At 48.1% G+C, this 57,671-nt stretch carries 47 protein-coding genes, 1 pseudogene and 1 other annotated feature (1 of these 49 running past the window's edge); of the genes and pseudogenes, 22 read left to right on the top strand and 26 right to left on the bottom strand.

Annotated elements, in window-relative coordinates; translation table 11 throughout:
- The 6 genes from AC3WTP_RS02505 to AC3WTP_RS02480 form a co-directional block, all read right to left on the bottom strand.
- Positions 1-243 carry the 5' portion of a hypothetical protein gene (locus AC3WTP_RS02505; protein ID WP_492393012.1) on the bottom strand. The gene continues 348 nt to the left of window position 1, outside the view, so the window shows 243 of its 591 coding nt (coding positions 1-243); its start codon is at positions 241-243; the stop codon falls past the left edge of the window.
- A 230-nt stretch (positions 244-473) separates the two neighbouring features.
- Positions 474-863 carry a VOC family protein gene (locus tag AC3WTP_RS02500; protein WP_492393011.1) on the bottom strand — a complete coding sequence of 130 codons (390 nt, stop codon included), beginning with the start codon at positions 861-863 and terminating at the stop codon, positions 474-476.
- 52 nt (positions 864-915) lie between these two features.
- Positions 916-1,464, bottom strand: coding sequence for a GNAT family N-acetyltransferase (locus tag AC3WTP_RS02495; RefSeq protein ID WP_492393010.1), 549 nt, complete (start codon positions 1,462-1,464; stop codon positions 916-918).
- 187 nt (positions 1,465-1,651) lie between these two features.
- Positions 1,652-2,104 (bottom strand): UPF0158 family protein, encoded by a 453-nt coding sequence (locus tag AC3WTP_RS02490; protein ID WP_492393009.1) that lies wholly within the window; start codon positions 2,102-2,104, stop codon positions 1,652-1,654.
- A gap of 333 nt (positions 2,105-2,437) precedes the next feature.
- Positions 2,438-3,223 (bottom strand): ABC transporter ATP-binding protein, encoded by a 786-nt coding sequence (locus AC3WTP_RS02485; RefSeq protein ID WP_492393008.1) that lies wholly within the window; start codon positions 3,221-3,223, stop codon positions 2,438-2,440.
- A 110-nt stretch (positions 3,224-3,333) separates the two neighbouring features.
- Positions 3,334-4,326: an iron-hydroxamate ABC transporter substrate-binding protein gene (locus tag AC3WTP_RS02480; RefSeq protein ID WP_492393007.1), complete on the bottom strand. Its 993-nt coding sequence runs from the start codon at positions 4,324-4,326 to the stop codon at positions 3,334-3,336.
- 209 nt (positions 4,327-4,535) lie between these two features.
- Between AC3WTP_RS02480 and AC3WTP_RS02475 the strand changes: the two genes are divergently transcribed.
- From AC3WTP_RS02475 to AC3WTP_RS02465, 3 genes are all read left to right on the top strand, one after another.
- Positions 4,536-5,588: a FecCD family ABC transporter permease gene (locus tag AC3WTP_RS02475; RefSeq protein ID WP_492393006.1), complete on the top strand. Its 1,053-nt coding sequence runs from the start codon at positions 4,536-4,538 to the stop codon at positions 5,586-5,588.
- Complete coding sequence (locus AC3WTP_RS02470) at positions 5,585-6,610, top strand: FecCD family ABC transporter permease (protein ID WP_492393005.1); 1,026 nt, start codon at positions 5,585-5,587, stop codon at positions 6,608-6,610. Before AC3WTP_RS02475 ends, AC3WTP_RS02470 begins: the two co-directional genes overlap by 4 nt.
- A gap of 142 nt (positions 6,611-6,752) precedes the next feature.
- Entirely contained in the window at positions 6,753-7,040 is a 288-nt protein-coding gene (locus AC3WTP_RS02465; protein ID WP_492393004.1) for a phosphatidylinositol kinase, read from the top strand.
- Positions 7,041-7,164: 124 nt separating this feature from the next.
- On the opposite strand, the pseudogene AC3WTP_RS02460 reads toward AC3WTP_RS02465, so the two are convergent.
- A pseudogene (locus AC3WTP_RS02460) lies at positions 7,165-7,887 on the bottom strand (MBL fold metallo-hydrolase).
- A gap of 232 nt (positions 7,888-8,119) precedes the next feature.
- On the opposite strand from AC3WTP_RS02460, the gene AC3WTP_RS02455 reads away from it, so the two are divergent.
- Positions 8,120-8,893 (top strand): patatin-like phospholipase family protein, encoded by a 774-nt coding sequence (locus tag AC3WTP_RS02455; RefSeq protein WP_492393003.1) that lies wholly within the window; start codon positions 8,120-8,122, stop codon positions 8,891-8,893.
- A gap of 6 nt (positions 8,894-8,899) precedes the next feature.
- On the opposite strand, the gene AC3WTP_RS02450 is transcribed toward AC3WTP_RS02455, so the two are convergent.
- From AC3WTP_RS02450 to AC3WTP_RS02435, 4 genes are all read right to left on the bottom strand, one after another.
- The gene (locus tag AC3WTP_RS02450; protein WP_492393002.1) at positions 8,900-10,090 is read right to left on the bottom strand and encodes a benzoate/H(+) symporter BenE family transporter; all 1,191 of its coding nucleotides are present in this window, start codon (positions 10,088-10,090) and stop codon (positions 8,900-8,902) included.
- 192 nt (positions 10,091-10,282) lie between these two features.
- A complete protein-coding gene (locus tag AC3WTP_RS02445; RefSeq protein ID WP_492393001.1) occupies positions 10,283-11,965 on the bottom strand; it encodes a glutamine--tRNA ligase/YqeY domain fusion protein in 1,683 nt (560 codons plus the stop codon).
- Positions 11,966-12,047: 82 nt separating this feature from the next.
- Positions 12,048-12,300: a binding site (T-box leader), on the bottom strand.
- Between the two features lie 101 nt (positions 12,301-12,401).
- On the bottom strand, positions 12,402-13,268 hold the full coding sequence (locus AC3WTP_RS02440; RefSeq protein ID WP_492393000.1) for a C39 family peptidase: 867 nt from the start codon (positions 13,266-13,268) through the stop codon (positions 12,402-12,404).
- Between the two features lie 1,006 nt (positions 13,269-14,274).
- Complete coding sequence (locus tag AC3WTP_RS02435; protein ID WP_492392999.1) at positions 14,275-15,252, bottom strand: phosphotransferase enzyme family protein; 978 nt, start codon at positions 15,250-15,252, stop codon at positions 14,275-14,277.
- Between the two features lie 192 nt (positions 15,253-15,444).
- On the opposite strand from AC3WTP_RS02435, the gene AC3WTP_RS02430 reads away from it, so the two are divergent.
- The 3 genes from AC3WTP_RS02430 (at position 15,445) to AC3WTP_RS02420 (ending at position 19,621) form a co-directional block, all read left to right on the top strand.
- Positions 15,445-16,770, top strand: coding sequence for a glycosyltransferase (locus AC3WTP_RS02430; protein WP_492392998.1), 1,326 nt, complete (start codon positions 15,445-15,447; stop codon positions 16,768-16,770).
- A gap of 83 nt (positions 16,771-16,853) precedes the next feature.
- Positions 16,854-18,464: a CotS family spore coat protein gene (locus tag AC3WTP_RS02425; protein ID WP_492392997.1), complete on the top strand. Its 1,611-nt coding sequence runs from the start codon at positions 16,854-16,856 to the stop codon at positions 18,462-18,464.
- Positions 18,465-18,484: 20 nt separating this feature from the next.
- The gene (locus tag AC3WTP_RS02420; RefSeq protein WP_492392996.1) at positions 18,485-19,621 is read left to right on the top strand and encodes a glycosyltransferase family 4 protein; all 1,137 of its coding nucleotides are present in this window, start codon (positions 18,485-18,487) and stop codon (positions 19,619-19,621) included.
- Between the two features lie 78 nt (positions 19,622-19,699).
- On the opposite strand, the gene AC3WTP_RS02415 is transcribed toward AC3WTP_RS02420, so the two are convergent.
- The 3 genes from AC3WTP_RS02415 to AC3WTP_RS02405 are packed head-to-tail and all read right to left on the bottom strand — an operon-like array spanning position 19,700 to position 22,916.
- Positions 19,700-20,647, bottom strand: a complete 948-nt coding sequence (locus AC3WTP_RS02415) for an NAD-dependent epimerase/dehydratase family protein (RefSeq protein WP_492393321.1) — start codon at positions 20,645-20,647, stop codon at positions 19,700-19,702.
- 5 nt (positions 20,648-20,652) lie between these two features.
- Positions 20,653-21,945 (bottom strand): UDP-glucose dehydrogenase family protein, encoded by a 1,293-nt coding sequence (locus AC3WTP_RS02410; RefSeq protein ID WP_492392995.1) that lies wholly within the window; start codon positions 21,943-21,945, stop codon positions 20,653-20,655.
- Positions 21,942-22,916, bottom strand: coding sequence for a sugar phosphate nucleotidyltransferase (locus AC3WTP_RS02405; RefSeq protein WP_492392994.1), 975 nt, complete (start codon positions 22,914-22,916; stop codon positions 21,942-21,944). Before AC3WTP_RS02405 ends, AC3WTP_RS02410 begins: the two co-directional genes overlap by 4 nt.
- 240 nt (positions 22,917-23,156) lie before the next feature.
- Between AC3WTP_RS02405 and AC3WTP_RS02400 the strand changes: the two genes are divergently transcribed.
- The 6 genes from AC3WTP_RS02400 (at position 23,157) to AC3WTP_RS02375 (ending at position 33,694) form a co-directional block, all read left to right on the top strand.
- On the top strand, positions 23,157-23,882 hold the full coding sequence (locus tag AC3WTP_RS02400) for a hypothetical protein (protein ID WP_492392993.1): 726 nt from the start codon (positions 23,157-23,159) through the stop codon (positions 23,880-23,882).
- Between the two features lie 212 nt (positions 23,883-24,094).
- Positions 24,095-25,963 (top strand): LTA synthase family protein, encoded by a 1,869-nt coding sequence (locus AC3WTP_RS02395; protein ID WP_492392992.1) that lies wholly within the window; start codon positions 24,095-24,097, stop codon positions 25,961-25,963.
- A gap of 202 nt (positions 25,964-26,165) precedes the next feature.
- Complete coding sequence (locus AC3WTP_RS02390; protein ID WP_492392991.1) at positions 26,166-27,806, top strand: SWIM zinc finger family protein; 1,641 nt, start codon at positions 26,166-26,168, stop codon at positions 27,804-27,806.
- Positions 27,806-30,748, top strand: coding sequence for a DEAD/DEAH box helicase (locus AC3WTP_RS02385; RefSeq protein ID WP_492392990.1), 2,943 nt, complete (start codon positions 27,806-27,808; stop codon positions 30,746-30,748). Before AC3WTP_RS02390 ends, AC3WTP_RS02385 begins: the two co-directional genes overlap by 1 nt.
- A 31-nt stretch (positions 30,749-30,779) precedes the next feature.
- A complete protein-coding gene (locus AC3WTP_RS02380) occupies positions 30,780-30,980 on the top strand; it encodes a hypothetical protein (protein ID WP_492392989.1) in 201 nt (66 codons plus the stop codon).
- 179 nt (positions 30,981-31,159) lie between these two features.
- Positions 31,160-33,694 (top strand): TPM domain-containing protein, encoded by a 2,535-nt coding sequence (locus AC3WTP_RS02375; protein ID WP_492392988.1) that lies wholly within the window; start codon positions 31,160-31,162, stop codon positions 33,692-33,694.
- Between the two features lie 72 nt (positions 33,695-33,766).
- Here AC3WTP_RS02375 and AC3WTP_RS02370 read toward each other — a convergent pair whose 3' ends face one another.
- Together AC3WTP_RS02370 and AC3WTP_RS02365 are read right to left on the bottom strand one after the other, a co-directional pair.
- Entirely contained in the window at positions 33,767-34,642 is an 876-nt protein-coding gene (locus tag AC3WTP_RS02370) for an AraC family transcriptional regulator (protein ID WP_492392987.1), read from the bottom strand.
- Positions 34,643-34,657: 15 nt separating this feature from the next.
- Complete coding sequence (locus AC3WTP_RS02365; protein ID WP_492392986.1) at positions 34,658-35,788, bottom strand: C45 family autoproteolytic acyltransferase/hydrolase; 1,131 nt, start codon at positions 35,786-35,788, stop codon at positions 34,658-34,660.
- Between the two features lie 480 nt (positions 35,789-36,268).
- Here AC3WTP_RS02365 and AC3WTP_RS02360 point away from each other — a divergent pair, with 480 nt between their 5' ends.
- Positions 36,269-37,162, top strand: a complete 894-nt coding sequence (locus tag AC3WTP_RS02360) for an IS1595 family transposase (protein WP_492393320.1) — start codon at positions 36,269-36,271, stop codon at positions 37,160-37,162.
- A gap of 528 nt (positions 37,163-37,690) precedes the next feature.
- On the opposite strand, the gene AC3WTP_RS02355 is transcribed toward AC3WTP_RS02360, so the two are convergent.
- The 3 genes from AC3WTP_RS02355 to AC3WTP_RS02345 form a co-directional block, all read right to left on the bottom strand.
- Positions 37,691-38,317: an SGNH/GDSL hydrolase family protein gene (locus AC3WTP_RS02355; protein WP_492392985.1), complete on the bottom strand. Its 627-nt coding sequence runs from the start codon at positions 38,315-38,317 to the stop codon at positions 37,691-37,693.
- Between the two features lie 178 nt (positions 38,318-38,495).
- Entirely contained in the window at positions 38,496-39,401 is a 906-nt protein-coding gene (gene rocF / locus AC3WTP_RS02350; RefSeq protein ID WP_492392984.1) for an arginase, read from the bottom strand.
- A gap of 21 nt (positions 39,402-39,422) precedes the next feature.
- Positions 39,423-40,631, bottom strand: coding sequence for an ornithine--oxo-acid transaminase (locus AC3WTP_RS02345; RefSeq protein ID WP_492392983.1), 1,209 nt, complete (start codon positions 40,629-40,631; stop codon positions 39,423-39,425).
- A gap of 231 nt (positions 40,632-40,862) precedes the next feature.
- On the opposite strand from AC3WTP_RS02345, the gene trhA reads away from it, so the two are divergent.
- Complete coding sequence (trhA, locus tag AC3WTP_RS02340; protein WP_492392982.1) at positions 40,863-41,510, top strand: PAQR family membrane homeostasis protein TrhA; 648 nt, start codon at positions 40,863-40,865, stop codon at positions 41,508-41,510.
- A 40-nt stretch (positions 41,511-41,550) separates the two neighbouring features.
- Here the strand turns inward: trhA and AC3WTP_RS02335 are convergent, their stop codons facing one another.
- On the bottom strand, positions 41,551-42,738 hold the full coding sequence (locus tag AC3WTP_RS02335; protein WP_492392981.1) for a GntR family transcriptional regulator: 1,188 nt from the start codon (positions 42,736-42,738) through the stop codon (positions 41,551-41,553).
- A gap of 232 nt (positions 42,739-42,970) precedes the next feature.
- Here AC3WTP_RS02335 and AC3WTP_RS02330 point away from each other — a divergent pair, with 232 nt between their 5' ends.
- Complete coding sequence (locus AC3WTP_RS02330) at positions 42,971-43,306, top strand: nitrous oxide-stimulated promoter family protein (protein ID WP_492392980.1); 336 nt, start codon at positions 42,971-42,973, stop codon at positions 43,304-43,306.
- 67 nt (positions 43,307-43,373) lie between these two features.
- Entirely contained in the window at positions 43,374-43,718 is a 345-nt protein-coding gene (locus tag AC3WTP_RS02325; RefSeq protein WP_492392979.1) for an MmcQ/YjbR family DNA-binding protein, read from the top strand.
- A 69-nt stretch (positions 43,719-43,787) separates the two neighbouring features.
- Here AC3WTP_RS02325 and AC3WTP_RS02320 read toward each other — a convergent pair whose 3' ends face one another.
- Complete coding sequence (locus AC3WTP_RS02320; protein WP_492392978.1) at positions 43,788-45,332, bottom strand: DEAD/DEAH box helicase; 1,545 nt, start codon at positions 45,330-45,332, stop codon at positions 43,788-43,790.
- A 111-nt stretch (positions 45,333-45,443) separates the two neighbouring features.
- Positions 45,444-45,692 (bottom strand): YwbE family protein, encoded by a 249-nt coding sequence (locus AC3WTP_RS02315; protein WP_492392977.1) that lies wholly within the window; start codon positions 45,690-45,692, stop codon positions 45,444-45,446.
- A gap of 197 nt (positions 45,693-45,889) precedes the next feature.
- Here AC3WTP_RS02315 and AC3WTP_RS02310 point away from each other — a divergent pair, with 197 nt between their 5' ends.
- Positions 45,890-46,375, top strand: a complete 486-nt coding sequence (locus tag AC3WTP_RS02310) for a hypothetical protein (RefSeq protein ID WP_492392976.1) — start codon at positions 45,890-45,892, stop codon at positions 46,373-46,375.
- Between the two features lie 90 nt (positions 46,376-46,465).
- Here the strand turns inward: AC3WTP_RS02310 and helD are convergent, their stop codons facing one another.
- Entirely contained in the window at positions 46,466-48,748 is a 2,283-nt protein-coding gene (helD, locus tag AC3WTP_RS02305; protein ID WP_492392975.1) for an RNA polymerase recycling motor HelD, read from the bottom strand.
- 19 nt (positions 48,749-48,767) lie between these two features.
- Complete coding sequence (pcp, locus tag AC3WTP_RS02300; protein ID WP_492392974.1) at positions 48,768-49,427, bottom strand: pyroglutamyl-peptidase I; 660 nt, start codon at positions 49,425-49,427, stop codon at positions 48,768-48,770.
- Between the two features lie 179 nt (positions 49,428-49,606).
- Between pcp and AC3WTP_RS02295 the strand changes: the two genes are divergently transcribed.
- Positions 49,607-50,050: a DUF441 domain-containing protein gene (locus AC3WTP_RS02295; RefSeq protein WP_492393319.1), complete on the top strand. Its 444-nt coding sequence runs from the start codon at positions 49,607-49,609 to the stop codon at positions 50,048-50,050.
- Positions 50,051-50,247: 197 nt separating this feature from the next.
- On the opposite strand, the gene AC3WTP_RS02290 is transcribed toward AC3WTP_RS02295, so the two are convergent.
- Positions 50,248-51,708 (bottom strand): Msr family ABC-F type ribosomal protection protein, encoded by a 1,461-nt coding sequence (locus AC3WTP_RS02290; RefSeq protein ID WP_492392973.1) that lies wholly within the window; start codon positions 51,706-51,708, stop codon positions 50,248-50,250.
- A gap of 552 nt (positions 51,709-52,260) precedes the next feature.
- On the opposite strand from AC3WTP_RS02290, the gene AC3WTP_RS02285 reads away from it, so the two are divergent.
- A complete protein-coding gene (locus AC3WTP_RS02285) occupies positions 52,261-53,169 on the top strand; it encodes a DMT family transporter (RefSeq protein WP_492392972.1) in 909 nt (302 codons plus the stop codon).
- Between the two features lie 64 nt (positions 53,170-53,233).
- Here AC3WTP_RS02285 and AC3WTP_RS02280 read toward each other — a convergent pair whose 3' ends face one another.
- A complete protein-coding gene (locus AC3WTP_RS02280; protein WP_492392971.1) occupies positions 53,234-53,464 on the bottom strand; it encodes a hypothetical protein in 231 nt (76 codons plus the stop codon).
- Positions 53,465-53,589: 125 nt separating this feature from the next.
- On the opposite strand from AC3WTP_RS02280, the gene AC3WTP_RS02275 reads away from it, so the two are divergent.
- The gene (locus tag AC3WTP_RS02275; protein WP_492392970.1) at positions 53,590-55,329 is read left to right on the top strand and encodes an ABC transporter ATP-binding protein; all 1,740 of its coding nucleotides are present in this window, start codon (positions 53,590-53,592) and stop codon (positions 55,327-55,329) included.
- A 50-nt stretch (positions 55,330-55,379) separates the two neighbouring features.
- Positions 55,380-57,518, top strand: coding sequence for an ABC transporter ATP-binding protein (locus tag AC3WTP_RS02270; RefSeq protein WP_492392969.1), 2,139 nt, complete (start codon positions 55,380-55,382; stop codon positions 57,516-57,518).
- The last annotated feature ends 153 nt before the right edge of the window (positions 57,519-57,671 follow it).

The raw sequence follows: 57,671 nt of genomic DNA, 5'->3' as shown, positions 1-57,671 counted from the left end.
TGGTGCAGTCTGTTCGAACAGCAACATTCGATAGTTGTCGATATTCGCTGTACTCTTGATTACAATCTCAATGTCCTCATCGCCTAATGCGTTCAAACGGTCCAACAGATCATCAGCAAGTTCATGATTATCTAGAGTATACTCGGAAAAGGAGAAACTCCATATTCCAGCTGCGGAGATCACCACCGCAAGTGCGAGGAGAATCAGCTTTTTCCGCAAATCCTTATTAATAGGAGCATTCATGCGAACCACCTCGTTTTCAAGATAAACACTAACATGGAACTTCCTAGGTGATATTGGCTGCGATCTCGCACAAGGTTATCTGTATGGCACACCAATGCGAATTGAGCGATTCCAACAGAAGATTCAAGCGCCTCGCCTAACGATAAAGTAAATCGATGACATGACTACTTAAGAACGGAATATCCCCTAGCCGCAGCACTCACCGACTGCAGATAGGGGATATTATGGTTCTAAACGTTGTCCGTTCTTGTATGCCATTCAATCAGATTAATAGGATTGCCGTCGGGATCGTATACATCAAAGTCTTGGTGAACATGCATCTCGGAGGACCAATTATTCAAGTCTCCAACTTGAATTCCGCGCTGTTTAAACAGATCATATAATTCCGCGACATTGCTGCAGTTGAGATTAAAAGCCGGATATCTCAGTGGTTGAAGCTCATCCGTCTCTATCAATGTAAGCAAAGGCGAGTGTTCACTGATGAAGTAATTAGCACCCCTGCCTTCGTCCCATTGCTCCACATCTCGCAGTTGAAGTCCAAGCACGTCAGAGTAGAAAGGTATCGACATATCCAGATTGCTTACTCTAATAAATACTGCACCTAAGAATTGAATCCCCATGCTCTCTCCTCCTTAACCTACTACATAACGAATCTCGACGAATAGCTAGAGATTACTTGTCATACGTCCAATCACAAGCGAGCATGCCATACACAATATGATCGACATAGCGATCACCTAGCCATTCCGCTTGCCGTATCGTTCCTTCGTTCGTAAAGCCTAGTCTTTCAGGGATAGCTCGACTCTTCACATTATGTACTCCAGCTCTAATCTCCACCCGATTCAATTCCATTTCCGTAAATGCATACTGAATCAACTCTCGACACGATGCCGTCATAATGCCTAACCCTTGATATTCAGCTCCCAACCAGTATCCGATCGACGTCTTCTTATTCTGCCAATCCACACTATGGAATCCGGTACAGCCAGCCAAACGATCTTGATAGAATATTCCGCAATTGAATCCGTTATGACTAGCATATTGCTTTAACGTGAACTCGATATAGTCCTCTATCTGCTTCGGACAGCTTGTACGATGAATCCACATCAACCATTCTCCCAAATACTCGCGGTTACGATTTGCTAGCGCATACAGCTCATCAGCATGTCTAAGCTCAAGCATTCGAAGCTTAATATCATGGTTAACCTGGTAGTAGAACATAGCCTGCCTCCTATCTCCATATTCCTGTATGCGCTAGTTTCGCCATCAAGACTGTTATTTCCTGCTCTTCATTCCATATAAGTACCTATCTATGAATATCAAATGATCGCATGTGACCTACACCCTGTTAAAGTCACAAAAAAACGCAATGGACTGCGCCATCGCGTTTGATCTATTGCTTACTCGGTTATGATTTAACGGTAACCTTTACACCGACTGACTCCAGCCACTTCAATACACGTTCACGATGCTTCGATTGAACGTAAGCATAATACCGTTCCGACTCCTCCGAGTTCATCAACAGCATGTCCTTATACTTGCGAAATACGTTTCTTCTCCCTTTTAGCACGTTTGCAAGCTGTTCTTGAAACTCGGTATTCGCTACGGTCTTCGTAAACTCATAAATATCGCTTGAACCCTCACTCAGTGAGACATGCGGAATCAGGAAATAAGTTTCATTCATCCCCATCTCTATTTTCTCCCTGAACTCGCGGTCTCCTTTCTTCTTTCCATCCTCATTCACCATCACGATATCGCCAGTGCTGGCATCTAAGTAATATTGAAAACCTTCCGATTTGACACTATGTGTATAGACGATCTCGTCGAACTGAAACTTCGTCAACGTCAATTCTTGATTCATGACCTCATCCTCCTATAACCTTGGAAACATCTAATATAGCATTTCCAGTGGAACAATGCGATATGAAACATCAAGACGCCTCGAAGGAACGACTATAACGACGATGAATCACTTTATCTTTTCGGATGCGGACACACGATCCGTTATTCCATACAAATGCCGCCATTTCACCCTGCTCGCGGACCGTGGTTCCGCTGTTTGTTACAATTCAACTGATAATCATACATGTTGGAGCAAATAACGGCATCTGTGTCCACCAAACGCACAAAAGAGATTACCATCAGCAAAATAGCGGCTCGTGTGTCCATCTCAAAGGAGCAATCATCTGAACACCTATTTCAACAGATCATAAGTGACGCACATCGGCTTATTGGTTCGTGGATCACGGCCAATCTCAGCGTCGATCTGAAACACTTCCTTCAGCACATCCGCCTGTATCACCTCTTCACAGGTTCCCGCTTTGACAATGTGACCGCCCTTCATCGCAATGATATTATCCGAGAATCGAGCGGCTTGATTCAGATCGTGCAAGACCATGATAATCGTTCGCTGCTGCTCTTGATTCAAGCTTTGCAACAGCTCCAGCACTTCTAACTGATGCGCCATATCCAAATAAGTAGTAGGCTCGTCCAGAAAAATGATCTCGGTTTCTTGCGCTAATGCCATCGCGATCCATACCCGCTGACGTTGTCCGCCTGACAATGAATCAACAAGCCGTGTGCGGAATTCATCCGTGCCCGTTACCTTTAGCGCCCAATCGATGACCTCATAATCTTTCTGCGTCAACCGGCCAAACCCCTTCTGATACGGAAAGCGGCCATAGGAAACTAACTCTGTAACTGTCAGCCCGCTACCGCTGTCAGGCAATTGAGGCAGAATGGCCATCTTCTGCGCCAGCTCCTTCGTATTCTCGCTTGTTATGGATTTGCCATTGAGCAATACATGACCGGACTGGTGAGGAATGATACGGGTGATGGCTTTCAGCAAAGTCGATTTCCCGCAGCCATTCGGTCCGATAATGGTCGTGATCTGTTGATTAGGAAACGCGACGCTCAGATTATTAACGATAAACTGTTGGTTATACCCAATACTCAGATTCTCTGTAAGCAAACGGTTCATATCATATCTTCCTTTACTATGTGTTGACCTGTTGCAGCCGACCCTATTTCATATCGCAAAAATAGACGGTTGCGCTAACCGTCTACTTAAGTGTATCTCTACGGAACTCCTTATTTCACGAGGCTTTCCAGAACGTCATCGATGATTTGATTGTTTGCCGTAACACCAGTATACAGCCAGCTTGAATCAGGAGAATATTCGTACACGTTTCCGTTCTTAACGGCAGGTATGTTTTTCCACAACGAATTATCCAACGCTGTCGAGCCGCTGGAAGTATCGCTGTTGATCAAGAAGATGTGATCCGCATCCAATTCAACCAATTTCTCTAAGGAGATAGGGCTCCAGTTTCCAGTCGCGTTCGCAGAGATCTCTTCTACTACCGCAGGAACTTTTAATCCAAGATCCTCATAAAGAACTGCGCCGCTGGATAGGTTCTTACTTACGACGAAGAACTGATTGTTCACCAGCCAGATCGCCGCCACAGACTGATTTCCAACCGAACTCTCAATTTTATCTTTAGCCGCTTTGGCCTTTTCGTCATACTTCGTGAGCGTGTCTTGAGCCTCTTGCTTCTTATCGAATATTTCGCCGACAGTGAGCAACTCTTGACGCCAGTCATTATTCATATCCGTCCCTATCACATAGGTTGGGGCAATCTTAGAATATGTCTCATACTTTCCGCCTTCTACCATGCTAGCGGAATCCATGATGATTAAATCCGGTGAGAAGCTCTCAACAGCTTCAAACGGCAGATCATGAGGAATTGTAGGAACTCCAGCTAGATCCCCTTGTAAATAGCCTTGCACGCTGGATCCGTCATTTACAGACCATTGAGCAACTGGTTTGATGCCCAAGGCAACGAGATTATCTTCAAGATAGGAAGCGATCACTCGCTCCGGCTTCGCAGGAATTGTTACTTGATGGCCCATCGCATCCGTTAATACGCGCCCTGCTTCAACAGTATCCTTATTCGCTTGTCCCGCATTCTCTGTGGATGCATTTTCCGACGTATCTTTACCATTTCCGCAAGCAGCCAAAGCTACTGACAGGATGCACACACATAATACCAATAAATATTTCTTCTTATTCAGGTTAAAACTCATATTGCTGCACTTCCTCTTTGCGAGTTAATAGAAATAATTGCTGTTCTAAATGATAACTATTTTCATTCTCAATTACAACCCGGATCAGCAATTACCATAATGTACATTCACAATAATGATGAATGATTGCCTAACATTGAGATTTATTTCTCATTACTTTATAATGATAACGGTTCTCATTTCTTTGCCGTATAGAAAGAAGGATATTCATGATTAACGGAGATTCATTAGCGAAACCATCAGAGGATTCGAAAATAAAACAGCGCAGCAGACCGTTATTAGCCTCCGCCATATTAATACTAGGCTCTGGATTATTATTCTTATCCATAATCGCCTCTATTCATTTTGGAGCTTCCGATGTCGACTTCAAGACGGTATGGCAGAGCTTATTTTCATACGATGATACGATTTCCTCCCACATTATCATTCGAGAGTTAAGATTGCCTCGTGCGATTGCAGCCGCATTAGTAGGAGCAGCACTAGCTGTATCCGGCGCTATTATGCAAGGAATGACACGGAACCCGCTCGCTTCACCTGACATTATGGGGGTAACTGCCGGTTCGGCATTTATGATGGCGATCGCGTTCGCGCTATTTCCTGGCGCACCTTATACGATGTTAATGCTCTGTTCCTTTGTCGGTGCCGGATTAGGGACAGGCCTTGTGTTTGGCATCACGTCTCTCTCGAAAGGCGGACTATCTCCTGTCAAGCTGGCGCTAGCCGGTTCAGCGATCACGTCTCTATTAAGCGCGCTCTCAACCGCTATTGGGATCAAATTCAACGTAGCTAAGGAAATAAACTTTTGGTACGCTGGCGGCGTTGCTGGGGTGCAGATGTCCACGATAAAGGCTGTCCTGCCGGTTGTCATCATTGGCATAGGTCTAGCCATCATAATGTCTCGCTCCATTACGATCTTAAGCTTGGGAGAAGATGTAGCTAAAGGCCTAGGTCAGCGTACAGGAAGAGTCAAGCTGTTGGGTACTATAACCGTCCTGATTCTGACGGGTGTCGCTGTTTCCATTGCAGGCATGATTGGCTTCGTTGGTCTCGTTATCCCGCATATTACACGCTTCCTAGTAGGAATGGATTATCGCTGGATTATTCCATGCTCCGCCGTGCTTGGAGGAATATTGCTCGTCTTGGCCGATATTGTCGGACGAATGATCAATGCCCCCTTCGAAACACCGGTCGGTGCGGTAACCGCTATTATAGGCGTGCCATTCTTTCTATATCTTGCGCGTAAGGACGGGAGAAGTTTATGATCAGGCAGCATGATAAGCAAAATATAAAAACTTGGTATATCGGTATCACACTGTTCATCCTCATCGCGATCATGTTCTTTGTCAGTCTTAATGCGGGGTACATAAAGATCCCTTTAGAGGATGTTATAAAATCAATATTCGGTATTAGTGAAGGACGATCCGATCTAGTGCTGTTTGAATTCCGCTTGCCGCGCATGGTATTGGCTTTGCTCATAGGCGCAGGAATAGCGGTAGCTGGGGCGATCCTGCAGAGTATCTCACAGAATCCGCTCGCCGACCCTGGAATATTAGGTATTAATGCAGGCGCTGGATTCGCGGTTGTACTCTACATGTTCTTTTTTCAGGGTACAGCCTTTATCACCGGCAAGCTATCGATCTTTGCATTGCCCTTTGCAGCATTAATCGGCGCCTTTGTCGCTGCGATGCTCATCTATATTCTTGCTTGGAAAAATAAAGGGGTAACACCGACACGTCTTATCCTGGTCGGGATCGGGGTCAATGCCGCATTTAGCGCAGGATTGATCGTACTGCAGATGAAGATGGATCCGAACGACTTTATGGATGCCCTCGTGTGGTTGTCTGGTTCCATATGGGGAACCAACTGGACATTCGTATTGAGCTTATTGCCTTGGATCGTCCTATTGATCCCTCTGGCCATCTACAAATCGCGTACGCTGGACATTCTCAGATTAGGCGATCCCATCGCGATCGGTTTAGGAGCACATGTAGAGCGAGATCGACGCATACTGCTGCTCATTGCTGTAGCACTAGCTGGCGCTTGTGTAGCCGCAGGTGGAGGAATTACCTTCTTAGGATTAATCGCGCCTCATCTTGCAAAGCGGCTCGTAGGTGCTCGACACGCACGTATAATTCCGATCTCAGCTCTGCTTGGCGCACTCTTGCTCCTATCGGCTGATGCATTGGGTCGTGTCATTATCGCACCTGCTGAATTACCTGTAGGACTCGTCGTATCGATACTTGGAGCCCCCTACTTTATCTACTTATTAATCAAGACGAATTAGGAGCACAGATCATATGAGTTATGTCGCCCTTTTTTTGGGCATATTGGGCGGTATCCTTACCATTAGATAGGCATTCGCCGTGAGCGCTCTAGATAATAGTCCATAGACTGATGATGAATAAACAATCATTGGGAGGTTGCACATGGACCCTAACTTTTTACGAGATGCTTGCATGACTTGTATGAATAAATATGTTGGAATTCACACGAATGACGGTCATTCGCACGATGGATTTATTGCTCATGTCGATCAAGACGGTGTCACGCTTGCGATTCCGACGGATGAGATGATGACCGGTATGCCAGCTCAGCCTTCAACCTACAGGCAGTTTGGATTTCATCCTGGATTTTTCCCGAGACGTCGCTTTTTCTTTAGAAGATTCCCGTTTCCATTTATCTCAAGCCTGTTCCTGCTGCCTTTCTTCATCTGATGTAAGAGAACGCCCATGGCCCTGCATTGGTCATGGGCTCTTCCTTGCATACCTGTCTGGGCGTACACTACAGTAAAGGGCTGCCCTCTAGTCAATTCATGACTTCAGGACAGCCCACTCTCATTTATTCAGATGGCTCAACGAGCTTCTGCAGCTGCTCCTTAACATCTACATAACTTAAGCCTCCGTGATAACAGATCACCCGCTCAATATCTAGGTCTAGAAGCTTCTTAAGCGAATCAAGGGCAATATCCATATCCAATGTGGCTCTTGGAACAGGGCCTCTCAAGCTTCCATTCGCACGGATCATCGCATCACCTGCAACTAGTGTACGGCTTGTTTTCAGATACAAGCAGATATGACCAGGGGTGTGACCCGGAGTATGTATAACACGCAAGCCGCCGCAATCAGGCAGCTCTTGCCCGTCCTCCAACGTTATATCGACCTTAGCTCTCGGAGGATTCTCATAGATATACTTCATCGCTGCGGGAAGCGACTCCCACTCATCGCTGCTCATGCGTTTCCGATCGGTCTTAAGGAGAGGCAGCGTCCCCTCAATATACGGCTTATCCATCTCATGCGCATAAACGGCTATGTGCTGGTTAGAACCCTGAACAATTTCCTGAATACTTCCGATATGGTCTATATCCTGATGAGTCAGGATCACTGCCTTCAAGCGTTCATAGGGAACTCCCGCCTTATTCATCGCCTCGCGTATGGCTTACGCTTGACCTGGCATTCCGGTATCAATCAGTATTGCGGTGTCCTCATCCCAGATCAGTGTTGGATTCAATATGAACCCCTGGATGTTAAGTTCTAGCATGGAAACTCCATCAGCAATGTTTATCATGTTCTCCTCCTATATGGATAAGATCAACTCTGACTACCAAAATAGTTTTACCATGCGCAGAACACCAAGTCAATTAGCAAAATATATATCATATCACAAAAATAAATATTTGTCAATTACCGATTGAATGCGATTCTACATAACGTTGCACATACATGGATCGAAAAGATATTATGTCTATATACTGCCATATTATGATTTGTGCGATCGATCTGTAGGAGGGACCATCATGAAAAAGGTCGGACTTGCTTTAGGCGGAGGCGCTGTTCGAGGATTAGCTCATATTGGAGTGTTCAAAGTACTGAAGCAATATCAGATTCCAATCGAATTTATCGCGGGAACGAGCATGGGCGGCGCTATCGGTGGGCTCGTAGCGGCTGGAATAGATATCGAAGAGGTGGAGGAATTCGCATTATCGCTGCCTTCCTACCGCCTCATGGAGTTGGGATACAGAAAGAAGAGCATTCTCGGCGGAGATAAGGTATTCAACATGCTGCTTCAATTTCTAGAGGAGAAGGGGCTTGGTGATTTTAAAATCGAGGATACCCGGATTCCATTTCGAGCAGTATCTGTTGATCTTATGAGCGGACAGCAATATATATTTGATCAAGGGGACTTAAGAATCGCTATCCGCGCAACAACAGCAGTACCCGGTGTATTCGCTCCAGTCACCTACGAGGATAAAGTACTCGTCGATGGCTGTGTACTGAATCAAGTGCCTGCGGATATCGTACGGGATGCAGGCGCGTCCATCGTCCTGGCGGTAGATGTGGGACCAGAGCTCCAAGAGACGGAGCCAAAAAGCATGTTTGACGTTATGTTCCGCTCATTGAACATCATGATGCTGGACAATGTTCGTCGTACGCTTCCATATGCGGATATTGTATTCAGACCGGATGTCGGTCAAGTGATGTCCTATGATCTGAAGAAGATTAGACAATGCATCGACGCAGGCAAACAAGATGCAGAAGCACGTATTGCCGAACTCCTGCATCTGCTCTAATTGAGATTACGACAGTTGTTTCTCTTTGCCTTCACCCAGCCATTTGGCCGTTAACGAGCCTGCCAGCAGGCACCATACGGGAGCGGTGATGCCGAGAAACGACACATTCGAAACTGCGATAGCAAATGTAAAAGCTGTAGCATATCGATAGGAGCTCGCGCTGAAGGCGGATTGCATACTTTGAATAAACACGCCCAGCAATGAGAAGCCCGTTATGAGATGGATAAAGGATAGCGGCAAAATATTGATAAAGGCAATCACCTTCCATGCAAACAATCCGAACAGCGCGACCAGTATGCCCGACATGATAGCAGCATAGTAGCGATGTTTCCTCGGGCCAGCCTCATCACTGCTGCACAGAGTGGTCATCATCCCGCCTATATTAATGGCATGACTGCCGAAAAATGCTGCTAACGCCGAAGCAATACCGTTGATCGTAATCGTCTTTCGTATGGAAGGCTCGAAGCCATTCTTACGAAGAGCTGCCAATGCGACGAATAGATCATTGCTGAGTACCAATATCGTCAAGGGCAGCGCGATCGAAACGAAGCCATTCATAGAAAATGACGGTACGATCAAGCTTGGCATCGCAAATGGGATATGCTCCCATGGCGGAAAGTCATAACTTATCCATAGCCCTATTAAGGCAAAGGCAATAACGCCTAATACAGGCGGAACCTGCTTGAATATCTTCGGAACGATGAAGAATCCCAGCAGCGCCATTCCGCCAACGATGGGAGCCGTATTGAAGGTAGGCACGATCTTTACGATATGAACGAAGATCAGTCCTGCCAGCATCGCATCCATAATCGGCTTAGGCAGCAGTTCAAACAATTTGCTGGATATGCCAGTTATGCCGAACAATGCGATCAGCAGCCCTGCCATGATGCTTGCTCCTGCCAGCTCCTGTACCGTAAAATGAATCCCCGATGTGCTTAAGAAGGCAACTGCTGTAATCGAATGCGCGCCGCCGAATGGAGTCTTATACAGAATGGACAAGACGATATTCAGTATTCCACCGATAAAATAAACCGCGAACAACCAGGAAACGAGCTCAGCGCTCGTATAACCCGCCGCTTCTGCACTGCTTACGATGAGCACAGCCCCGCCAGTACAGGCCATTAAAGCCGACAGTATACCTGCGAACACATTTTGTGTATTGAAATGCAACTTGAGATTTCTATTAAGCCTGCTCACTTCATCTCTCTTCCTTCTCTGATATAAATGAAAGCTATTCTACCAGTCTAGCGATGTAAAATGGTGCATGAAGTCCAATGCAGCAATAAAAGCGCCACCACTGGCGCTCTCATTGTATCTGCCTATGTTTCTTCTACATTAATATAACTCCGTTAGCAGAATATAACAACGTCATATTAACACCGCTTCGCCTTAGCCGTTCTTCTTCCAACCGTCTTTCAAGGAAACGATACGGTTGAATACAAGTGCATCGCTGGTTGAGTACCTCGTATCCACACAGAAGTATCCGTGTCGAAGAAATTGAAATTGATCACCAGGCCGCGTGTTTCCAATTGACGATTCAATAACAGCTCTCTTCACCACGATTAAGGAATCCGGATTCAAGCATGTCTCCCAAGCAGGATTCTCATCCTTCAGCACATCATCATCCAACAGCAGCTTATCGTACAGATGCACCTCAGCCTTGATACCGTGTTCAGCGGATACCCAATGAATGGTGCTCTTCACCTTGCGCTCATTGAAGCCTGTTCCACTCTTCGTTCTCGGGTCATACGTACAGTGAAGCTCGACAATCTCCCCTGTCCGCTCATCCTTAATCACTTCGTTGCATCGGATATAATAGGCGCCCCTGAGCCGCACCTCTTGACCGATCGTTAAGCGGTGAAAGCCATGAGTCGGAACCTCCATAAAGTCATCTTGCTCAATATAGACGATTCTTGAAAATGGAACTTCCCTCTTGCCCAGCTCTTGATTCTCACTATTGTTATCAAGCGTTAGCATTTCCGATTCGCCTTCCGGATAATTCGTGATCACGACGCGCAGCGGATTCAATACCGCCATCACCCCGTTGACCTTCGCCTTTAGATCCTGTCTTATCGAGTGCTCAAGCATGGCGATATCGACTGTATTCTGATGCTTGATTAAGCCAATCTCCTCGATAAAGCTTCTAATGCTCTCGGGCGTGTACCCTCTTCGTCTCAATCCGCGGATCGTCGGCAGCCTTGGATCATCCCAGCCATCGACGAATCCTGCGGCCACGAGCTGTCTCAAGTATCGTTTGCTCGTCACCACTCCGGTCAAATTCAATCTGCCGAATTCCCTTTGCTTCGGCGCTTCGACGACCTCCAGTTCATTCAGCACCCATTCATATAAGGGGCGATGATCCTTGAATTCGATCGAGCATAAGGAATGGGTGATACCTTCGATTGCGTCCTGAATCGGGTGCGCAAAGTCATACATCGGATATAGGCACCATTCGCTGCCCGTCCGGTAATGCTCTGCATGAATGATGCGATACAGGACAGGATCTCTGAGATTGATATTCGGTGAACTCATATCAATCTTGGCCCGCAGCACCTTAGATGAAGTTGGGTATTCACCAGTTCTCATGTTCGCAAATAAGTCAAGATTGTCTTCAATAGATCGATCTCGGAATGGACTGTTCTTCCCAGGTTCGGTCAATGTTCCTCTGTACTCCGTCACTTCCTCTGGCGTCAGATCACAGACATAGGCCTTGCCCTTCTTAATCAAGGTGACTGCCGCGCTGTAGATTTCTTCCGAATAGTCCGAACCATAATAAATGTTGTCCCCTGGCCCATAGCCGAGCCAGTTGATGTCTTCGATGATCGCGTTCACGTATTCCATATCTTCCTTCAACGGATTCGTATCATCAAACCGCAGATTGAATTTTCCGTTAAAATGCTTAGCTATCGAATAGTTCGTGTGAATCGCATACGCGCTGCCTATATGAAGGTAGCCGTTGGGCTCTGGTGGAAATCGAGTGCATATGTCTCTGCTGTATGCCTTAGCTTCAATATCTTCCTTAATCAGCTTATATATAAAATGTTCACTGCCTGCCATCTCTTCCCTGTTCATGTTCGCATCCTCCTGTCAATGGTTTATCAGCCGATCAATCCCTCTGCACGCAAAAAAGGACCTCACCTCCAAGACTGTGTGTCTTGGGGACGAGTTCCTCGTGGTACCACCCCAGGTTTATTAACATGTCGCCATATTAACCTCATCAAGTACGGCATGACGAAGCATGCTTATACTCTAGCTCTGTAACAGGAGCTCCTGTCATGCCATCGCCATCAACGGGTCCGACATGCTGCTCAGAGGCTTGTTTCAGTAAGTTATTCCTGCTCCTTTTCAGCAACCGGAGCTCTCTGGTGAGGAATGAATTTACCTACTCTTCTCTTCATCGCGTTTCAATATTTGCTATATGATATCAGATTATTCCCTGCCATGTAAATAGATATTCCCTATGCTGAACAAGGCTGTATCGTATTATAGGTTGACCGATGGCTCAACATTATGAGTTCTCTTGAGCCACATAAGTGATTGCTTGTGAGCCCATCTGCTCCCATCCTCGCTGGAAGGCATCTCTCTTCGCTTTCATTTGCTCATCAAGAGGATCGTTAAAATAGATATATTCATCATCAACACCCGTGATCAAGACGCTATGTTCTTTATACGTAATGTCCATCGTTCCGCTTGGTGTATTCCACGTATACCACTGGCTCTCAGGAACGGTGTCGTACAAGCTGTTATGAATAACCCACACAGGCCTCCCTTGTGAGACAGGATACAACATGTCATGGAAAGACATATTCGTCATGTCAATGACTCGTTCAGGCAAATACTTCTCTGCCAGTTCCGCAATCGGACCATGAAATACGCCTAATCCTGGATTATAGAACGAGTACATATCACCAACAAATCCATCGTAAGGGCTTCCAAAATAAACCTCACCATCTACCTTCTTATAGGGCGTAGGGTCCCTTTTAATGTCATTTGCAAGCTCCATCTTATCGACGGGCACTCCTGCCTGCTGAAGCAGCATCGCTAAGGCGGTAACTTCACAACCGCGGGGCAGTTCGGGCATCTGCGAGATGTTAGGAATATTAATCATGATGGAATTGCGGTTCTGATCGCTTAGATAATCCCATACAACCGTGCTATTCTTATGAATGATCTTGCCGTTCGTCAATTGCTTCGCATAGTTCACAGCATCAGAGTAGGAATCCATTTGCCGCACATACCGACTATTCTGAAAGACAGCATACCTATGATTCATCATAATCGGTATATTCTGATCCGGCTCTTCTACTAACGCTGCAGTTGCAAGCCACTGTTCTACCGAACTTAATAACATCAACCATAGTAATAATGTCCGCATCTCTTCCCCCCTGCCTTGTTTCATATTGTTATGAAAACCTGCATCTGGGCTATTATGTTGGAAGAATAATAAATATCAGTTGATTTGGTTTATATCTCCAGTATTTTATTGTTTTCGAGCCTTATATAGTCGTCACGACTCAGTTCGGATATCGCAATGAATATTATAGACTTGTATATTTCCTTACAAGGCCAACCCCAAGTAGCATTGTCGAGGTATCGTCAATTGCGTTTCAGATTGGTGTTCGCTGGCGTATTCGCCTTCGGCATCGGCATGACTAGCTTGAACGGAGGTCTTGGTGCTCCAATCCTGGGGATGTATCAGGCATGGATAATGACGTGTTCATGTTATCGTTAGTCATCGTCGTTATCGGTGGAGTAAAGACATGAAATGGGGCATTTATCGACGCGATTATGGTCGGTATAGTGGATACACTTGGTCAGATCTGGTTTCCATCGCTCTCGATGGTTATCATCTTTACAGGGGCTATATTATTTTATGGCGATATCGTTTATTATTTGCTACTTCATTCTTTTATTTTTTTCATTCACATGCTGGGAAGGCTGTCATTGGATAAAAAGAGAATGAGTCACATGCATTTTTAACTTCTTCATCTTGCCTTTCTACCGTTCCCCCTTTCAACACTATTTGGCCATTATCCCAATTGCCCAGGGATCTCCTTCCTGAGCCTTGGGGATATTAGTCAAATACTCGCTTGGAGGTATGTGCGGCATCGCTAGCGAGGAATTGGCAGCTAAATTGCATGGGATTGCATACAAAGCTGCGTTTAGAGACGATATTTTCTGAATAATCAAACCTTCTATTAAGAAGAGAATCTACGTTGTCGTATTCAGGTTGCACTTAGGAAACGCCTAGATATCAAATAGACCGTCCCCTAACAGATCAGGAGAAACAGTCTATGTATCGATCCTATTGTTACGCGACAGCAAATAATAGATTGTAATACGATGCCGCGGATTACAGCGGTGGTTTGGTTCCCTTAAGGTTAGTCCGTCAGCTTGTTTAACCTGTCACGTCCTTTGATCTGCAGCCATTCCAGCAGCGGCACCTGACTAGCGTATTGACTCTTCCATTTTTCAATAGGATCCGATGCCTGAGCTGAATAACATAAGAAATACAGGCCGATCCGTGCTACCGCTACCGGAAGAATCATCTTCTCCTCTGCAGTTAATACGCCATATCCGGACAGAAAACATCGGTCGAATGTACGAGCGTATCTAGGCAGCAGAATGTAAGACGACCATAAGGCATAAGCGACATCATAGATCCGTATTCCTTCCTGAACATAATCGAAATCTACAACAGCGATAACCTCATGATCAACCTCCTGGTACAATTGATTCCAATAATGCCAATCCCCATGAATAATCCCCTTCGGAAGACGAGATTCGATCCTGTCCCACTCCGATAAGATGCGATCGCTTAATCGTTCCGCATGTTCAAGCTCCCGCCGCGCGATTGCTTCATTAGCCTTCAGCTTCTCGAATGCATGAACATAGTAGGCTGTATCGCGATAGAAGGAGCGAGTCGGCTTCGAACGAAATTCACGCCGCTGAAGCGTATCATGGAAACGCCGCAGCATGCTGCCGCTGTTGGACACCTGCTGCTCACTGCTGGAGAAGCTGACTCCTTCCACATAAGAAGTCACTTGAATTAACGTATCGTTATGCCTATAATAGCAGCTTCCTTCATCTGTTGTCAGAGGGACTGGAACCGGAATTGCTGCTTCATGCAGCATGACGAGCATCGGCTGCAGCTCCTTCAGATGAGCCTCGCTACCTGCAGAATTCAATAACCTGACCGCATACTGTCCGCTGTCCGTCTTAATTTTGAGCGTTACATTATATGATCCGCCCAGCCTTTCACAAGTTCCGAGCCACTGTCCCAGCTTGTAAGCCCGGCATACTAGTTCAATGATTGGCCGGTAGAGGACTTCGTCCTTATTATTGTCAGATGCCGTCATGCAATCTGCTCCTTTATGCGCTATACATGCTCCAGTCATTACTGCACTATATTCTCCCCTTCTAGCGGCGACACGCGGACAACTATGGAAATACATCATTTTCATGGAGTTCCACGTTTGTACATGTCAGCCATGGCAGTTGAACATATGAATATAAATATATGATCGCGCCTGCGGAAAGGATGTGAATGCGTGACTAAAGCTAAACGGACATCTTCGAATAAGACAGCACCTCCGGCAGCCAAAAAGCTTGCATCTGCTAATGGAAGTTCCGAGCTCCCTTCAAGATCGGAGATAACGCCGGAAATACCCGTGCTAGCGCGTTCAACCCCTGTAATCACCTCCTCGGCCTATCCCCTGTCTCATTCCTTGCATGTTCTCATGGTTATCGATCAATTAAATGTTGGCGGTACTGAAACCTACACCTTGTCCCTTACTCGCGAATTGCTTCGTCAAGGTGTTAAGGTCGTCATTGCCAGCAAGAAAGGAAAGCTGCTTCATCCCTTTATCGGACTAGGCTGCCCCGTATACGAGCTTGACTTCGTCATGAACAATTATGAGCCGAATGTCGATTACTACCCGGAGCTGCTGAACCTGCTGGCTTCGATCATCGAAGCGGAACAGATTCAACTTGTTCATGCGCATCAATTCCCTTCTGGCAAGCTGGCCAAGAAAGCGGCTGATGATGCCCAAATCCCATTTGTGTTCACCGTTCACGGCACTTATTATGAACCGAAGCAGTTGGAGGAAATCCGCGAATCCATGGTGATCAGTGTAAGTCCAGCGGTCGAACGCATGCTGTTAACGAACAATATCGATTCTCTGTTAATCCCAAACGGTGTAGATATCACGGAGTATCAAGCATTCAACCCCGATTATAGAGATCATCTTCGCGGCAAGATGGGAATATCGTCAAGCGCGCAGGTTATCGTTTATGCAAGTCGGCTGGCTTGGGAAAAAGCTGACATATGCAAGGAGCTCATCCATGCCGCGGCAAGCTTGCGCAAGCAGAAGTACCCTCAGCTGCATCTCATCATTGCAGGCGGCGGCAGAGAAGAACAGGAGATCATCGCGCTTGCTAATCAGAAGCAGCAGATGAGCGGTCAGCCATTCATCACATTTGCCGGCGAAGCGCTCAACATGCGCAGCTATTATGCTGTATGTGATTGCGCCATCGGCACTGGACGCATTGCGATAGAAGCTATGGCTTGCATGCGCCCTTTCATAGCCATTGGGAGTCGGGGCTTTCTCGGAGCGATTCAATTCGCCAATTCGTCGAAGGCATGGGACAGCTGGTTCGGTGACCATTCCATCACGCCTGAACCTCTCACTCGAGAGATGCTGATCGATCAGATCGATTGCGTATTAAGTATGAGCATAGAGGATAAAGCCAATTTGTCACGCTGGGGCAGAAGACATATTGAAGAGCGCTACCCCATCTCTAACGTCGCCAAGAAAGTGATGGACGTCTACGAACATGCCTTGCTCACAAATAAAAAAGCAGCGCACTCCATATGATTCTTCAGCAGTATTCCCTGTGAAGCGCTAAGTGGGAATGAGCTTATCGGGAGTGTGAGTTTGCAAGATTGGAGGGTATAGGATTGGAGGCAATAGGTTCTGAATCCTATCAGATTGTACCTTGGGATCACCTTATGACCACCCCGGGAGCCGAAGATGGACCTGCGGCTGGAACGGTACTTGAGCAGTACGTGCCGCCAGAATTGGAAGCATTGGCGTGGAAGGTAATGGAACAGTATGATATGCGCGCATCGCAGATGGTGCTAATCACTTCCAAGCCAGACAAAGGCGGAGCGATCTGGCGCATAGATACCGATAAAGGGCCGCGCAGTATCAAGGTGCTGCATCGCACCCCGCAGCGCAGCTTATTCAGCGTCGGCGCGCAGCAATATCTAGTAGAGCAGGGAGCGAGAGTTCCTGCGCTTATCCCGACCATCGACAACCAGCTCTATGTCGAGGCTGGAGGCAAGGCATGGATCGTCACCGATTGGATCGATACTCTAATACAAGCCTCGAAGATTGACCTAGAAGGCGCATCCGCGCTGTGCCAAGGTCTCGGCGAATTCCATCTATGGTCGAAGAACTATGTCCCCCCGCATGGGGCGGCGAAATCCTCACGTCTGTATACATGGCCGAAGCATTATCAGAAGATCTTGACCAAGATCGGCTGGTTCCGCGATATCGCGGAGGCATATCCTGAAACAGCTGCAAGCGCACCGCTGCTTCAAGTCGTAGATGAATTTGAGCGGCAGGCGCGAGAAACGCTCGATCGTCTTCAAACCTCGGCTTATTCCAGCATGATAGCCATGGGCGAGTCTTATTGGGGTCTCGCGCATCAAGACTATGGCTGGTCCAACGGTCAGATGGGACCAGGCGGTATATGGGTTATCGACCTTGACGGCGTTGCCTATGATCTGCCGTTCCGCGATCTCCGCAAGCTGATGACCAGCACCATGGACGATATGGGCACCTGGGACATCACCTGGATTCGCGGCATGATTGAAGCGTATAACAGAGGCAATCCGATCGATCAGGAAATGTTCGACCTGCTCTGGATCGATATGGCTTTCCCGAATGAATTCTACAAGCATGTGAAGGAAATGGTGTTCGATCCCGTTAACTTCATGAATCTGGAGCTGGCTCCGATCCTGCAGCGAGTGCTCACCACTGAAAGCACCAAGTGGCAGGTTCTGCAGGAGCTGATGAACGATCGTGACAAGTATCCCCCTGGCAACTATGTGCCGCAGAATGATCCGCTTCCATGGGACATCGAAGTGCCTGATTCCGAGCTTATCTCCACAGGCAAGCAAGGGCGCGTCCCCGTCATTGCAGGATCATTCGAGCCGGAACAATCATCTAACTCTGACGATCCGCCTCCTTCACTAGTTTCACAAGAAGCTGCTGTTTCAGATCCTCCGCTGCCTGATCCTGCTGTTCTTCCATTGCTCATGCTTCCGCGTGGAACTACTGCTCGACCTGCAGCAAAGCGCCGCAAGCAGCGCAAACAGCGGCCTCGCTCCAAAGCCGCAGTTCGCAAGCGCATCAGCGGCGCAGGAAAGAAGAAACCGAAGCGTCGAGTCGCAGGCAATACCGCCCGCAAGGGTAACGGCCGACTTGCGAACAGAAAGCGCCTGGCAACCAGAAGATCAGCGTCATCCAATAGAAGAAGCCGGATTAGACGCAAAATGGCGTGACGAAAGGAGGACGATAACATATGAATGTGCTGATGATATGTACCGAGAAGCTGCCTGTTCCTAACATTCGCGGCGGCGCTATTCAAACCTATATATGCGGAGTCGCCCAGCAGCTTGGACGACATCATCGACTAACGATACTTGGCCGCTCAGATCCAGAACTCCTTCCCGATGAAACGGTGAATGGAATTCGATATGTCCGGGTTCCGTCAGAAGGTGTATTTGATGTATACGCTGAAGGGGTCGTCGACTTTCTGAACTATTGTGGAGAGCATTTCGATATCATTCACATCTTCAACCGTCCGCGCATGGTTCTCCCTGTCCGTCAATCAGCTCCTAACTCGCGAATCATTCTAAGTATGCATAATGATATGTTCAATCCGACCAAGCTTCGCCAAGATGAAGGGGAGGCCGTGATTAAGACGACTGAACAGATCATCACGATCAGCAGCTTCATCGGCCAAGAAATCGCGCGCTATTATCCGCAGGCTGAGCCGAAGCTTCGAACGATATACTCAGGTGTGGATCTGGATCGTTTCGCGCCATGGAAGGAATCACAAACGTCACAGCAGAATCGACAAGCGCTCAGGTCAGAGCACCAGATAGGATCTAAGAAGGTCATCTTATTCGTCGGTCGATTGTCACGCAATAAAGGACCTCATGTGCTCGTTCGAGCCATGTCGCATTTACGGCATCAGGATGCCGTGCTTGTCGTTGTCGGCGGGGCTTGGTATTCCGATAACCGGGTCAGCGATTATATCGCCTACGTTCGCGCCTTGGCAGCTCGCTCGCAGCTGCCTGTACTGACTACAGGCTATGTAGACGCTCATGATGTTCATCGTTGGTTCTGTGCAGCGGACATTTTCGTCTGTACGTCGATCTGGGATGAGCCATTGGCGCGGGTCCATTATGAGGCGATGGCTGCAGGACTTCCTTTCATCACCACAGCAAGAGGCGGCAATCCTGAGGTTATCCTGAACGATAACGGCATGCTCGTTACAGATCCTTACAATCCGCTCGAATATGCCGATAAGCTGGATAAGATGCTCTCCAACATGGACCAATGCCAGCAAATGGGACTGCGCGGAAGAAAACTGGCAGAGCAGCGATTTACCTGGGATCGGGTAGCGCAAGATATATTATCGGTATGGACGTGAACCGCATATATAGCCATCACAAACATGCCCGGGCTCCTTAGCTCGGGCATGGTTTGGATTCAACGCGATGGGAAGGGATCAGTACAGCTGTCTTACATAAGCGATCTCTTTCGCTAACCCAGACTTCAAGTCCACTGTCGGTGAATAACCAAGCAGCTGCTCGGCTTTGCTAATGTCGGCCCACGTGCTCTTAGGCTCGCCTACTGCAGCGCCTGCCGATTCCACCTTCGCCTTCTTCTGGAGCAGCTCTTCCAATATCGCGATACATTCATTTACTGACGCCCGTTCTTTGCCCCCGATATTAATCGTATGTCCGACAATTCCCTTAGCATCCGCAGCTGCTGCAACTGCGCGCACACAATCTTCCACATAAGTAAAGTCTCTGCTCTGGCTGCCGTCTCCGTACAGCGTGATCGGCTTCCCCTCAATCATCTGCTTAATAAAGCGATGAAAAGCCATGTCCGGTCGCTGACGTGGACCGTAAACCGTAAAGAATCTCATGACGACAATCGGAATACCGTGATCCTCGCCATACACACGGCATAAGTGCTCACATGTCAATTTCGTAATACCATAAGGCGAGAGTGGTTCGGGGATAGCAGACTCATCTACTTTCCCCTTCTTCTCGCCATAAACAGATGATGTAGATGCAAAGATCAATCTGTTGATTGGATGTGCTCTACATCCTTCCAGCAGTCGCTGCGTAGCTACAATATTATAGTTGGCATAATGAACAAAGTCGCTTCCCCAACTCGATCTTACGCCAGGCATGCCCGCTAAATGATAGATGACATCTACCCCAGGCAGCAATTTCTCCCAGGAAGTTGTCATCATATCCGCAGCATGAAGCGTAAATCGAGGGTGCTTAAGCAGCTCCGCCACATTCCTTTCCTTGATCCATACGGGCGTCGTCAGATCAATATAGGCATCCAGCCCAATGACTTGAATCGATTCATTCTTAAGCAGTTCTTCACATAGATGCGAGCCTATAAAGCCCGCTGCACCTGTTACCAATATCGTCTTCATTACCGTCACCCATTTCCGATTCCTACATACGTATAGCCCAAAGCTTGAAGCTGCTCACGCTTGAGCATATTTCTGCCGTCAAACAATAGCGGCTGCTTCATAGCCTGCTTCAATGAAGCCCAATCCGCATCAGCGTAATCAGGCCATTCCGTGCAGATGATCACTGCATCTGCTCCACTAAGCGTATCCTGCAGATCAGTAAACTGGGCAAGGTTGTCCGTTAACAATTGAGCGGGCATTCGAGCGACGGGATCATGCACTTGAACGATTGCCCCATGCTTCAATAGATAAGAGATGATCGATAAGGAAGGCGCTTCACGCATATCATCGGTTCCTGGCTTAAAGGAAAGCCCAAGAACGGCAATCTGTTTCCCTTGGAACGATCCAAGCCGCTTCAACATCCTTTCAAGCACATAAATGTATTGCGTTTCGTTAATGGCTATAACATCCTGCAGAAGGCGCAAAGGTTCTCCAAGCATCTTAGACGTATGCAGAAGCGACTTCACATCCTTCGGGAAACAGGAGCCTCCGAATCCAATGCCTGCGCGCAGGAATGACCTGCCAATACGCGCATCGTACCCCATTCCTTCAGCTACATCAGAAATGGACACATCTAATTGATCACATAACCTTGCCAGTTCATTCATGAATGAAATCTTGACAGCCAAGAATGAATTAGAAGCATATTTGATCATTTCCGCTGTTGCCGGAGAAGTCACGAGATAAGGGCTTTCCAGATCGCGGTACAATCTCTTAAGCTGCTCAGCGCCTGCTTCTGTATCGCTGCCGATTATGATCCGATCAGGGTGAAAGGCATCATACATCGCACTGCCTTCTCGCAGAAATTCCGGATTCGATACTACATCGAACGGAATAGGCCGCGGCTGCGCCTCGCTGATCCACTTCAAGACCTGCCGCTGAGTACCGACTGGTACCGTACTCTTCGTTACCAGAAGCTTATATTCATCCATTGAAGCACCGATCGTTGCTGCCACCTGGCGCACATACTGCAGATCCGCTCCTCCGTCTTCCATGGAAGGCGTACCTACACAGATAAAGATCACGTCATGCTGTTTAACTGCTTCGGACAGATTCGTGCTGAATGATAGTTTTCCAGATTCGATATGCTTCTTCAGCAATGTATCCAAGCCCGGTTCATGAAATGGTAATACGCCATTCTCTAATTCTTGAATCTTGCGTTCATTCGCATCTACACCAACCACATTCCAGCCCAGCTCTGCAAACAACAGCGCAGTAGTCGTTCCTACATACCCTACACCTATAACCAAAATGTTCATACATCTGCCCCCCGAGCAATTGACACCGCATGATGCTCGCTTACGACGGCATCTGTAATTTCACGCTGGTAAAGAGTTACACCATCCAATATGATGCTGCCTTTAATCTGACATCTCTCTAGCGTTACATTTGGACCAATGACGGTATAGGGACCTATCACGCAATCACTCACATGACTGCTTGGGTGAATCATGACTGGGTGTATCACCGTACAATGCTTCACATGCTCATAGGAATCTTCCAGCTCTTGTGCAGAATATGATTGTAGAACCCAACGGGTAGCCTCCAGCCAGCGTTCAATCGTACCTACATCCGTATGCGACAGCTCCGTCACATCATATGCAATCGAAAACTGCCGATCAATCAACCACTGAATGGCATCCGTAATCTCATATTCGCCTCTTCTTGAAGGAGCAATTGCATGAATCGCGTCAAATATATTAGGAGTAAATGCATATGCGCCTAATATCGCTAGATTGGACTTCGGATAGAGAGGCTTCTCTTCCAGGCCGATAATGCGTTGATCAGCAATCTCTGCAATGCCGTAATCTTGAGGCTTCTCTACCTCTCCAAGCAGCAAAGCACCATCATGGCGTTTATCCAAGATGGATGTCTGCAGGCCAGCTAGAGACTGTTCGATCATATTGTCCCCGAGGAGCAGTATAAAAGAATCAGAGCCGGTGAATACTTCCGCTCGTTTAACAGCGTCAGCGATTCCAAGCGGTTTTTCTTGATACAAGTAGGTAATGTTGGCTTCCCATATACTGCCGTCACCTACACATTGGCGAAACATCGCTTCCTGCGCGGATTGGATCACGATACCGATGTCCTTGATGTTCAGTGCGATTAGTTTTTCGATACTATAATGAATAAGTGGTTTGTTCGCTACCGGAAGCAGAGCTTTCGAGATGTCATTCGAAAAAGGTTGGAGCCTAGTGCCTTTACCTGCACAAAGAATCAATCCCTTCATAAGGTTCGCTCCTTGTCTTTCGTAGAGATGCATTAAAATATGATTTCTAGCAACAATGAGGAAGGGCGAGTATAAGCTAATAGGGAAAATATACGGATGTACTTGTCTAGCAGCTTGTAGTCAGAAAACTAAACATCCACGATTAGCCTCATTCATATACCCAAACATATAGGAGTTAGCATCATAGAATAGCAATGAAACTTATAGAGTTTCGATCTTCTATGAGAGGAATTGATTCGGTTGGGTAAATACGAAAAGTGTAAATCCGAACTGTACCGCTACGGGTTTGACGAGATCGAGGAAATCGAAATCGAATACGAGGACGGTAACACAAGTAAATTCTGCTACGAAGACTTGTTGAGTGAGGGTTGCAAGGATTCGAAGGACGATGCTCTACTGGATTGGATGTCCGATATCGACTGGGATTCCGTTGAAGAAGTGGAAGTTGAGCTGCTCTGCGGCAAGAAATTCGAGATAGACCTGGAAGATCAAACTGACGATGATGATGACTGCGACGACGATGATGACGATGACGATGATCATAAGAAAAAGGATAAAGATAAGAAGAAAAAGAAACATAAAAAACACAAGAAGAAGCACGAGAAGAAAGACAAGTGCGATTGCGGCTGTGAAGACGATGACGACGATGATGATGATGATGATGACGATGACGACTGCGACGACGATGATGATGATCATAAGAAAAAGGATAAAGATAAGAAGAAAAAGAAACATAAAAAACACAAGAAGAAGCACAAGAAGAAAGACAAGTGCGATTGCGGCTGTGAAGACGATGACGATGATGACGACGATGATGATGATGACGATGACGACTGCGACGACGATGATAAAGACCATAAGAAAAAGCACAAGAAAGATAAGAAGAAGCATAAGAAGAAAGATAAGAAAAAAGACAAACATGATAGCGACGACGATGATGACGATGAGGAGGAAGACGAAGACTGATAACAAGCAAGCCCGATATATGAGCCGCTTTGATTCCACTGGAATCGGGCGGCTTTGCTTCATATAGTTATTTTTCAACATTTAATAACATTATTATCACTTGCATTTATTAATAGGAATGTGTCAAAATCAACAATAAATATTGTAAACTGGAGTTCGGTCAAACTCTACAACATGATAAGATTTCGATCACATTAAGGCAGGTGTTTACCTTGTTACGACTAACGCCGAGATGGCGGTGGATTGTTCATCCATTTATCCTATTTACAATTGTATTGCTCCTGAAGAGTGCTTTAGCGTGGTTCGTTATTTTTGAGGATGGATCTTCTTGGACGATAATTGTAAAGGAACTTCCCTTCATATGGTTGTTGTTCTGCGCCATTGAGTGGTTTGCAACGAAGCGAAAGATCCCCATTTATCTAACTGTGAATCTCGTTCTGACCGGGATCCTGTTCGCTGTTATTATGTACTACAAATATTACGGCGTCATCGCTACATATCATGCGCTTGAGCAAGTGAATCAGGTAACAGCGGTTAGTAACAGTGTATTCTCGCTTATGGACCCCTACTTCCTGCTCATCTTCATTGATATCATCGTATTAGCGGTTTGGCTGTTCCGCAGCGATAAAGCGAAGCAATGGCGTAAAGCTAATGCTGTTAAAGGCAGAAAAGGCTTCGTGCCTGCCATTTTCGCCGTATCGCTGTTCCTGTGCCTGTTCAATGTGCTTCCTAACAGAGCCAGCATGAATGAGATCGTGAAAGCAGAGCAGATGGGAATTCTGAATTACGAAGCGTACACGATATTGTCCAAAAATAAAGAACCGGAAGTTGTGCCTGTCGAACAGATTAATCAAGCTGATATCGATGAACTTAAAGGCATATCGCCGGTGGCCAATCCTCGTCTAGCAGGTACTGCCAAAGGCAAGAACTTAATCGTTATTCAGATGGAATCTTTTCAGAACTTCCTTCTGGGATTAGAGATTGAGGGTCAAGAAATTACTCCTAACATGAACAAACTGATGGGAGAAGGCTTGTACTTCCCTAATTTCTATCAACAGGTTGGGCAAGGCAATACTTCCGATGCGGAATTCGTCGTCAATACATCTATGTATATTCCTCGCTCGGGTGCAGCATCCGGGGAGTATGCCAACAAACAGCTGCCTAGCATGCCGAAGATGCTCAGTGCCGAGGGATATCAGACCGCTACTTTCCATACGAACGTAGTCGAGTTCTGGAATCGCAAAGAAATGTACGACGCGCTTGGCTTCGATACTTATTATGACGCTGAATATTTCAAAGATGAGGACAAAGTATTCTTCGGTTCCTCGGACGAAGTGCTTTATCGCAAGACAACTGACAAGCTGAAGGAGATGCAGGCGTCAAACCAGCCGTACTACGCGCAGATCATTTCCATGACCGCCCATCACCCATTTACCATTCCGGAAGATAAACCGCAAGTCCAGCTCCCGGAACGCTATAATGATACATTAGTTGGAGATTATATTCGAGCTCAGAGCTATGCCGATAAAGCATTAGGCCAATTTATTGCCGATTTGAAAGAGAGCGGGATCTGGGAGGATAGCTTGGTAGTCATTTATGGGGATCACCTTGGACTACCTATCTACTCGCTCGATAACCATGAGAAGGATCTCATGGCTGAGATCTACGGTCACGAGTATGGATATGCTGATATGATCAATATTCCATTGATGATCATCGGGGAAGGGATTGCACCCGAAACCGTTGAGCAGACAGGCGGTCAAGTTGACATCCTGCCTACGGTTGCTAATCTGATGGGAGTTTCGTTGGATGAGCAGATCCATTTCGGACTCGATTTATTGAATCAGAATACGAATCTCCTGCCTCAGCGATATTATTTGCCATCTGGCTCCTATCTGAACGATACGACCTTGCTTGTGTCAGGGAGCGGCTATGAAGATCGAACGGAATACCCTCTGAAAGAAAATAGTACAGCGCCGATTCATACCTCAAATGATGAATTCAATCGCGCCTTGCAATTATTGAATTTATCCGATAGTTTCGTACAACAGCTGCCTGATCGATTGCCGGTCGAGCCATAATAACAACAGCCTCTTTCATGACAGTCTTGTTCTGACTAAGTGAAAGAGGCTTTTTTTTACATTCCTTATTGCATATTTTGTTAAGAGCGCAGATAAAGGTTTATACTAGCTGGTAGACCTTATTTACAATGGCTGTTATTCTTGTTAATAGACGTCCGAACGGGATGACACTACTCTGATCAAGTCCGGAGGAAATGTTCACATGACTCAAATGAGAGACCGAATCGCACATATCGCAGAACAAGTCCGTACTCAGATCGACTTGGATGTGTTGGAGAGCGGTTGGTTTTTGTTTCGAAGATTTGCAATTGTATCGCTTCAGCCCGAGGAGAATTCCTTTATAAAGGCGGATGTGAGGGATAAACAGGCCTATGAGGTCTTATTACATACGGAAACAGTAAGCCTGAGCAAGTGTTCCTGTGACAGCGGTCCGTTGTGCCGCCATCTGGCTGCCGCTTTCTTTCAAGCTTACAATATGTACGGTTATCATTCAGCAACCTTCCTGGCTTCCTGTCGCCAGTACCACCAGTGGCTGAAGGAGGAGAAGCCTCAGATCGCTGCAACGCCGGCTGTGCCTGCTATTCCCGATGTAATGGCTAATACGAACACTACGCTATTTCGTACACCTAAAAAGATTATCGACAGCGCTGTTCTCCCTCTTCCAACACATTCGCCAGCGGAGTGGCATGCTTTCTTTGCCGCTAACTTTGACTTCAAGGAAGATGTCATTGATACTTCAATTGCGCATACGGCACAAGCTTATTATGAGTATGCCAACTCCGATACTTGGGAGCCGACTATAAGGCTGCTATATCAGCTTCACGTTCAGCTGTTTCTGCTGCAGGCCATTGATCGCAATATGAATGGTCAATCGTCGGACTGGTCATTTGTTCGAATCCAGTGGAAGATGGACGATCAATATATGGTCGCCCTGCAGGAAATGGAGCAGCTGCTTGAGCAATTATCGCCTGAGGAAGCATACCGCAGCTATCCGCAGGCGGTAGCGTCAATTAAGCAATATGTGATCGACAGCGAAGCCTATATTGAACGGTCCGGCATGGATTGGACATCCATCTACCAGCTGCTATGGGAGCAATTGCTGAGGCAGGCCGATTGGCAGGAAGTCGAATATAGTAGAATTGAAGCCAATCTTCGACACGCTGTACCTGAGAGCAAGACTTGGAGATACATGCAGCGAATCGCAGCTTGGCAGGAAGTACTGCAAGGACTCGATGCTGCGGCCATTGATCGTCTGCAGGCCGTTGGAACGCAGGACAAATTGGTATACTATTGGAGAATTATGTATTACCACGCTGACCGGAGCCAGTGGTCAACGCTGCTCCGCTGGATCCACTTGGTGATGCCAGCTATGGAACGCGCTTCACGCAATGACTGGGCTGTGTTTATGCGGGCATGGAGTCAAGGTGCTGAGCATCAGTCGGATACGAAAGCCTGGCATCAAGTGATGACCAACTATCTTCATCATACCTATTGGTACTATTGTGAGTACCTAATGAAGAAAGGCTTGTATCGAACCTGGGTTGATATTCACTTGTACCGCTGCATCTCGCCGCGGGAGATCAACAAGGATATGCTGCGGCAGCTGGAACAGCAGGAGCGTGAACTGCTGCTGCCCCTGTATCATCAGGCCGTTGAACGCGCGATTGCAGGGCGAAACCGTGATGCATATCGCGACGCGGTGAGGCTGATGAAGAAGCTCAAGCAGATCTATAAGACGCTGAACCGCGTCCCTGTCTGGGAGCGGTATATACAATATATTTCGCACCAGTACTCGAGGCTGCGTGCGCTTCAAGAAGAAATCAAGAAAGGAAAGCTCCTTTGATGATAACAACTAAACCAATCGCTCCCCGCTGCAAGGTGCTGGATAACGGCAGTGTCTTTCTCTGGAAAGAGCTTGAATACGGGCATAATCCCATCGCCTTCAAGCACCTGCTATTCGGCTGGCACGCGCCTTCCTGCTACGGTACGATGCTGGAGATTCGCGAGCAGCGAGGCATGGAAGGCTTCATCGTACCGCCGCTCATGGCGATGCATTACTTCTGTGATGCATCGCCGATTGAAGCGGCTGTTATTCATTGGAGCGATGAAGTACAGCTGCTAATGCGTATCGCATCGTTGCTGCGCGAAACTCTTAAGCACGGCTGGTACACTCCTGATATCGATAAATGGAATGAAGGTTCATTTGGCTGGAAGCTCACGCTGCCAGAAGCTCTAGTCGGGACTGCTGCATCCCTATGGCAGGAAGCGGAGCGGCTGGAACTCGGACCCGTGCATATATGGCTGGATGCGATCATAGCAGAGCTTATCGAGCAGTATGAGCCTCTCGATTCCGCATGGAGCAGCTTGCGTTCCGAACAGCCTATGCTGCCGGATCAGGCGGATCTCATGGAGATAGATAGACGCGCTCCGTGGCAGAGTGACGAAGAAGATTGGCTTGTCTCCTTGGGGATTAAGGAAGATCCGCTGCCATTCCGCACAGGCTTGCGTCTGATGGAGCCATATGGCGATGAGCACAGCTGGACGCTTGAGCTCGTCCTGCAGGATAAGGAGCAGCCCGAGCGTCTCCTTCGACTGGGTCACGATTCGTGGGACAACAGCATTTCCATCACTGCGGATAACAGTACGTCGGAAGAACATCGCATTCCAGCGCATTGGGAGCCATACATCAAGGAGCGTGTGGATAAGAGCTTAAGCATGTGGGCGCTGCAGCTCCCCGAGTTAACAGACAACGAGTATCCTGAACGGCTTCGCCATAAGCTATCTAACGATGAGGCATGGAAATTTCTTTCCGAATACAGCGCTCGCCTTCTCGCAGAAGGCACGGCTGTCTACCTTCCTTCATGGTGGGAATCGTTAAAGCGCAGTAAGCTGCGGATGAAAGCCAAGATGAAGTCTTCAACCGGCTCAGCGGGAAACTCTATGCTCGGAATACAGCAGCTTCTCGACTTCGACTGGAAATTTGCGGTCGGCGACATGACGCTGACCGCAGACGAGCTGGAGCAGCTGGCACAGCAGCAGCAGCGGCTCGTGCGGTTTCGAGATCGCTGGATCGAGCTGGACCCGGCGACGTTGGCTCGAATCCGCGCTGTTATGAACCGCGTGCGCAAGAAACGCGGCCTAAGTTTCAGAGAAGTGCTTGAAATGGTGCTGCAGGATGACATGAACAGCTGGGACGAAGATGCCGTGTTGGATCGCGATGACGAAGCCTATTTCAAGTTCGAGATTGAGCTAAATGAAGCGTTAACCGATATGATCGCTATGCTCCAGCAGAAGCAATCACTGCCGCTCATTCAGGCTCCTGAGAGCTTCCTAGGCTCGCTTCGCAAATATCAGACCGAAGGCTTATCCTGGCTGCTCTTCCTCCGACAGTTTGGACTTGGAGGGTGTCTGGCAGATGATATGGGACTCGGCAAGACGATTCAATTTATCAACTATTTACTCGTGCTTCGCGGACAGAACCAGCTGTTAAGTCCCGCTGTTCTAATCTGTCCGACCTCAGTTCTCGGGAACTGGCAGAAGGAGCTGGAGCGCTTCGCCCCTAGTCTGCGCATCTACATTCACTACGGCAGCAACCGCAAGCACGGACCTGATTTCGTGCAGGATGTTGAAGATGCAGATCTCGTACTGACCTCGTACACGACAGCGCAGTTGGATGAGGATGATCTGGCCCAGCTAACTTGGAGCTGTGTGTGTCTGGACGAAGCACAGAACGTAAAAAATGTATACACGAAGCAATCAGCCGCTGTTCGCCGCTTGGAAGCTCAGCACCGCATCGCATTAACGGGTACACCGATCGAGAATCGTTTAACTGAATTGTGGTCGATCTTCGACTTTATTAATCCCGGTTATCTTGGAAGTCTGAATGAGTTTAGACAACGGTACATTCTACCGATTGAACGCGATCGAAATGCTGATGCGATTCAACAGGTACAGAAGCTGATTAATCCGTTTCTGCTCCGACGTATTAAGAAGGATCCTGCCATCCAGCTCGATCTGCCCGACAAGAATGAGATGAAAGTATATGTCCCATTAACGGTCGAACAGGGCACATTGTACGAAGGTATTATTCAAGATATGCTCGACAAGATCGATCGCCTAACAGCAATGGAACGAAGAGGGCTCATCCTAGCTACTCTAACCAAGCTAAAGCAGGTATGCGATCTTCCTGATCTGTTGTTGAAAGGGCAAACGGATGAACCATGGGTATCCCGCTCCAATAAAGTGGAACGCTTGTTGGATATGATCGAAGAGCTAAGAGCGGAGGGAGACCGATGCCTTATCTTCACTCAATTTGTCGGCATGGGCGAATGGCTGCAGCGCACGATATCGCAGCATACAGGTGAACAAGTTCTATTTCTGCACGGCGGCGTTCCTAAGAAGAAGCGCGATGAGATGATCACGGACTTTCAGAATACTGACTCTGCTGACACGCCTTCTATTTTCATTCTCTCACTCAAGGCTGGTGGTACGGGATTGAACCTTACTGCGGCCAATCATGTGTTTCATTTTGATCGCTGGTGGAATCCGGCCGTTGAGAATCAGGCTACAGACCGCGCCTTTAGGATTGGCCAGACGCGAGATGTTCAAGTACACAAGTTCATTACGCTGGGTACGCTGGAAGAGCGAATCGATGAGATGCTTGAGCTGAAGCAGGGCTTAAGCGATTCAATCGTGACCGGCAGTGAGAACTGGATCACGGAAATGTCCACCGAGCAGCTGCGGGAGCTGTTCACACTACGCAGAAGCTGGGCGCATGAGGATTAGTGATCATCCCGTTTGAAAGGAGCTGTAGCATATGGCCTATGAGCCTGATAAGCCGTTGCAAAGAGATGAAGTGCGTCCAGAGAGCGCTGATTCGCAGCAGCATAACCTCTCATTAGAGGAGCGCGCAGCGATGGACGCCTTTCTTCGTGAGCATCCGCATCTCAAGCAAGCTTCTCCCGCTTGGCAGCGATTCTATTATCAAGTCCGAGTTGCCGTACTAAGCGGAGACTAAGCGATAAGCATAGTTTACTATACGCATGTCAAGCTGCTGTTCTGTACATTCGTAGAAGCCTTGGCATTAAAGAAGAAATGAATCTGAATAAAAAGTCCTTTCCTCTCTCTAAGCCCTCTCGTATACTGTAGACAGTAATATGTTTACATACGATAACCAGCATAGGGAGGGGTTTTTTTGTGAAAAATGCTCGTCGATGGCTGGCATTTATGCTCATATTGGTGCTAATCGTACCCGGTGTCATATATGCAGATCCGATACCGCCTAAAGATGGCTTGGTTCAAGATACAGCAGCTATGATTCCGAAGGAATCGTTAGAAGGCATTGAACAGGCGGCGCAGGGCAGCTTGTACACCTTCTATTTTCTGACTATAAATAGTCTAGAAGGCGAGAACCCGGAAGACTATGCCACTTCCGTCTATGAAGCTTGGCAATTGACTGCTGACGATGTCGTGCTTCTGTTATCTAAGAATGATCGCCGAGTTGAAATGAACTTCAACAATCCCGCATTGCAGGCTAAGATTGACGCATTGCCCGAAGACTATAATGGGGATGGATCTTCTAAGCCGAAGTTAAGCGAATTCGTCGATCATCATTTCATTCCATCCGCGAAGGAAGGTCGCTTCGCTGACGGTGCGATCACCCTGATGAATGCCACGAATGAGCTAACGGCTCCTGCTGGCTCGGGGTCTCCAGTGACACCGACATCTTCGCCTGTAGCACCGTCTAGCCCTGAAGGCAATACGCCTAAGTCGGAGACTCAGACACCTCCTGCTTCTGGCAAACCGTCTAATCCAGACAGCTCTGCTGCTGTCAATCCGATCAGTAATCGTCAGCCGATCCACATTCCTTGGTCGACTATATTAATCGTCTTAGCCGCTCTTTTGGCCGTTGCTGCGGCGGGATTCTTCTTATGGTCCAAGATTCGCCATCAGCGGCTTCTGAAGCGAATCCCAGAACTCATGGCCGAACTGAACCGTTCCTCTGAACGGAATCGACCATATGCAAACCTTTATCAGGGCTTAACCTTGCAAACAGCTGAAGCAATTGATCGTGAGCTTAATGAGCTGCTCGTTACGCTGAAGGCGGTGCTTGATCAGCTTCAACAGATCGGTAGCGTGAAATATATCCGCCGCTCGGTGTACACCCAGCTTAAACTAACGACCGTACAGCTTAAGGATTATGAATCGAAGACTGCCTCTATCTTGCAGCGTGTCATCTCAATTGAAGAGACCGAGAAGAACGTTAGCTCGGGCCTCATAACGGAGAAGAGCGACCTGCGTCAGGTGCAGTCCACGTTAACGCAAGAGCAGACTGCACGCAAGTGGTCGCTTGAGAAGCTAGAGGAACGCAGTAAGCTGCTGGCTCAAGAATTTCAAGCCATCGATGATCTGGACGCGTTCGACCCGCTCCAAGCGAATACGCGCTTTATTGAGGCACAAGCAGCGCATGATCGCTTGGAGCAGGATATTGCTGCGGTGCCTCGCATTGCGGAGGCATATCGCCAGTTTCCGAACGATGCGGCAGCGCATCGCAATCGCTTCGAGGCCATTGTGCAGGAGCACAGCCTAAAGCTGGTGCATATTGCTCCTTATGCGCGAATTGAGGAAGCTCAAGCGACAATAGAGCGGATGTTCATAGTACTGCAGGATGGTGATGTACCGGAGGCAGAGCGATTATTGGAGCGTTCTGGTCAACAGCTGGCTGATGCTGTGCAGATGGTGCAGCGGCTTGCTGATCTGAAGCTTAAGAATGCGGCAGATATCGATCAAGTAGCAGGCAAGCTTACGGGCTATCCGGAAGAAGATCAACAGCTTCGCGCCCTAACTGAGCGTGTTGGACATCTCTATCGCACGAAGCACTGGGAAGCACAGTGGCAGGATTATCTAGGCATCCTTCATGTTCTTCCAGCAGCTGCTCGTCAGCTCATTCAAGTACGCACTTGGTGCGGAGTCGAGGTTCAAGAGTACGAGCTGGCACGAACCGCTCTGGATGAAATATTTCATCATTTGCAGGAGCGAGATAAGTGTGCCCAAGTGTATACGGAGTTGGTCCGCAGCTTGGATCAACGACTAGAGGAATCTAAGCGTCACTTTACAGCAGGTGAAAAGGCGTTCAGATCAGGCGGCAGCATCATCAGCCGCAATCAACTGCTTCGCCAGTGGAATCAGTTGGAGCAGCAGCTACAGCAGCTGAACAACAGCTTGATGTCCATGCTGAACGAGCCGCCATACGATGTGGATCTGCTTGTTGAACTGAGCAGCCGCTTCGTTCGAGATGCTGAAGCTTACCTGCAGGATGTCGAACGTACCGCTGCGCTTAAACGAAGCGCTGAGAGCAAGATTCATGATATGGAGCAAAAATATCAATCCACATACAGCCGAACGCGCAGTAAAGTGAATGTATCGCGATACAACGGAGATTATTCTAATATCCAGAACCAAGTTCGCAATCTGATGTCTCAAGGGAAATATGAGGATGCTGCTTATCAAGCTGGAGCCTTAGCTGGCATTATATCCGCTATGAATTCCGCTTATGAGCATGTACTTGCTGAGGAACGGCGTGAAGAAGCTGCTCGACGTGCAGATGAGCAGCAGCGGTCGCAGCATAATTCCTCGGGCGGCTCCAGCTGGGGAAGCGACAGCTCCAACAGCTCAGGAGGATCATCGTGGAGCAACAATAACAATAACTCTTCAGGCGGATCGAACTGGTAGTAAGAGTGGGTTTAACCTATGTAAGGCTGAGATGTCATTGATATGCATCTCAGCCTTTGATTATTTCGCCGTTCATTTAATAGGAATATAGATATAGAGCTTGGATTCATTGGATTCTTTGCCCTTGAACTCGGAGCCGTACAGCTCGAAGTCATCGCGGCAATCGAGACTTTGATCCGTGTTAGACAGCCACGTGCCCCAAATATATTCATAGCTGGCAGGTAGCAGCTTCGTCGGTCCCCGATGCTCAAACACAGCATATCGCCCCGGCTGCAATACGCATGCGCACATCTTATCGGGAACGGTGCTGTCTGGGTAAACCTCATACCCCGCCATCTGTTCAAACGGTGATTCCTCCGTAAACTCCTGAAACGATATTGCGCTGGTTGCTCTGCATATTCCATATCCCGTGTAATGATCTTTAATCCCCGCTATTTCCTGCCGTCTCGCTATCAACTCATTCCAGATATCCGAAATTCGATTATGCTGCAGCGTAGTCCATCCTCTCGTCCCGATAATGTGGATGGAGCGCTCTAACACATGAATCTTCGGCTCGATCGTAATATGATCCAATCGATGATGCAGCCTCTTTCCGAGCAGCTGCCCTTTCTCACTCATAACGGGTCGAGTTCCTCGTGCGCGAAACTGGTACGGAGCAGTTCCATACACACGCTTGAACGAACGGCTAAAAGCAGCCTGGGATTCAAATTGATAGTCCATCGCGATGTCCATTATCGGGCGATTCGTGCCCAATAGCTCCAGTGCTGCTTCCGTCAGCCGTCTTTTGCGAATATAATTGCCGATCGTCTCTCCTGTTAGCGCCATAAATATCCGATGAAAATGTGAATGAGAAATGTGCACTTCACGTGCCACATCTTCTGCCCGGAGCGGCTCACAAAGATGTGCTTCGATATATTGTACAGCGCGTTCAATCGTGTTTTTCGTCATCAGCCGCCCCTCCTATCAGGCTTGTGAATGATCAGCCCAGAACTGTGGGCCGTATTCCTTCATCTGGAGCTTTACCTCATAGGTGTGAGCCTCTAACCTATCTCCAACCTTAAGCTTATACCAAGGGTTCAACAACGGAGAACCAAAGCATACATCTATTGATCGATCCTCCAGATCAAACAGCATCGACCGCAACGTGCCAAACCATTGCTCATAATTGTGAATCGCGAGTCCTGTTGGGTATTCCGTTTCCATCAATCGCAGCAGATCGCTCTTCGCAATAAGCCGCCCTCCCTGATTCATCACACGCTCCATCGTCTCAAGCCGCACCATCGAATTGCTCATAACCCGCGGTTCAACCTGAGCGACTTCAGTAAACAGTGGGTGATTCGTAGCGATGAGATGCGACATTTCGCTCTCAACGTCCACTAACCTTGCAGCATATATCCCGTCATACGTCTCAATGAGCGCAATCTGCCCCTTTAGATCCGTGACAAGCAAATTCATATTCGAGGCGATCGGTATTTCCTTCAACGTATCTAACACTTCACTTACAGTGCTGCATTTTTCTAATAGCAGGCGCACGACAGCCCAGAACTGCAGTCCCTCTGCACGCGGCTTCCTCATTCCAGGAAGGTCTCCAACAGGCTGACCACATGCGGAAAATGTCACACATAATCCATGCTCATTCATCCCCTCGCTGCGTCCGAACAATTGGATGGAGAATCCGGTGTGCGTATACGTTCCCGTCATTCTAGTAGAGCACAGCCGCATATCGTCCATATGCGGGGCCAAATCATAAGTACGCAGCACATAGGTGCATTTATCAGCTGTCCGGTTCGGAAGTACTGCGCAATGACTGCAGCCAGCCGCAATCTGAGTGTTCGCATAATAGATCAGTTTCGACGAGGGTACCTGCAGTTCCTCTGCAAATGCCCCCAATTCCTCGTTCCACAACGGATTGATACTTTCGATTATACTCTTATTTGCAGTTAACACATACGCAGGAAGTTCATCCTTCAACAAGGATAGATCGAGCAATTGCGGCTGTTGCTTCACTTCCAACCCCTGCTGACGGCCAATCTCAGCTGCACTGCCTTCAAGCATCGTAAAATGAGCAGACACTATATCCTTCATCTTCATCATCATTAACACCTCTCTCAAGAACTAAGCTACTCACTCATTGTAGGACAACTGCAATTAATTAATTTGATACTTTTTACCTTGTTCGCTATCTTCTGTTTTCAGGTTCCATATCTCTCTTCAGCTATCTACCAATAAAGCAAGAGTTCCTCCACATGAATACCCTTCTGCAGCCTTTTTGACCATTATCCCTTTCACTCAGGAGCCTGCTTTTCTTGGGCTTTCTCTTTGCTTTTAGGCGCACTTCTCGAACTCTTCTTGAACTCTTCTTGAAATGAATATCCTCTTACAGCCCATTTGACCAATATCCCTTCTCCTCAGGTAAATATCATTTTCATGCCTATTCTCTCTTGAGACTTCAGTTCTCATTTTAATATTGATTTTTACCAATAATAGTTGATTTACGAACATTCGTTTGGTATAATTAGTCATAGATAGGAACATACATTCGTGGTTTGATGAGGAGTGAGAACGATGAACAATTTGAATGCGTGGAATACGATTGAGGAATTATTACTGCATTTTTCTGACGAACAGGTTTGTGTTTCCTATCTATTCAATATGAAGTGGCCTCGTGGGTTTATCTGTCCCCGTTGCGATTATTCATATGCCTATGTCATTAGCACACGACGATTGCCTCTATACGAATGCGGCGCATGCAAGCATCACACCTCGCTCACAACGGACACCATTATGGAAAATAGCCGCACCCCTTTACAGAAGTGGATCACCGCAATATGGCTACTTTCCCAACACAATATCAACATCAACGCAGTTCAACTCAGCTCGATTATTCAAGTAACTTATAAGACCGCTTGGTCCATTCTCCATAAGATACGAGCCATTATTAGCGCTTCAGATACCGAACAGCCTCTGGAAGGTATCCTTCAAGGGATTGTCGATTATCATGGAAAACCTTATTTCCGTTCAACATTGGAGCTTCTCCCAAAAGAGCATCCACTAATTGTGGCCGCATCCATGAACACTGACGAACAGATTGTCGCTCTCAAGATGAAACGCGTCGATCGACAGCAGCTTAGCGGTAGAACTTTGCGCCCCATCGTTTGCCGCTATTTTATCGACCATCATATTTGCACAGATATGTCCAGCATAACGATAATTCCTCATCCTTATCGAGCTATACGATTTCGTCACCTGAAAAAAGTATTTCAGCAAGCCCGCAGTTGGATGATCGACACCTTCCATGGAATTGGACCAAAGTATTTACAGAGGTATTTGGATGAGTTCTGTTTTCGTTTTAACTCCATTTCCAAGCCCTATTCTGCATGGGATCAATTAATCAGCCTATCCATGTCGACACACTCCAACTTCGTTTCCAGACATCATACGAATTCCTCTACACACTTTGCCGCATAAGCCTGTGATTACGATACATGCTTCGCAATGCACAGGATACTAGCAATTCTAGCTTTCATACTGCTATATAAAGTTATCTCTTAGATTGTCATTTGATGAAATGAACATCCTTCTACCTTCTCTCACACTTTCTATGCTTATTGGTTATCTATATCAACACCCACACTGACGCTATTCTGAATTCTTTCGTACCTTTCCTGAGCCTTTGGGATATTGGTCAAACGCTCGCACCGACACTCATTACCCCTGTGCTCATGCCCATTCTGCTCGATATTTGTGCTGCGCGATACTCACACTTTCTATTTCCTAAGTTCATGCGTCGCCTTCCTGAGAGTTCATATGCCCCCTTCCTGAGCCCTTGGGATATTGGTCAAACGCTCTATAAGACATATATCTCAAAGACATATAACTCACCTAGAATAGTCACAAATGAATAAAGGAGCGGTCCCGCAGCCATTTTCATGACTCAGGAACCACTCCTACTAAATGTGAATGTATAATATTATCACTACATACATGCCGCTGTTCCTAAAGTGCACCCACCGTCTCTAGCCAAGCCTTCGCGATTAACGCATGTCCTGCCGGACTTGGATGCACGCCATCTGGCGCCCAATAAGCACACGGTGCTTTCGTAGAAGCCTGAGCGAACAGACCATCTAGCGGCACTAATGCGGCACCATATTCACGAGCAAGATGACGTACAACATCTATCTTTGGATCCAGATCTTCACGCCAAGTCATACGATCTTCAGGCACCGGCAAGACAAATGGCTCTACCATGACAAGCTTGGCGTTGGTTCGAGAAAGTGTGCGCTCGATTATATCTCGATACCCTGCTTCGTAACTTGCGGCAGAAGTAATATCGTTGCCGTCATAGCGACGCCATGTGTCATTGATCCCTATGTAGATAGACACGATCGTCGGCTCTAACGCGATGCAATCGATATCCCATCGTTCTTGCAAATCCCTGACTCGGTCGCCGCTTATCCCGCGATTATAGAAAGTCACATGCTTGTCAGGATACTTGGCGCCAAATAATCCTGCCGCCATTAGAGCATAGCCGTGCCCCATGTCTGTCGCACTCGAACGAACACGACAGCAGTCTGTTATACTATCACCTTGAAATACTACGATATCATTTTCCTTCAGCAACATTACTATGGACCTCCTCGAATAATAAAACCGCTAATCAAGTGCATTTCCAAAATAGTTGATGTTCCTTCAAAACTCAGTCATAGCAAGGCATAACATGCAATAAGTATGTTTCAGATTACTGTAGCGTCCCTCCTCCTAATCATTATCCTTTTATTATAAGATCAATTCGTATATCATTCTACATAATTCGCTCTCCAAGCAGTGAACAGATCATATCAACCGCCACCTCTGCGGTTCTGTTGCATTGATCCAGCAGCGGATTCACTTCTACTACATCAACTGAGGTTAGAATGTTGGCTGCTGCCAGCATCTCCATAACCAAGCTGCCTTCTCGATACGTAAGTCCTCCTTGGACAGGAGTCCCTACTCCGGGAGCCTCGATCGGATCGAAGGCGTCCAAGTCCAAGCTAAGATGCACACCATCCGTATCGCGACTGGCTATGCGAATCGCTTCTTCCATCACGCTGGCGATGCCTATGCGATCGATCTCATGCATCGTGAATACCGTTATTCCGGCTTGCTTCAACAGCGTCTTCTCACCCGGATCAATTGAACGCGCGCCAACTATAACGATGTTGGCGGCGTCTATTCGATTAGCGGCCCCCACAACCTGCACAAGCTTGGGATGCCCTATCCCGATTGCGACTGCAAGCGGCATGCCATGCACATTGCCTGAAGGTGTCGTTTCATCGGTGTTGATGTCCGTATGGGCATCAAACCAGATTACACCGAGACGAGGCACCGCTCGCATCACGCCTGCCAAGCTTCCGATCGCAATCGCATGGTCTCCGCCGAGTATGATCGGAAAACGTCCGCCGAGCAGCTGCTCCTCCACTCGTTTTGCTGCTTCAACCGAAACCGCCGCGATTTCCTTTACATTTCTCAGCTTATCGGGTATCTCATTTCCCGACATGGAATGAGGTAAAGGTACTGGTACATCGCCTATGTCCATCACATCACACCCAAGTGCTGTGAGCCGATCCGTCAAATTCGCATATCGAATCGCCGCCGCTCCAAGATCCACTCCTTGACGTCCTTGCCCCAGATGAAGCGGTATTCCAATAATGCTGACCTGTTGTCTCATAAAGAAGCCCCCTCCCCGCTTTCACTCAACTGATGCATGTACTGTAAGCACTCGCTCGATCCGTTCCAGCGCCCAATCCAGCTCCTCTTCGGTAATCGTTAGCGGAGGAGCCAGGCGAATCGTCTTGACATGCGTTTCTTTGCACAGCACTCCCAGCTCCATCAAGCGCTCGCACGTTGGACGCGCCGCTTCATACAACTCTACACCTATAAACAATCCGCGTCCGCGCACCTCCTTAATGAGCGGGCTGTGAATCGATCGCAAACGATCGATTGTATAGGCTCCTAAGTTCGCTGAACGCTCCACCAGGCGCTCATGCTCTAACACATCAAGCGCCGCTATTGCCGCAGCGCAGCCGAGCGGATTGCCGCCAAAAGTCGAGCCATGCGAGCCAGGGCTGAACAAGTCTAATATGTCATGATTGGCCGCAACTGCAGAGATCGGATAAACACCACCGCCTAAAGCTTTGCCGAGCACATAGATATCCGGCTTTACGTGTTCCCAATCGCAAGCAAACAGCTTGCCGGTCCGTCCGAAGCCCGTCTGAATCTCATCCGCAATAAACAGTACTTGTTCTTGCGAGCACAGCTCATAAGCACTTCTCAAATACCCCTGTTCAGGAATCACGATTCCTGCTTCACCCTGAATGGGCTCAATAAGGAGCGCTGCTGTATTCGGGCCAATCGCTTGTTTAAGCGCTGTCAAATCACCATACGGCACTTGCTTGAAGCCTGGTGTAAATGGTCCAAAGCCCCGCTTATAGGCATCTTCAGTTGAAAAAGAAGTAACGGTTATCGTTCGGCCATGAAAATTACCTGAGCAAACGATTATTTCCGCTTCATCTTCAGGCACCCGCTTTACTTCATACGCCCAGCGTCTTGCAGCCTTCAGCGCAGTTTCAACCGCTTCTGCGCCCGTATTCATTGGAAGCACCGCACTCTTCCCAGTTAGCTCGCATAGCTTCTCATACAGCACAAACAATTGGTCATTATGAAAAGCTCTTGAGGTCAGCGTCACTCGATCCAATTGATCTTTTAATGCCTGCACGATAACAGGATGACGATGTCCGTGATTGAGTGCAGAATAGGCACTAAGCATATCCATGTACCTGCGCCCTTCTGGATCTTCAACCCATACTCCCTCGGCGCGTGCAATCACGATCGGCAACGGCTTATAGTTCGGAGCCCCGGTTTGATCTGTTCGCGCTATGATCTGCTCTGTATTCAACATATGAACTCTCTCCATTTCACTAATTTGTGATGCATCGTTGGAGTATCGTTGAGTTCTCCCAATGGAGTATATGAACAATTGCTATTGGACATGTTCTGAAATTAGTGAAATGGATCAGCAGCGTCCGTTCCTTCATTTGCAGGACGTTTCATAGTTCGATACAATAGATTAATAAGCATAGGAACAGTGCTCATCCTAAGCTAAGGTTCGTTTGAAAGGATATGAATGAATATGGCCGATACTCATACCTATACGAAAGGTGAAGAGATAGCCAATGCCATCACTCACGGAATCGGTGCCGTGTTAAGCATTGCTGCTCTAACCTTATTGATCGTTTTCGCGGTGATTTATGGCGAAGCTATTCATGTGGTCAGTTTCACAATATATGGGGTGACGATGGTTCTGCTATACACCTCTTCGACACTTGTCCACAGCTTTCCGCCTGGAAAGATAAAGGATCTGTTTGAAACCTTCGATCACTCCTCTATCTACCTATTCATTGCAGGCACGTATACACCTCTTGTCTTGATCGCGCTGCCTCCAGCACTCGGTTGGACACTGTTCGGCATCGTTTGGGCTATTGCAGCAGGCGGAATTGTGTTTAAAGCATTTTTCACTAAAAAATTTCTATTTGCCTCTACCGGACTGTACATTCTTATGGGCTGGATCATTGTGTTTGCTTGGGGTCCGCTCGTCGATTCGATGCCGCAGATCGGATTAATATTACTCGTTACCGGCGGCATCTTATATACAGTCGGCACGATATTCTATGTATGGCGGGGATTTCCGTATCATCATATGATCTGGCATATATTTGTCCTGGCTGGGTCAGTCGTACACTTTCTGTCTGTTCTCACGCTTGTCCAAATACCCGCATAACACAGCAACAGGCTGCCTATTCATAAGGCAGCCTGTCTTATTATTGGGATACACTTGTAGTTGATTGTCTAATCCTCAGCTTCGGCGTAAGCATAATCTTCTCGTAGCGTCCATCTCTGGAGTTTCCTGCAGGCTTCTCCAACAGATCAGCAAGCGTACTCGCTGCGAGACGTCCAATCTCCGCTTCATTTTGATCAATGTGGGTGAAGTATCCCTTATGTCCGTTCGGACTGCCAGGATCATCAAATCTGACGATGGAAATATCCTCAGGCACACGGTATCCGAGTCGTTCTGCAATCATTTTCAAATAAATTCCAAGCTGTCCATTCAGGGCAATATAGGCAGTAGCCATTTCACTCTTCATATAGCGGGCCAACACGGAGTTCATCATCGCTTCCGGATCATTCGGCACTGTAAAATCTGTTAAGATTAGCGATGGATCAATCAGCTCCCCCGACTGCTGAAAAGCATCCATATATCCATGTATGCGGTCCTGAACACTCATCGTTTCACGGTAAGCGTCCGTACAGATCGCAATCTTGCGGTGTCCAAGCTCCATAAGGTGCTGCACGGCCATCTTCGCTCCCAGGCGATTGTCAGAGCATACATAATGCGTCTCAACGCCAGGCAAATAACGATCGATCAGCACAAACGGAAATTGATTCACTTTAAGCGACAGAATCTCCTCGTTGTACAGGTCCTCATCCACTGGAAATAGCAGCAGTCCGGCTACGCCAATATCCATAAATTGACGAATCTGCTGTTCTTCCCGCTCTTTGTCCCCATCGCTGTACGCTATCAGCAAGTTATAGCCGCGTTCCTTCAAGGTTAGCTTAATTGCGTTAATGATCCGTACCTCAAAATAATCGTTCAATGTCGGCATGACAAACCCTATCGTTCGTTCAGTTCTGCGCGCGACATTGAGTGCAGGTGTATCTTTAACTGAAGGGCTGTCTTCAAGCACTGCCTTAGTCTCTTGATCAGGTGCTGAATCAGTTGGCGGCGCTTCTGCTACGAAGCTGCCTCTGCCTGGCACACGATATATCATTCCTTCTTTAGCGAGCGAAGCCAAGGCATTAACCACTGTAATTCGACTCACTTGAAATTGATCCATCAGTTCTTTCTCGGTTGGTATGCGATCATTCGGCTTCAATTCTCCATGCTCAATCTGGTTCTGGATATATTGCTGCACTTGCATGTAGAGCGGTGAGCGCGAATCATAACTCATACGGGTATCAGTCCTTTTAACGTTCAATAGTAATTAAATAATATATATAATATATCATTTTCACAAGAATGTAACAATAGAGATCTCCCCGCTGGAATCCAGATGTTACTAAACTCACCTTATTGTTCTTCGAAAATAGATATAATCTACAATGAAACAAACGATTTGATCGGGGTGCTGAAACGATAATGCTTCTATCGAGACTATTCAATGTGTAAGAGGAGGGTGCAGAATGGAAGGACCTCGCATCAAGCGAGAAAAGGCTACGGTAGCCCATATGATTCGTATCTATTGTAAGGGTCATCATAAAGAACCGCTGTGTGCGGCTTGCTCGGAGCTGATGGCTTATGCTCATAAACGGCTTAGCCGCTGCCCCTTCGGGGAACAGAAATCGACCTGCGGCAAATGCACGGTTCATTGTTATAAGCCGGATTTGCGCGACCAGATTAAAGAGGTTATGCGCTACGCTGGTCCTCGCATGCTTATTCATAATCCGATATCAGCTGTACGGCACTTATTCGACAGCATGAGGAAACCGCCTGAGCTCCCAAAACGAAACAAAGTTTGATTACCTCTGATCAGTTCGCTATGCTAAATGATAACTGAACATTTAAAAATGCAGGGGGTATGTGGTTATGCAGAAATGGGGCGATTATTGCATGACGAAGCGCGGGACGAGCTTAACGAATCCATTTGGTCCTGATGTAAATGTAATGAAGGTGGGCAGCAAGATGTATGCCTTGCTTCCCGCTGACGGCGGTCCGCAGATCAGCCTGAAGTGCGATCCGCTGCGTGCCGACGCGCTGCGTGAGCAGTACCCCGAGATTACTCCGGGTTATCACTTGAACAAGCAGCATTGGAATTCGATCGCATTGGACGGCAACCTGACGGATGAAGAGATCATCGATCTCATCGATCATTCCTACGAATTGGTCATCAAGAAGATGACCAAGGCTGAGCGGGCCAGCATCGGTACATAAGTATCAAGGATATACAAAAAGACGTAACCGGATGATCCGGATTACGTCTTTTTTGTTCTTGCCGATGCTCTAGCGCTTGGAAGCACCTCGACCGCGCGGTGCATTGCCCGACTGGCGTCCGCCTGAACGGCTGCCTGAGCGTCCCTCTTGCGCCGTTCTGCCACCGCGTGCGCTCCGCTCCTTCGGCCCGCGGGATGGCGCGCCGCTCTTGCGACCCGGCGCGCTTGCATCACGGCCTCCGCGTGCGTCCTGTCCGCCGGCGCCTGATGCACGGCCGCGGCCTGAGCTTCCGCGATCGACAGCGCTGCGCTCATTGCGCTTGCGCGTGCCCTTGCCATCGTTGCGACTGTCATTCCCGCCTCGGCGGCTGTTGCCGCTGCTGTTGCGCGCGCCTCTACCACCGCTGCGGCTCGACTTATCTTGCTTCCGCTCACCGGAGCCGCGCTCCTCGAAGTCATCCTTCATCGCCTTCGCGGCTTGCTTATCGATCGTCATGCGAATGCCCTTCTCGATCTGGGTCACATACATCTTGTCATGCGGCGTTGCAAATGTAATCGCCATTCCCGTTCCACCAGCGCGCGCCGTTCTTCCGATGCGATGCACATAGCTTTCCGCATCATGCGGAATGTCATAGTTGAATACGTGGGTCACGCCTTCAACATCTAGACCGCGCGCCGCTACGTCAGTCGCGACCAGGAACTGCAGCTTCGCATCGCGAAAACGCTGCATGACCTGCTCGCGCTTCTGCTGCGACAAATCGCCATGAAGCTCGTCCGATACGTAGCCGAGCTCTTGCAACGCCTCATTCAGCGCGCTAGCTCTGCGCTTCGTGCGACAGAAGATGACCGCCAAGTACGGGCGGTGAAGCTCCATGGCTTCAACCAACGCAGCCTGCTTGCCGCGATCCGTCGTTTCAATGATGCGCTGCTTAATACCTGTCACCGTGATCTGCGGTGCAGCAACTCGCACATCCGCAGGCTTCCGCATGAATTTCGAAGCAAGCACACGAACTGCTTGCGGCATCGTAGCCGAGAACAGCATCGTCTGACGAGCCGTTGGCGTATGACGGATAATGTCCTCGACCTCGTTCAAGAAGCCCATATGCAGCATCTGGTCTGCTTCATCCAATACTAATGTAGACAGCTTGCCCAGATTGATCGTCCCACGGCGCAAATGATCGAGCAAGCGCCCTGGCGTGCCTACCACTATGTGCACGCTGCGCTGCAGCTTGCGCATCTGCCGCTCTACATCCTGCCCGCCATAAGCTGCCAACACTCTGATCTCGCGATCCGGCGCATCCAGCAGCTTCTCCAGCTCAGCTGTAATCTGCAGCGCGAGCTCGCGCGTCGGCGTTACAATCAGCGCTTGGATCTGATCGCGAGCTGGATTAACCTTCTGCAGGATAGGCAGAAGGAACGCGAGCGTCTTCCCTGTGCCTGTCTGTGCCTGTGCGATAATATCCTTATCCTCAAGCGCGATCGGAATCGCTTGCTGCTGCACAGGAGTCGGAGCGCTGATGCCGTACATCTGCAGCCTGCGGATCCACTCTGCCTGAACGCCCAACGGGGCAAATCCATTTTTATCAAAATTACGTGCTTTATCGTTCAAAGTCATCACCATTTCTGTATCAGATTCAACCCATATTACAGGATAATGCGCGTAAATGCTAGATAAAAGTAGAGGTGTGGCCGCTTAGCTGCCAATTGCTCTCCTTTTCATCCACCATCACGATATACTGTTTCCTGTATCCTGCTGAGACGCGGACTTGGCTGTAGATGATGCAATGATCGACTTCACTCTGCCAACCTGTCCGTCTTGCAGTCTAACCTTTATACCGTGGGGATGAGTCGGTGAATTCGTTAAGATGTCTTTTACGATCCCGCGCGTCAACTTGCCTGTACGCTGATCCTGCTTCAATACGATATCCACTTCCAGCCCTGGCACGATATGTTTACGATTCTGTCCATTGCTCATATATATGCTATACTCCAATCTAATGATGTGGCTGCTGCACAAAATGCGTCGAAGAAATGTGTCAACGAAATGCGTCAAAGAGATAATAAAAGCTGCCTTCCCTCATTATACACAATTCACAGCACTCCATATCCGAACATAATTGACGATGTGATATACTATTACCGAATCTATAACGATAGGAGCATCACCCATTTATGCTGACTTATGAACAGAAGCAGGCGGTTATCGAAACATTTCCAGAATTGACACGCAAAAATGTATCCCTAGGCCGCATCAATTATCATTACGAAGACAGCGGATTCGATAAGAAAACGGTCGTATATCATCTCCACCCTAACGGAAATGGCTACGTATATGCTGGTCAGACAGCCGACTGGAAAGCGCAAGCCGATGACCGTGGATTCGTGAATATCCGCGACTTCGATGAAGCATCGCTGAAAACCATTATCCGCGCTTCAATCGAATCGCTTCAACCGAAGGAGCACGAGCCGTCATCTGAACAAGAACAAGATGACACTGCAGAACAATGGTTTGATGCAGATGAACAACGTGTCACGCTGCAGTATGACAATGAGAACGACATGTGGATGATATATGCGGGAGATACACTTCAGGACGCATTCGAGTCGTACGATGAGGCTGTTGAATATTTGCTGGATGAGGGCTTTGCTCGCGCTTAAACCGCAATGACTTGCTGCCAATACCAATAGGGTAATTTAAGATGCTTAACTGTCTTACGCGACAGGCGGAATCTTAAATTACCCTTTATGTTATTTCAACCAAGGCGATGGCTCGCCAACTGCCACGATGTCCAATTCATGAAGCGCTCGAGTGCACACTGTATACAGCAGCTTGCGATCCTTCTCTTCTCCGTAACTGGCAGCATCCGCATCGTACACGATAACCGCGTCAAACTCCAGCCCTTTCGCCAAATAAGACGGCATAACCCAGTAACCTGCCACGAATTGACGAGTATGCTTCGTAACGCGCCGCAGCTCCGGCAGCTCAGCTTCCAGCAACGTATAGACACGATTGCAAGTCGCTTCATCTTTCGTGATAACAGCTGCGGAATGAATACCCGCTTCTTTCAGCTGCCGCAGACGAGCGCGCACGAACTGTATTCGCGCTTCCTCATCTTCCGCGACTGTCAGTCTCGGTTCATTGCCTTCGCGGTTAAATGGCTCAGCAGGCTCGCCTTCCGGCAGAATATGCTGCGCATACTCCGATATATTGCGTGTCGATCGATAGCTCTTCGTCAATCGAATAACCTCGCTCGATCGATCCGCAAACATCGCCTGCACCGATGCAACAGAATTCATGCGATTCGCTTCATAGATCGCTTGATTCCAATCTCCCAGTATCGTGAACTTGCTGCGTGGAAATAGTCTGCTGAGCAGCGCATATTGAAATGGTGAATAGTCCTGCGCTTCATCAATGACGACATGTCGTATGTGATTGAACGTATCGAAGCCTTCAACCGACTCCAGCATATACAAGTATGCGGATGCATCCTCATACGTAAGGTTGCCGTCCTTCAAATTTTCAAACGAATTTCCCCATATGCGCGCAAATGTTAACTGCTCAGGGATATCATTTGGAATATTAGCCGCCTCTACCCATAGCGGCAGATTGTGCACTAGGCCAGCATACACCGCGTCCCAATGGATATGAGCCTTGGCGCGTACTTCTTTCTGCATCGCCCGCACCCATTTTCGTACCTGCTTGCGGCTCATTTCCTTCATCTCTTGCTCCGTGCCCCAATACTCCTTCTGCTTCAGAAAACGGCGGTACACCCGCTTCTCCTCTTCTGCTGCCCATTGGTCCAGATAAGCCATGATCCAATCCTTCAGCTTGCTCACGCGAGCCGGCAAGGACCAATCCGCCAACGTGACATAGAAATACTCGCGCATCATCTCTTCCGTAATAATCGTGCGCTTCGGTGTGCCGAGCGGTAAAAATGCCATCCCTTGCGTAAGCAGATGCTCTACATATGCATCCACTACCTTCATAAAGGCTGAGGATGACTTCCAACGCGCCGCTTCTGCTTGAGCTTCTGCCTGCTCTCTTTCTTCATCTGATGCGAAGGCGTTTGCACGACCAGCCATCAAGCGCTCCGCTTGACCGTACACATCTTCGATCTTCATCGAAGTCGGCAGACGATAATCCAGGTAGTCCTGATACGTCGTTTGCGTCATATTGGCTTCGCCCAGCTCTGGCAATATGTTGGAGACATAGTCGTTAAACAGCTCGTTTGGTGAAAATAGCAGCACTTGCTCTGAACGCATGCTGTCTCTGTATTTATACAGCAGATACGCAATTCGCTGCAGCGCAGCCGATGTCTTGCCGCTTCCCGCAGCGCCCTGTACGAACAGCACATCATGCTGCTCGTCTCGAATAATGCGGTTCTGCTCCCGTTGTATCGTGCTGACGATGCTCTTCATCTTCGTATCCGCACTCTTCGTGAGCATATCCTGCAGCATATCGTCTCCGATCTGGATCCCGGTATCGAATACCGCCTCCAGAGCGCCGTCACGAATGACATATTGACGCTTCATCGTCATGTCGCCTTCAATCTGCCCCATCGGCGTGCGATAACGGGCAGGCCCCGGCGCATAATCATAGAACAGGCTTGCGATCGGCGTACGCCAATCATAGACGAGATGATCGTCTCGGCCAGCATCGGTCACCGACATCAAGCCGATATAGATATCCAGATCCTCGGTGTCGCCTTCTTCTCGAAACCGGATTCGTCCAAAATACGGGTTGTCGATATGCTTCTGCAAGCGGTTCAGCAACCTGGAGGCATGCTCCTGCACGCGCTCATAGTTCGCCAAGTCCTTCGCTTGCTGCATCACACTGACATACGTTTCAAACATCTCGTCGCTGTCGACCGTAACTTCATCCCAGAAGTTACGCTTCATCTCGACGATCTCACTCTGCTGGCTGCCAATCGTTTCGCGGAGCGTATGCATCTGGCGGTCCATCACACAGACAACCTTATGCAGCCTCGCTTCTTCTTCTTGGCGCTCCAACTCATTTATGGAATCACTCATTATGTTCTCCTCCTGAATCCTATTCGCCGTGCAGTATACCTGCAGCAATCTCGCTTCGTTCTGGCAGAGCTGCGGCAGCAATGGCCGCCTTCAGCCCGAGTACGATCTGATCGAGGCTCATGCTCGCTTTTCCAGGATGGTGAAGCGCTTGTTCTGGTAAAAATGGAATATGAATAAACCCGCCCTTACAGCCGCTTAGCTCCGGAATAGTCGCAAGCTGATGCATAAGCGCGTAAAATATCGTGTTGCAGACAAATGTACCCGCAGTGTAGGATATGCTGCAGGGTACTCCTGCTTCTCTGACGGCAGCCATCATTGCTTTTATCGGCAGGGACGTCCAATAAGCTGCAGGACCATTCGCTGCAATTGGCATATCTAGCGGCGCTTCACCATCGTTATCCGCAATTCGAGCCTCCATTAGATTAATCGCTATGCGTTCCAATGTCAGATCCGGTCTTCCTCCCGCTTGCCCGACACATATCACATAATCCGGTTCTATTTCCGTTAATAACTGCTTCAATAAGTGCTGCGCTCTTGCAAATGATGTAGGGAGCAGTCTCGCGGCGACTGAATAGCCCCCCTCGTATTCTCCTTCCAGCCTGCGCACCGCTTCCCATGAAGGGTTCAAGCTTTCACCGCCAAATGGATCAAATCCGGTAACAAGTATGGTCTTCATCATCGTTCCCCCTATATATATCCTCAATTCTCTATTTTCACAAACTATGATAAAAAAGAAGCATGATCTTCGAGTGAAAAGCAGATCATATGGACAATCTGTTAGTGTGCTCATGTTCAAATGAACCCGTTTATGATAAGGTAAGAGTCGTTGGAAAGGAGTGCTGTTATATGTTGTCACAGATCGATGCGCCTGCTCTAATCTTGTTAGGTCTGGCTGCTCTCGGCATTATTAGTGGGAATTCTACAATTACTATCGCTATGGTCGTGCTGCTGTTTCTGCGCGTTACGAATTTGCATGCGGTGTTTCCATGGATTGAAAAATATGGTCTAACCATCGGCATCATCATCCTGACGATCGGTGTCATGTCTCCAATTGCAAGCGGTAAAATTTCAGTTGAGACGCTGACTTCCTCACTGATGGATTGGAAGTCATTGCTCGCTATAGGAGTGGGTATGTTAGTAGCCTATCTAGGCGGCAGAGGCGTCACTCTCATGTCACAATCACCGACCGTTGTAGCCGGCTTGCTCATAGGGACCGTTCTTGGTGTGGCTTTCTTCCGCGGTGTCCCCGTGGGACCTCTTATTGCTGCTGGCATCCTGTCACTGCTCATCGGCAAATCATAGATACAAGCCTGCTCACGTCATTACATCATCATTTCATCATACTGAAAAAACATACCGCAGGCAAATGTTTCTGGCGTGTTCAAAAGGAGTCCGTCACCTAGCAAATATGCGGACCGAAGAGGGTAGACTCTACGTTACACAAACAGCGGCGATCTAAGACTTAAACATAAAGTCAAAGACCGCCGCTTTTTCTAACCCTAAACCTTCTGAACTATTTTTTGATCCTCGATGTGATATACGAGCTCGGCTACGTTCTCCAGCAAATGCACATCATGCGATATGAAAACAATCGTACCCGCATAGCTCCTCATCAGATCCTCCAATGCTTCCACTGCAGCCAGATCAAGAAAATTGCTCGGTTCATCCATAAGCAGGATGTTATACCGCCCGAGCAGCATTTTCGCAAGCTGTAACTTAATGATCTCGCCGCCGCTTAGCATGGACAACTCTTTCCGAATATCGTTAGACGAAAACCCCAAGGATGCCAGTACTGCTCGAATGTCCGATACCTGATAATCACAGCTCTCCAGCATGAATGCCATCACACCCTGATGGCGATTAAACTTGTAGCCGTTTTGAGCAAAATAGCCAATTTCCGCTTTGGGCGACAAGGAGATGCCGTCTTCTCGATTCAGAATCATGTTGAATAGCGTCGTCTTACCTGACCCATTTGCACCCGTTACCGCAATCTTCGCACCCAGCGGGAATTGAAACGCCGCATCTTCAAAGATGACCTTGCCACCATACTGCTTGTTAATCCCTTTCCCCATGATCGGAAATGGATGATGAAGCTCCAAGGCTTTGCTCTGCCGGAATTGGAAGGAGCGAATCGCTTCCGGCGGCTTGACATCACCAAGCGCTTCGATGCGATGCTCCATATTTTTCGCGGCATTGTGCAGCTTCTTCTGCTTGCTCCCCACCGGCTTTTGATGACTGAGACGGCCGCCGCTTTCTGTGCTGTTCTTCCTGGATGCTCCCTTCGCTTTCTGATCTATCTTCCGAGCCTGAGAGTGCAGCTCCGTAATGGCTTTCTTCAGCCGATCTTGTTCAACGAGAAACCCCTTATATTGAGCTTCACTGGCAAGGCGCTCCTCTTCCTTCTGTGCTAAGTAATCGGAATATCCGCCCCAATACTCGGTAATCTTCCCATCCTTCAGCTCCCAGATCTTATCGACGACTTGGTCCAGAAAATAACGGTCATGGCTTATAACAAGCATAGCGCCTGAATAGTATCGAAGCTGATGAATTAAGAAATCGATACCCTCGCGATCTAGATGACATGTCGGTTCATCAGCAAATATACCGTGCACCTCTCCGGACAGTGCTTGTGCAATCTTAAGCCGTGTTTCTTCACCGCCGCTCATGCGCTCTACGTGCAGCTTATCAACGCCCAGCTTGCCCATTAAGGCATAATCCTTCACCTCTTGGACGACTATATCTTCCAGCTGTGGAATGTAGGCAATATTGCCGTCCTTGACGACTTTGCCATCCGATAAAGGGCATTCGCCGAGCAATACTTTGATCAACGTGCTCTTTCCAGCTCCATTTGCCCCAACCAGACCGATGCGATCATAATCATAGAGCTCCAGATGATCAATATCCAATACATCGCGCCCCGAATACTCCACATGAATATCTTTTGCTTTTATCAATAACATCCTGTAATCCTCCTTCAGAAATCGCAGTTTTCTGTTCGCAGGGTATCCTGCGATTTACGAAAGGAAGATCAAATATAGATGAACATTAGCATGCGTAACATAATTCGCATAAGATTGGCTCCTTTACATGTCATTTGCTTGGTGTTCAATCACTGCGCGTCGTTGATAGACTGGATCATTATGGGCAATAAAAAAGCAGATCCAATTCCCGATGCGGGCTTAGATCTGCATTCATCACGTGTGAGAATATAGCGAAACAAGGTATAGCAAAAAACGCTATCCGGATCGCGATCTATGTCCTCATACGTATAAATAAGCAACTCTAAAAAGCCCACCATAAGGGTGTTATCCGCTTCTTATTGCCAACTTATCGAGTACGCATGGAATTCAACATAGACAACGAGCCTCCTCCTATTTAATGACTTACATGGTAGCACTCGGCAATCTTATTGTCAATCACTCCAACCCTGCGGATTAAGCTTTCAAGTATTTCCAAAATGCGTTATACTAACAAATTGAAATCCTATTATGCTCATCGGAGTGAGATTCAATATGTCTTCCAGTAAAACATCGCGTTATTACGCCCTGCTATTCGTTGGCATCATCGCTGTATCCTTCTCTGCGATCTTCGTCAAATGGTCAGAAGCCCCGGCATCCATACTTGGAATGTACCGACTGCTTATGACGAATGTGCTGCTCCTTCCATGGGTGTGGGTATATCGTAAGCAATGGCGCGGCATAGGCCGCAAGGATGCGCTCAAGCTCGCGGGATCGGGCTTCTTTTTAGGGCTCCATTTTCTGCTATGGATGGAGTCGCTTCGTCATACAACTGTCGCCAGCTCAACAATGATTCTTGCACTGGAACCGATTCTCGTTATGCTGGGCTCCTTCTGGCTGTTCAAGCATCGAACCTCGCGCGCAGCCATCGTCGGAGTCGGAATCGCATTGATCGGCGTTGCGATGATCGGTTGGGGGGATTTCTCCATCTCCAAGCAGGCGCTATACGGAGATCTGCTGTCTGTGCTCGGCACAGTGGCTGTCGTCATCCATCTTCTGCTCGGGCAAGATTTGCGGCAGCGTGTATCGTCCTACGTTTACAATTTCTCTGTCTTTCTTATCGCTGGCTTATGTCTCGCGGCATATAATGCGGGGGCTGGGATACCGTTTACCGGTTATCCGATCAATGAATGGCTCATCTTCTTCCTAATGGCCGTTATCCCAACTGTGCTCGGACATATGCTGTTCAACTGGCTGCTGAAATACGTCAGCGCAACTGCGATATCCATGAGTATATTGGGTGAGCCCGTAGGAGCCAGCATTCTGGCTTGGATCATGCTCGGCGAAGTCATGACTCCATTGCAGATTAGCGCATGTATTCTGCTGCTGTTCGGCGTGTGGCTGTTTCTGTCTCGAGACCGTCATGCTCCCCCTGCATCAGTTGCAGTAGAGACGTCGAATTAGGGGTTTCGGGCAAGCAGAATACTTATGGAATATTGAATTGTGCAATTATGGATTGACAACACTTTTATGGCAGTGCTAGAATCAACAAAGCAGACACGGTAAACGTGTATATTCCACAGAGAGGCAGGTGAGATCCATGTTTTCTATTACTGATCGCGGCGGAGATATTCGCCATACGCATAATTTCATACATGGAGCCCTGCATATCGAATGCTTGTGGAATGAAGACAGCATCAGGTCTAATCACTAATTCTGATGGACGCTGCTGAACCTTTTCGCCATAACTATCATTCATCTATTTGCGGGCTCATCTGCCCGTAAGCTAATACACTCGTTGCCCACAAGGTATATCGTTTACGACGATATACCTTTTTTAATGCCATAATGCATGTATTCGAATCCAAAAGGAAGTGAAATTGAATGTTTGATGTCATACGCAAGTTATCTTGGTTCTATAAGGAGCATAAGGTTCGATATTCGGTCGGTATCTGCATGCTTATCTTTGTCGGTGTGCTTGAGCTGCTCCCACCCCGCTTGCTCGGTCAGGCAATCGATGAGATTGTGTACGGGTTTATCACCTGGGATAAACTCATCTTGTATATGTTCTTAATTGCGATAGCAACGATCGTGATATACGCCGTCACTTATGTGTGGATGTATCAGATCTTTGGAGGAGCGTATCTGGTGGAACGGATTCTGCGCTCCAGATATATGCGTCATCTTCTCAAGATGACTCCTGCCTTCTTCGAGAAGTACCGGACTGGCGATCTCATGGCGCGCGCAACCAATGACCTCCGTTCCGTATCAACGACTGCAGGCTTCGGCATGCTGCTGATCACAGATTCCACGATATTTCTGTTAGTTGTGCTGTTCGCCATGATCTTCTTCGTCTCCTGGAAGCTGACTTTAGCGGCGATGCTGCCGCTGCCGATTATCGCGATCGCGATGAAAGTATTCGGCAAGAAGATCCATGAGCGCTATACGATCTCACAGGACGCCTTCGGTGTGATGAACGATCAGGTGTTGGAATCCGTTGGCGGCGTACGTGTCTTACGAGCCTATGTGCAAGAAGCGAATGATGAACAACGCTTCCGCGACATCGCGCAGGACGTCTATCGCAAAAATGTCGATGTAGCCAAAATCGATGCGATGTTCGATCCGACGATCCGTCTCGCCGTCGGACTCAGCTATACGATTAGTCTTGGATACGGCGCGTATCTCATTATCCATAACGCGATATCATTCGGTGACCTGATGGTGTTCAATATGTACCTCGGTATGCTGATCTGGCCGATGTTTGCCATCGGCGAGCTCATCAACGTGATGCAGCGAGGCAATGCTTCACTGGATCGCGTGAACGAAATGCTCGAATATACGCCTGATGTTCAAAATGCGAATGTCACCCAAGACGTCCAGCAACCGGAAACGATTGAATGGAACAATTATCAATTCCGTTATCCATCTTCAACATATAACAATTTGGAGGAAGTAAGCTTATCGCTTCGGAAAGGGCAAACGCTCGGTATCGTCGGGCGAACCGGAAGCGGCAAGTCGACCTTCGTTAAACAGTTGTTGAGAGAATACCCGATTGGCAGCGGAGAGATTCGCATCAACGGTGTTCTGTTGCAGAGCATGCCTCTGGAACGGATCCGCAGCTGGATCGGTTATGTCCCGCAGGAGCAGATCTTATTCTCCAAGACCGTTAAGAATAATATCCTTTACGGCAATCTGGAGGGCAGCGAAGATCATGTGATGCAAGCCATCGACACCGCCTCCTTCACACATGATCTGCCGACATTGGCGGATGGCGTTGAAACGATCGTCGGCGAGAAAGGCGTTGCCCTATCAGGCGGACAGAAACAGCGGGTATCTCTCGCCCGCGCCTTTATCTCGGATGCTAAGATTCTCATCCTCGACGATGCTTTATCAGCCGTTGACGCTCGCACAGAGGCGAACATTATCGAGAATATTCGCAAGGAGCGCGCAGGCAAGACGACACTCATCACGACACACCGCTTATCGGCAGTCGAGCATGCTGACCTCATCATCGTGCTGGATGAAGGTCGGATCGTAGAGCGAGGCACACATGAGCAATTAATGAATCTGGAAGGTTGGTATCGTGAGCAATACAACCGCCAGCAGTTGGAATCCTCCTTGTAGGACCGGGATGTTTCCATACCCCAACAAGCATCAGATAAAGGAGGAACGTCATGATGAACCACGAACATGAAGTACAGCCAGACGCCGTGCAACCCAAAAATGTCGGCAAACGGCTATGGAAATATGGACTTACCTATAAATGGACCTTCATCATTTCTATATTGATGCTGTCCATTGCAGTCGCCGCGGAATTGGCTGGACCTTTCATTGCCAAGACGATTATCGACCGTCACATTCTCGGCATCGAGCAGCCGTTCTATCAAACGTCGACTGACTCCAAGTATAACGTTGACTTCGAAGGTATAACGTATAAGCGGAGCGACCGTTTCGCAGAAGATGAAGCCAAGGGAAATAAGGCGATTCACATCATTCAAGGCGGAACGACATTCTACCTCGTTGATGAAGTCATCCCTGATCCGAACGGAACGCGTGAGTATGCGGACGGTGTACTGACGATCAAGTCCAAGTCCGGCGAATGGCAGGGACCCGCTCATAAGCTGTCGCTGAACGAGATCCTGCTGTTCTACAAGCCAGAGATCAATGCGATGATCGGCTGGCTCGTGATTTACGTGCTGCTGCTCATCCTTAGTATCGCGTTGAGCTTCGGCAAGATCTTGGGGCTGCAGACAGCGGCTAACAAAGTAATCCGCAAGCTGCGCGGAGACGTCTACGCTCACGTGCAGCGCTTGCCGATTCCTTACTTCGATAACTTGCCAGCTGGCAAGGTCGTATCGCGCATAACAAACGATACAGAAGCGGTAAAGGATCTATTTGTCGCCGTACTTTCTAACTTTACTTCAGGCATTATTACGATCATCGGCATATTTGTCGCTCTATTCATCCTGGATGCGAAGCTTGCTGCGATCTCATTGATCCTGCTGCCCATGATCTGGCTGTGGATCGTGCTGTATCGCAAGTTCGCTACTCGCTACAACAAGATCATTCGCTCACGCTTGAGCGCCATTAATGCGATCATTAATGAAGCGATTCAAGGCATGCCTGTTATTCGCGCTTTCCGCCGTGAGAAGGAAACGATGCAAGAGTTTGAAGAGCTGAATGAGGACTATCTGAAGCATCAAAATAAGCTGCTCAAGCTTAATGCATATACGTCGCATAACCTCGTTACCGTACTGCGCAACATTGCCTTTGCTATCGTGCTCTGGTACTTTGGCGGCGGCGCTCTAGATGCTAACGGTGTCATTTCGATGGGTGTGCTGTACGCATTCGTAGACCTGCTGAACCGGTTGTTCCAACCGATTACAGGTATCGTGAACCAGCTAGCGAATTTGGATCAATCCCTGGTCTCTGCCGGCCGCGTATTCGAGCTGATGGATGAGCCGGGAGAAGATCGCCATGAAGGCTCCATGCCTCGTTATAAAGGTCATGTCGAATTCAACGATGTATCATTTGCCTATAAAGAAGATTATGTGTTGAAAAATATTAACTTCGAAGCGAAGCCAGGTCAAACTGTCGCGCTTGTCGGTCATACCGGTTCAGGCAAGAGCTCGATTATGAACCTCTTGTTCCGCTTCTATGACCCGCAGGTTGGCGAGATTCGGATCGACGGTCAAGTGATACGCGACATTCCGAAGCAATGGATTCGACAGCACATGGGTATCGTGCTGCAAGACCCTTACTTGTTCAGCGGTACGATCGCATCGAATGTCAGCTTGGGAGATCCGGCTATTTCCCGGGAAAAGGTTGAAGCATCACTGAAAGCAGTTGGTGCGGACCGTATCTTGAAGCAGCTGCCAAAAGGCATTGATGAGCCAGTAATTGAGAAAGGCAGCACGTTATCCGCTGGTCAGCGTCAATTGATATCATTTGCGCGCGCACTCGCATTTGAGCCTGCCATTCTCATTCTGGACGAAGCTACGGCTAACATCGATACCGAGACTGAAGCATTGATTCAAGATGCGCTTGAGGTGCTGAAGCGAGGACGCACGACATTTATTATCGCGCATCGTCTCTCCACGATCCGCAGCGCGGACGTTATTCTCGTGCTCCATCGTGGGGAGATCGTCGAGCAAGGCTCGCATGACGAGCTCATGGCGCTGCAAGGCCGATACTATCGGATGTACCAGCTGCAGCTTGGTGGGCAGACAGAAACAGCTTCTAATTCCAACACGGATGCGAAGGAATCGGAGCCCGTACAGGAACGAACTTCAAGTACTACGGTGTTGGCGTAATTATCCCGTAGAAAATAGTTTAATAAATACTACACACTTAAGGGGTCGGCACCAATGCCGATCCCTTTTAATACATGACGGATTGTAATATGAAGTGCGACAGCTAAAAAAATAAGCCCATGAATGGATTCGTGTAAAATGGAAGTTACCACA

It is taken from the genome of Paenibacillus sp. EB106-04-04-XG159 (genome assembly GCF_058791835.1).
Note: the sequence above shows the minus strand (reverse complement) of the source record. Positions and strands in the feature narration are given on the sequence as shown.

Bases quoted from the DNA above. Each gene is read 5' to 3' on its own strand.
- AC3WTP_RS02420 (WP_492392996.1), top strand. From the start codon at position 18,485: ATGAATGTGCTGATGATATGTACCGAGAAGCTGCCTGTTCCTAACATT.
- AC3WTP_RS02410 (WP_492392995.1), bottom strand. From the start codon at position 21,945: ATGAACATTTTGGTTATAGGTGTAGGGTATGTAGGAACGACTACTGCG.
- AC3WTP_RS02415 (WP_492393321.1), bottom strand. From the start codon at position 20,647: ATGAAGACGATATTGGTAACAGGTGCAGCGGGCTTTATAGGCTCGCAT.
- helD (WP_492392975.1), bottom strand. From the start codon at position 48,748: ATGAGTGATTCCATAAATGAGTTGGAGCGCCAAGAAGAAGAAGCGAGG.
- rocF (WP_492392984.1), bottom strand. From the start codon at position 39,401: ATGAGACAACAGGTCAGCATTATTGGAATACCGCTTCATCTGGGGCAA.
- AC3WTP_RS02435 (WP_492392999.1), bottom strand. From the start codon at position 15,252: ATGACGGCATCTGACAATAATAAGGACGAAGTCCTCTACCGGCCAATC.
- AC3WTP_RS02475 (WP_492393006.1), top strand. From the start codon at position 4,536: ATGATTAACGGAGATTCATTAGCGAAACCATCAGAGGATTCGAAAATA.
- AC3WTP_RS02290 (WP_492392973.1), bottom strand. From the start codon at position 51,708: ATGTTATTGATAAAAGCAAAAGATATTCATGTGGAGTATTCGGGGCGC.
- AC3WTP_RS02275 (WP_492392970.1), top strand. From the start codon at position 53,590: ATGTTTGATGTCATACGCAAGTTATCTTGGTTCTATAAGGAGCATAAG.
- AC3WTP_RS02365 (WP_492392986.1), bottom strand. From the start codon at position 35,788: ATGATGAAGATGAAGGATATAGTGTCTGCTCATTTTACGATGCTTGAA.
- AC3WTP_RS02270 (WP_492392969.1), top strand. From the start codon at position 55,380: ATGATGAACCACGAACATGAAGTACAGCCAGACGCCGTGCAACCCAAA.
- AC3WTP_RS02440 (WP_492393000.1), bottom strand. From the start codon at position 13,268: ATGCGGACATTATTACTATGGTTGATGTTATTAAGTTCGGTAGAACAG.
- AC3WTP_RS02280 (WP_492392971.1), bottom strand. From the start codon at position 53,464: ATGAATGATAGTTATGGCGAAAAGGTTCAGCAGCGTCCATCAGAATTA.
- AC3WTP_RS02470 (WP_492393005.1), top strand. From the start codon at position 5,585: ATGATCAGGCAGCATGATAAGCAAAATATAAAAACTTGGTATATCGGT.
- AC3WTP_RS02380 (WP_492392989.1), top strand. From the start codon at position 30,780: ATGGCCTATGAGCCTGATAAGCCGTTGCAAAGAGATGAAGTGCGTCCA.
- AC3WTP_RS02330 (WP_492392980.1), top strand. From the start codon at position 42,971: ATGGAAGGACCTCGCATCAAGCGAGAAAAGGCTACGGTAGCCCATATG.
- AC3WTP_RS02285 (WP_492392972.1), top strand. From the start codon at position 52,261: ATGTCTTCCAGTAAAACATCGCGTTATTACGCCCTGCTATTCGTTGGC.
- AC3WTP_RS02325 (WP_492392979.1), top strand. From the start codon at position 43,374: ATGCAGAAATGGGGCGATTATTGCATGACGAAGCGCGGGACGAGCTTA.
- AC3WTP_RS02315 (WP_492392977.1), bottom strand. From the start codon at position 45,692: ATGAGCAATGGACAGAATCGTAAACATATCGTGCCAGGGCTGGAAGTG.
- AC3WTP_RS02345 (WP_492392983.1), bottom strand. From the start codon at position 40,631: ATGTTGAATACAGAGCAGATCATAGCGCGAACAGATCAAACCGGGGCT.
- AC3WTP_RS02390 (WP_492392991.1), top strand. From the start codon at position 26,166: ATGACTCAAATGAGAGACCGAATCGCACATATCGCAGAACAAGTCCGT.
- AC3WTP_RS02455 (WP_492393003.1), top strand. From the start codon at position 8,120: ATGAAAAAGGTCGGACTTGCTTTAGGCGGAGGCGCTGTTCGAGGATTA.
- AC3WTP_RS02335 (WP_492392981.1), bottom strand. From the start codon at position 42,738: ATGAGTTATGATTCGCGCTCACCGCTCTACATGCAAGTGCAGCAATAT.
- AC3WTP_RS02480 (WP_492393007.1), bottom strand. From the start codon at position 4,326: ATGAGTTTTAACCTGAATAAGAAGAAATATTTATTGGTATTATGTGTG.
- AC3WTP_RS02495 (WP_492393010.1), bottom strand. From the start codon at position 1,464: ATGTTCTACTACCAGGTTAACCATGATATTAAGCTTCGAATGCTTGAG.
- AC3WTP_RS02370 (WP_492392987.1), bottom strand. From the start codon at position 34,642: ATGACGAAAAACACGATTGAACGCGCTGTACAATATATCGAAGCACAT.
- AC3WTP_RS02445 (WP_492393001.1), bottom strand. From the start codon at position 11,965: ATGAACAGGGAAGAGATGGCAGGCAGTGAACATTTTATATATAAGCTG.
- trhA (WP_492392982.1), top strand. From the start codon at position 40,863: ATGGCCGATACTCATACCTATACGAAAGGTGAAGAGATAGCCAATGCC.
- AC3WTP_RS02310 (WP_492392976.1), top strand. From the start codon at position 45,890: ATGCTGACTTATGAACAGAAGCAGGCGGTTATCGAAACATTTCCAGAA.
- pcp (WP_492392974.1), bottom strand. From the start codon at position 49,427: ATGATGAAGACCATACTTGTTACCGGATTTGATCCATTTGGCGGTGAA.
- AC3WTP_RS02490 (WP_492393009.1), bottom strand. From the start codon at position 2,104: ATGAATCAAGAATTGACGTTGACGAAGTTTCAGTTCGACGAGATCGTC.
- AC3WTP_RS02485 (WP_492393008.1), bottom strand. From the start codon at position 3,223: ATGAACCGTTTGCTTACAGAGAATCTGAGTATTGGGTATAACCAACAG.
- AC3WTP_RS02320 (WP_492392978.1), bottom strand. From the start codon at position 45,332: ATGACTTTGAACGATAAAGCACGTAATTTTGATAAAAATGGATTTGCC.
- AC3WTP_RS02465 (WP_492393004.1), top strand. From the start codon at position 6,753: ATGGACCCTAACTTTTTACGAGATGCTTGCATGACTTGTATGAATAAA.
- AC3WTP_RS02355 (WP_492392985.1), bottom strand. From the start codon at position 38,317: ATGTTGCTGAAGGAAAATGATATCGTAGTATTTCAAGGTGATAGTATA.
- AC3WTP_RS02405 (WP_492392994.1), bottom strand. From the start codon at position 22,916: ATGAAGGGATTGATTCTTTGTGCAGGTAAAGGCACTAGGCTCCAACCT.
- AC3WTP_RS02385 (WP_492392990.1), top strand. From the start codon at position 27,806: ATGATAACAACTAAACCAATCGCTCCCCGCTGCAAGGTGCTGGATAAC.
- AC3WTP_RS02500 (WP_492393011.1), bottom strand. From the start codon at position 863: ATGGGGATTCAATTCTTAGGTGCAGTATTTATTAGAGTAAGCAATCTG.